The sequence below is a fragment of the Paraburkholderia sp. Cy-641 genome (assembly GCF_011752945.1).
GTDB lineage: Bacteria > Pseudomonadota > Gammaproteobacteria > Burkholderiales > Burkholderiaceae > Paraburkholderia.
In genome coordinates this window covers 56,976-114,646 of record NZ_VWWM01000010.1, presented here as the reverse complement: position 1 = coordinate 114,646, position 57,671 = coordinate 56,976, and the positions used below count along the sequence as shown (strand labels likewise).

General features: G+C 62.3%; 48 protein-coding genes and 1 tRNA gene (2 of these 49 cut by a window edge). 21 read left to right on the top strand and 28 right to left on the bottom strand.

The window, feature by feature from the left end:
* The 3 genes in view from F3J20_RS08190 to dmpG are tightly spaced (at most 23 nt apart) and all read left to right on the top strand, a layout consistent with a single transcriptional unit that may run on beyond the window.
* Window positions 1-412, top strand: partial view of a fumarylacetoacetate hydrolase family protein gene (locus tag F3J20_RS08190; RefSeq protein WP_167047095.1) — the 3' portion only. The gene continues 374 nt to the left of window position 1, outside the view; the window shows 412 of its 786 coding nt (coding positions 375-786); its start codon lies beyond the left edge, outside the window; it ends in the stop codon at window positions 410-412.
* Window positions 413-435: 23 nt separating this feature from the next.
* Entirely contained in the window at window positions 436-1,395 is a 960-nt protein-coding gene (locus tag F3J20_RS08185) for an acetaldehyde dehydrogenase (acetylating) (RefSeq protein WP_167283019.1), read from the top strand.
* Window positions 1,396-2,475: a 4-hydroxy-2-oxovalerate aldolase gene (gene dmpG, locus F3J20_RS08180; protein WP_167047089.1), complete on the top strand. Its 1,080-nt coding sequence runs from the start codon at window positions 1,396-1,398 to the stop codon at window positions 2,473-2,475.
* Window positions 2,476-2,505: 30 nt separating this feature from the next.
* Here dmpG and F3J20_RS08175 read toward each other — a convergent pair whose 3' ends face one another.
* Window positions 2,506-2,985, bottom strand: a complete 480-nt coding sequence (locus F3J20_RS08175) for a MarR family winged helix-turn-helix transcriptional regulator (RefSeq protein WP_167047087.1) — start codon at window positions 2,983-2,985, stop codon at window positions 2,506-2,508.
* A 356-nt stretch (window positions 2,986-3,341) separates the two neighbouring features.
* On the opposite strand from F3J20_RS08175, the gene F3J20_RS08170 reads away from it, so the two are divergent.
* The 6 genes from F3J20_RS08170 (at window position 3,342) to F3J20_RS08145 (ending at window position 7,556) form a co-directional block, all read left to right on the top strand.
* The gene (locus tag F3J20_RS08170; RefSeq protein WP_167283017.1) at window positions 3,342-3,710 is read left to right on the top strand and encodes a RidA family protein; all 369 of its coding nucleotides are present in this window, start codon (window positions 3,342-3,344) and stop codon (window positions 3,708-3,710) included.
* Window positions 3,711-3,749: 39 nt separating this feature from the next.
* Window positions 3,750-4,643, top strand: coding sequence for a 2-aminophenol 1,6-dioxygenase subunit beta (gene cnbCb, locus F3J20_RS08165; protein ID WP_205299253.1), 894 nt, complete (start codon window positions 3,750-3,752; stop codon window positions 4,641-4,643).
* 122 nt (window positions 4,644-4,765) lie between these two features.
* Window positions 4,766-4,850 (top strand) — tRNA-Ala (locus tag F3J20_RS08160).
* Window positions 4,802-5,527, top strand: a complete 726-nt coding sequence (locus F3J20_RS08155) for a tRNA U-34 5-methylaminomethyl-2-thiouridine biosynthesis protein (RefSeq protein WP_240159201.1) — start codon at window positions 4,802-4,804, stop codon at window positions 5,525-5,527. Before F3J20_RS08160 ends, F3J20_RS08155 begins: the two co-directional genes overlap by 49 nt.
* A gap of 90 nt (window positions 5,528-5,617) precedes the next feature.
* Complete coding sequence (locus F3J20_RS08150) at window positions 5,618-7,078, top strand: 2-hydroxymuconic semialdehyde dehydrogenase (RefSeq protein ID WP_167283013.1); 1,461 nt, start codon at window positions 5,618-5,620, stop codon at window positions 7,076-7,078.
* Window positions 7,079-7,109: 31 nt separating this feature from the next.
* Window positions 7,110-7,556: a RidA family protein gene (locus tag F3J20_RS08145; RefSeq protein ID WP_167047072.1), complete on the top strand. Its 447-nt coding sequence runs from the start codon at window positions 7,110-7,112 to the stop codon at window positions 7,554-7,556.
* Between the two features lie 8 nt (window positions 7,557-7,564).
* On the opposite strand, the gene F3J20_RS08140 is transcribed toward F3J20_RS08145, so the two are convergent.
* Together F3J20_RS08140 and F3J20_RS08135 are read right to left on the bottom strand one after the other, a co-directional pair.
* On the bottom strand, window positions 7,565-8,392 hold the full coding sequence (locus F3J20_RS08140) for an alpha/beta hydrolase (RefSeq protein WP_167283011.1): 828 nt from the start codon (window positions 8,390-8,392) through the stop codon (window positions 7,565-7,567).
* 128 nt (window positions 8,393-8,520) lie between these two features.
* A complete protein-coding gene (locus F3J20_RS08135) occupies window positions 8,521-9,123 on the bottom strand; it encodes a TetR/AcrR family transcriptional regulator (RefSeq protein ID WP_167283009.1) in 603 nt (200 codons plus the stop codon).
* 150 nt (window positions 9,124-9,273) lie between these two features.
* Here F3J20_RS08135 and F3J20_RS08130 point away from each other — a divergent pair, with 150 nt between their 5' ends.
* Window positions 9,274-10,515 carry an epoxide hydrolase gene (locus tag F3J20_RS08130; RefSeq protein ID WP_167283007.1) on the top strand — a complete coding sequence of 414 codons (1,242 nt, stop codon included), beginning with the start codon at window positions 9,274-9,276 and terminating at the stop codon, window positions 10,513-10,515.
* A gap of 190 nt (window positions 10,516-10,705) precedes the next feature.
* Here F3J20_RS08130 and F3J20_RS08125 read toward each other — a convergent pair whose 3' ends face one another.
* From F3J20_RS08125 to F3J20_RS08115, 3 genes are all read right to left on the bottom strand, one after another.
* Window positions 10,706-12,091: a carbohydrate porin gene (locus F3J20_RS08125; protein WP_167283005.1), complete on the bottom strand. Its 1,386-nt coding sequence runs from the start codon at window positions 12,089-12,091 to the stop codon at window positions 10,706-10,708.
* A gap of 203 nt (window positions 12,092-12,294) precedes the next feature.
* Window positions 12,295-13,611: an MFS transporter gene (locus F3J20_RS08120; protein WP_167283003.1), complete on the bottom strand. Its 1,317-nt coding sequence runs from the start codon at window positions 13,609-13,611 to the stop codon at window positions 12,295-12,297.
* A gap of 25 nt (window positions 13,612-13,636) precedes the next feature.
* Entirely contained in the window at window positions 13,637-14,911 is a 1,275-nt protein-coding gene (locus tag F3J20_RS08115; protein WP_167047054.1) for a serine/threonine protein phosphatase, read from the bottom strand.
* A gap of 327 nt (window positions 14,912-15,238) precedes the next feature.
* On the opposite strand from F3J20_RS08115, the gene F3J20_RS08110 reads away from it, so the two are divergent.
* Entirely contained in the window at window positions 15,239-16,468 is a 1,230-nt protein-coding gene (locus F3J20_RS08110; RefSeq protein WP_167283001.1) for a TetR family transcriptional regulator, read from the top strand.
* A gap of 600 nt (window positions 16,469-17,068) precedes the next feature.
* Here F3J20_RS08110 and F3J20_RS08105 read toward each other — a convergent pair.
* From F3J20_RS08105 to F3J20_RS08080, 6 genes are all read right to left on the bottom strand, one after another.
* Window positions 17,069-18,184 carry a porin gene (locus F3J20_RS08105; protein ID WP_167282999.1) on the bottom strand — a complete coding sequence of 372 codons (1,116 nt, stop codon included), beginning with the start codon at window positions 18,182-18,184 and terminating at the stop codon, window positions 17,069-17,071.
* A gap of 203 nt (window positions 18,185-18,387) precedes the next feature.
* Entirely contained in the window at window positions 18,388-19,968 is a 1,581-nt protein-coding gene (locus F3J20_RS08100) for a gamma-glutamyltransferase (RefSeq protein ID WP_167282997.1), read from the bottom strand.
* An 87-nt stretch (window positions 19,969-20,055) separates the two neighbouring features.
* On the bottom strand, window positions 20,056-20,961 hold the full coding sequence (locus F3J20_RS08095; protein WP_167282995.1) for a polysaccharide deacetylase: 906 nt from the start codon (window positions 20,959-20,961) through the stop codon (window positions 20,056-20,058).
* 29 nt (window positions 20,962-20,990) lie between these two features.
* Window positions 20,991-21,740, bottom strand: coding sequence for an SDR family NAD(P)-dependent oxidoreductase (locus F3J20_RS08090; protein WP_167282993.1), 750 nt, complete (start codon window positions 21,738-21,740; stop codon window positions 20,991-20,993).
* Window positions 21,737-22,753, bottom strand: coding sequence for a ketopantoate reductase family protein (locus F3J20_RS08085; RefSeq protein WP_167282991.1), 1,017 nt, complete (start codon window positions 22,751-22,753; stop codon window positions 21,737-21,739). Before F3J20_RS08085 ends, F3J20_RS08090 begins: the two co-directional genes overlap by 4 nt.
* Before the next feature lie 21 nt (window positions 22,754-22,774).
* On the bottom strand, window positions 22,775-24,040 hold the full coding sequence (locus F3J20_RS08080) for an MFS transporter (protein WP_205299251.1): 1,266 nt from the start codon (window positions 24,038-24,040) through the stop codon (window positions 22,775-22,777).
* Window positions 24,041-24,373: 333 nt separating this feature from the next.
* On the opposite strand from F3J20_RS08080, the gene F3J20_RS08075 reads away from it, so the two are divergent.
* Window positions 24,374-25,132, top strand: a complete 759-nt coding sequence (locus tag F3J20_RS08075) for an IclR family transcriptional regulator (RefSeq protein ID WP_167047034.1) — start codon at window positions 24,374-24,376, stop codon at window positions 25,130-25,132.
* Between the two features lie 2 nt (window positions 25,133-25,134).
* Here F3J20_RS08075 and F3J20_RS08070 read toward each other — a convergent pair whose 3' ends face one another.
* Entirely contained in the window at window positions 25,135-26,061 is a 927-nt protein-coding gene (locus F3J20_RS08070) for a carbon-nitrogen hydrolase family protein (RefSeq protein WP_167282989.1), read from the bottom strand.
* Window positions 26,062-26,142: 81 nt separating this feature from the next.
* Here F3J20_RS08070 and F3J20_RS08065 point away from each other — a divergent pair, with 81 nt between their 5' ends.
* Window positions 26,143-27,066, top strand: coding sequence for a LysR family transcriptional regulator (locus tag F3J20_RS08065; RefSeq protein WP_167282987.1), 924 nt, complete (start codon window positions 26,143-26,145; stop codon window positions 27,064-27,066).
* A gap of 180 nt (window positions 27,067-27,246) precedes the next feature.
* Here F3J20_RS08065 and F3J20_RS08060 read toward each other — a convergent pair whose 3' ends face one another.
* The 7 genes from F3J20_RS08060 to F3J20_RS08030 all read right to left on the bottom strand — a co-directional run bounded on the left by F3J20_RS08060 (window position 27,247) and on the right by F3J20_RS08030 (window position 35,970).
* A complete protein-coding gene (locus F3J20_RS08060; RefSeq protein ID WP_167282985.1) occupies window positions 27,247-28,257 on the bottom strand; it encodes a response regulator in 1,011 nt (336 codons plus the stop codon).
* Between the two features lie 184 nt (window positions 28,258-28,441).
* Entirely contained in the window at window positions 28,442-28,846 is a 405-nt protein-coding gene (locus F3J20_RS08055; protein ID WP_167282983.1) for a response regulator, read from the bottom strand.
* Between the two features lie 7 nt (window positions 28,847-28,853).
* Complete coding sequence (locus F3J20_RS08050; RefSeq protein WP_167047024.1) at window positions 28,854-30,191, bottom strand: ATP-binding protein; 1,338 nt, start codon at window positions 30,189-30,191, stop codon at window positions 28,854-28,856.
* Window position 30,192: 1 nt separating this feature from the next.
* The gene (locus F3J20_RS08045; protein ID WP_167047022.1) at window positions 30,193-31,599 is read right to left on the bottom strand and encodes a class I SAM-dependent methyltransferase; all 1,407 of its coding nucleotides are present in this window, start codon (window positions 31,597-31,599) and stop codon (window positions 30,193-30,195) included.
* A 787-nt stretch (window positions 31,600-32,386) separates the two neighbouring features.
* Window positions 32,387-33,763 carry an amidase gene (locus F3J20_RS08040; protein ID WP_240162729.1) on the bottom strand — a complete coding sequence of 459 codons (1,377 nt, stop codon included), beginning with the start codon at window positions 33,761-33,763 and terminating at the stop codon, window positions 32,387-32,389.
* Window positions 33,757-34,875, bottom strand: a complete 1,119-nt coding sequence (locus F3J20_RS08035) for an iron-containing alcohol dehydrogenase (protein ID WP_167282981.1) — start codon at window positions 34,873-34,875, stop codon at window positions 33,757-33,759. Before F3J20_RS08035 ends, F3J20_RS08040 begins: the two co-directional genes overlap by 7 nt.
* Before the next feature lie 174 nt (window positions 34,876-35,049).
* Window positions 35,050-35,970, bottom strand: a complete 921-nt coding sequence (locus F3J20_RS08030; protein ID WP_167047004.1) for a LysR substrate-binding domain-containing protein — start codon at window positions 35,968-35,970, stop codon at window positions 35,050-35,052.
* A 270-nt stretch (window positions 35,971-36,240) separates the two neighbouring features.
* Here F3J20_RS08030 and F3J20_RS08025 point away from each other — a divergent pair, with 270 nt between their 5' ends.
* Both F3J20_RS08025 and F3J20_RS08020 read left to right on the top strand, forming a co-directional pair.
* Window positions 36,241-37,191 (top strand): ring-cleaving dioxygenase, encoded by a 951-nt coding sequence (locus F3J20_RS08025; protein WP_167047218.1) that lies wholly within the window; start codon window positions 36,241-36,243, stop codon window positions 37,189-37,191.
* A 366-nt stretch (window positions 37,192-37,557) separates the two neighbouring features.
* Window positions 37,558-38,250 (top strand): NnrU family protein, encoded by a 693-nt coding sequence (locus F3J20_RS08020; protein ID WP_167282979.1) that lies wholly within the window; start codon window positions 37,558-37,560, stop codon window positions 38,248-38,250.
* Window positions 38,251-38,255: 5 nt separating this feature from the next.
* On the opposite strand, the gene F3J20_RS08015 is transcribed toward F3J20_RS08020, so the two are convergent.
* Both F3J20_RS08015 and F3J20_RS08010 read right to left on the bottom strand, forming a co-directional pair.
* Entirely contained in the window at window positions 38,256-38,702 is a 447-nt protein-coding gene (locus F3J20_RS08015; RefSeq protein ID WP_167046999.1) for a type II 3-dehydroquinate dehydratase, read from the bottom strand.
* Between the two features lie 4 nt (window positions 38,703-38,706).
* A complete protein-coding gene (locus F3J20_RS08010; protein ID WP_167283070.1) occupies window positions 38,707-39,990 on the bottom strand; it encodes an MFS transporter in 1,284 nt (427 codons plus the stop codon).
* A 187-nt stretch (window positions 39,991-40,177) separates the two neighbouring features.
* On the opposite strand from F3J20_RS08010, the gene F3J20_RS08005 reads away from it, so the two are divergent.
* Complete coding sequence (locus F3J20_RS08005) at window positions 40,178-40,963, top strand: IclR family transcriptional regulator (RefSeq protein WP_167282977.1); 786 nt, start codon at window positions 40,178-40,180, stop codon at window positions 40,961-40,963.
* Between the two features lie 992 nt (window positions 40,964-41,955).
* On the opposite strand, the gene F3J20_RS08000 is transcribed toward F3J20_RS08005, so the two are convergent.
* The gene (locus F3J20_RS08000; protein WP_167282975.1) at window positions 41,956-43,617 is read right to left on the bottom strand and encodes a hypothetical protein; all 1,662 of its coding nucleotides are present in this window, start codon (window positions 43,615-43,617) and stop codon (window positions 41,956-41,958) included.
* A gap of 1,228 nt (window positions 43,618-44,845) precedes the next feature.
* Here F3J20_RS08000 and F3J20_RS07995 point away from each other — a divergent pair.
* The 5 genes from F3J20_RS07995 (at window position 44,846) to F3J20_RS07975 (ending at window position 51,703) form a co-directional block, all read left to right on the top strand.
* Window positions 44,846-46,939 (top strand): TonB-dependent receptor, encoded by a 2,094-nt coding sequence (locus F3J20_RS07995; protein WP_345889851.1) that lies wholly within the window; start codon window positions 44,846-44,848, stop codon window positions 46,937-46,939.
* A 313-nt stretch (window positions 46,940-47,252) separates the two neighbouring features.
* Window positions 47,253-48,110: a fumarylacetoacetate hydrolase family protein gene (locus tag F3J20_RS07990; RefSeq protein WP_167282971.1), complete on the top strand. Its 858-nt coding sequence runs from the start codon at window positions 47,253-47,255 to the stop codon at window positions 48,108-48,110.
* A gap of 86 nt (window positions 48,111-48,196) precedes the next feature.
* Entirely contained in the window at window positions 48,197-49,858 is a 1,662-nt protein-coding gene (locus F3J20_RS07985) for a bifunctional 3-(3-hydroxy-phenyl)propionate/3-hydroxycinnamic acid hydroxylase (protein ID WP_167282969.1), read from the top strand.
* A gap of 11 nt (window positions 49,859-49,869) precedes the next feature.
* Window positions 49,870-50,712, top strand: a complete 843-nt coding sequence (locus F3J20_RS07980) for a VOC family protein (protein WP_167282967.1) — start codon at window positions 49,870-49,872, stop codon at window positions 50,710-50,712.
* 229 nt (window positions 50,713-50,941) lie between these two features.
* Window positions 50,942-51,703, top strand: coding sequence for an IclR family transcriptional regulator C-terminal domain-containing protein (locus tag F3J20_RS07975; RefSeq protein WP_167282965.1), 762 nt, complete (start codon window positions 50,942-50,944; stop codon window positions 51,701-51,703).
* 71 nt (window positions 51,704-51,774) lie between these two features.
* Here the strand turns inward: F3J20_RS07975 and F3J20_RS07970 are convergent, their stop codons facing one another.
* From F3J20_RS07970 to F3J20_RS07950, 5 genes are all read right to left on the bottom strand, one after another.
* A complete protein-coding gene (locus F3J20_RS07970; protein ID WP_167282963.1) occupies window positions 51,775-53,061 on the bottom strand; it encodes an Nramp family divalent metal transporter in 1,287 nt (428 codons plus the stop codon).
* A 187-nt stretch (window positions 53,062-53,248) separates the two neighbouring features.
* A complete protein-coding gene (locus F3J20_RS07965; protein WP_167282961.1) occupies window positions 53,249-54,337 on the bottom strand; it encodes a porin in 1,089 nt (362 codons plus the stop codon).
* 69 nt (window positions 54,338-54,406) lie between these two features.
* Window positions 54,407-55,750, bottom strand: coding sequence for an MFS transporter (locus tag F3J20_RS07960; RefSeq protein ID WP_167282959.1), 1,344 nt, complete (start codon window positions 55,748-55,750; stop codon window positions 54,407-54,409).
* Between the two features lie 53 nt (window positions 55,751-55,803).
* Window positions 55,804-56,793 carry an amidohydrolase family protein gene (locus F3J20_RS07955; protein ID WP_167282956.1) on the bottom strand — a complete coding sequence of 330 codons (990 nt, stop codon included), beginning with the start codon at window positions 56,791-56,793 and terminating at the stop codon, window positions 55,804-55,806.
* 33 nt (window positions 56,794-56,826) lie between these two features.
* A protein-coding gene (locus F3J20_RS07950) for an MBL fold metallo-hydrolase (protein WP_167282954.1) crosses the window boundary here: on the bottom strand, window positions 56,827-57,671 show its 3' portion. 85 nt of this gene lie beyond the right edge of the window; 845 of the gene's 930 nt are visible here — the last part of the coding sequence; the start codon falls outside the window, past its right edge — the gene reads right to left on this strand; the stop codon is at window positions 56,827-56,829.

Below are 57,671 nucleotides of genomic sequence, written 5' to 3'. Positions count from 1 at the left end.
TGTCGAGGCGATCGCTCCCGCACTGGAGATCATCGATTCGCGTTACCGCGACTTCCGCTTCAGCTTGAGCGAGGTTATCGCAGACAACGCGTCGTCCAGCGGTTTCGTCATCGGGCCGTGGAGCGATCCACGCGCAGACTTCTCGAATCTCGGGCTCGTGATGAGCATTGACGGACGAACCGTTCAAGTCGGTTCTACGGCCGCGCTGCTCGGCCATCCGCTACGTTCGCTGGTGGCGGCAGCGCGCCTTTCCGCGGCGGCGGGTGAGCCATTGGAGGCGGGCGACGTCGTGATGGCGGGCGGTGCGACTTCGGCCGAATGGCTCAAACCCGGGCAGTACATTGGCGTGGAGATGGAACGGATCGGCCGTGCCGGTTTCCACACGGACAGGCAGCGATTGATCGGTCAGTAGGGCGAAGCGTTATGGAGGGCGACATGACGGACAAGCTAAAGGTGGCAATCATCGGATCCGGGAATATCGGCACCGACCTGATGATCAAGATCCTGCGTAATGGCCGGCACCTGGAAATGGGCGCCATGGTCGGCGTCGATTCCGCATCGGACGGCCTGGCCCGTGCCGCGCGCATGGGCGTGATGACGACCGCGAAAGGCATTGAAGGCTTGCTCGAGCTGGGGATGTTTGGGGAGATCGACATCGTGTTCGACGCCACATCGGCGGATGCACATGCGCGTCACAACGAGATCCTGCAGGCACACGGCATTCAGGTCATTGACCTCACACCGGCCGCTATTGGGCCGTACGTGATTCCGGCGATCAACCTGGAGTCGGAAAACGCCTCCAACGTGAACATGGTCACGTGTGGAGGGCAGGCCACGATCCCGATCGTCGCCGCGGTGTCTCAAGTCGCCAAGGTGCACTATGCCGAAATCGTCGCGTCGATCAGTAGCAGGTCGGCAGGCCCGGGCACGCGCGCCAACATCGATGAATTCACCGAAACGACGCGAGCCGCTATTGAACAGATCGGGGGTGCAACGCGAGGCAAGGCCATCATCATCCTGAACCCGGCCGAGCCGCCGCTTGCCATGCGCGATACCGTGTTCGTTCTGTCGGACGCTGTCGACACGCGCGCTGTCGATGCAGGCATCGAGCGCATGGTCGCCGCCGTGCAAGCGTACGTCCCGGGTTATCGTCTGAAGCAGAAGGTGCAGTTCGACATGATCGAACGGGACAAGCCATTGAATGTGCCGGGCGTGGGTACAAGACACGGCTTGAAAACCTCGGTCTTTCTCGAAGTCGAAGGCGCCGGCCACTATCTGCCTGCCTACGCCGGCAATCTGGACATCATGACATCGGCGGCACTGGCTTGTGGGGAAACGATGGCTCGCCGGCGAATGGCGGCCGGTGTGGCGCGTGGTCGGAAGGAGGTTGCGTAAGTGAACAGCATGAACCGCAAAATCTACGTTTCCGATGTCACTTTGCGTGACGGTAGTCACGCGATTCGGCATCAATATAGTATCGAAAACGTAAGATTGATCGCGTCCGCTCTCGACGCGGCCGGTGTCGATAGCATAGAAGTCGCTCACGGCGACGGCATTGAAGGATCGAGCTTTAACTATGGCTTCGGCTTGCATTCGGACGTCGCATGGATCGAAGCTGCCGCGGCGAGCGTCACGCACGCGAAAATTGCGACCTTGCTCATTCCGGGAATCGGCACGATTCATGACTTGCGGAATGCTTATGATGCCGGTGCGAGAATTGTCCGTGTGGCGACGCATTGCACCGAGGCCGACGTATCGCGACAGCATCTGGAGTTCGCAAGCAAGCTTGGAATGGACGCCGTCGGCTTTCTGATGATGAGCCATATGACGACGCCCGCCAGGCTCGCGGAGCAGGCCCGGCTGATGGAGCGCTACGGTGCAACCTGTGTCTATGTCGTCGATTCGGGCGGGGCGCTCGGAATGAACGATGTCAGGGAGCGATTCCGGGCATTCAAGGACGTACTGAAGCCGCAGACGTTGACCGGCATGCATGCTCATCACAACCTGGGTCTCGGGGTTGCCAATTCGCTCGTGGCACTCGAAGAAGGCTGTGACCGTATCGATGCAAGCCTGGCTGGAATGGGGGCAGGCGCGGGTAATGCGCCGCTTGAAGTGTTCGTTGCCGCCGCGGAGCGGCAGGGATGGCGTCATGGCTGCGATTTATACCGCCTGATGGACGCCGCCGATGACCTCGTGCGTCCACTTCAGGACCGGCCCGTCAGGGTCGATCGTGAAACGTTGGCACTCGGTTATGCGGGCGTCTACTCGAGTTTTCTCAGGCATGCAGAACTTGCGGCGAGAAAGTACGGGTTGAAAACGGTCGATATCCTTGTGGAACTGGGGCGTCGGAAGATGGTGGGCGGTCAGGAGGACATGATCGTCGATGTCGCGTTGGACCTGGTTTCGCTTGCCTCGGGCGGCGTACTGGCAACCGACGCCAGCAGCCATCGGCGATCCGCAACCCTGACTGAATGAATCGGTATGGGTGACGCTCGTTCGACGAAGTCAATCGCTTTCCTGCACGATCAGGCGCAGACATTTCAGGAACAGCGGGCGGTATTCCTGCGGCAGGCGTTCGAGAAGTTTCTTTTCGACGCTTGAGTCACGCGTCATCATTCGATCAAGCAGCGCCGCGCCGGCAGGGGCGAGAAATAATTCATACGCCCGGGCATCGGTTGCGGCCGGGGTTCGTTCGATAAGACGGTTGGCGCACAGCCGCTTTACCATCTCGGCGACGGTATTGCGGTCCATAAAAAGCTGTTCCGCGAGCAGGTTTTGACTCATTCCGGGATGTTGATAGAGGGCGATCAGGGCAGCTTTCTGTCGCGGCGTGACCGATTCATCGTGGAATTCCGAGGCAAACAACTCTTCCGCTTTGAAGTGAGCACGACGCAAGAGATGCGACGTCACTTGATCCAGCCGGAAAGCGTCCAGAATCTTCGTGGTGACTGGGGACAATTCAGGGTAGTTCTTTTTTTTATGCATATCGTGGGTTCCAGAGTCGAATAACAGGTCGCTCGCCGGTGTCCGTGAAGGCGCATAACGGGCAGATGGCTACAGTCGGTTGCCGACATATTATACGTATAGAGACAATGCGATTGATACCGGCAGACTATCAAGGTGTTGGCTTGACCAGTCTTAACCAGGCATGATCTCGGAGTGAATTCGGGTTAATCCCAATAATTTTGGCTATTTTTAGTTTGACAGTGCAAGTTGTGCTACTTAGACTTTGAATTGCCATAGAGCGAATTGACTTGCTTATAAATGACGTGTACGTACTATTTGAATGTGTTCATGCCGGAATATCCGGCAGCGGATGGAGGAACGAGGTGCGTCGACTTATGAGACCTTCGGCATTGCCGGCTCCGAGGTTTCGCTATACACCGGTTGTCCGGGTAGGTTCTCTAGTGTTCGTGTCCGGACTGATTGGACTCGACCGGATGACGGGCGAATTGGCAACGGGTGGTGCGGCGGAGGAGACCCGGCAGGTGTTGCACAACTTGCTCGCACTTTGCGAGGCGGAGAAGTGGTCACTTAGAACCCTCGTGTTCGCGCGGGTATACTGCGCCGGCCACGAGAGTGCCGCAGCCGTGAATGATGCATGGGACGAGTTCTTCAGGAATGAGCCGCCGCCAGCAAGAAGCTTTGTCGTCGTAGCGGGACTGCCGCTTGGGGCGGCAGTCGAAATTGAATTCCAGCTAGTTGTTTGAAAGGAGGCAATCGTGAGCGGAGGTCGAATTCTTTCTGGCATGTTGGCACCGCATCCGCCGCATCTCGTCTATGGAGAAAATCCGGCACAGAATGAGCCGCGTTCCGAGGGAGGGTGGGAAGTATTGCGCTGGGCGTACGATCATGCTCGAGAAAGTATCGAGCGTCTGAAACCCGACGTCCTGCTCGTGCATTCGCCGCATTGGATTACGCAGGTCGGACATCATTTTCTTGGTGTTCCCGAGCTCTCTGGCAGATCGGTCGATCCGATCTTTTCAAATATTTTCCGGTACGACTTTTCGCTCAAAGTCGATGTGGAATTGGCGGAGGCCTGCTGCGAAGAAGGCCGAGCCCTCGGCCTCGTGACCAAAATGATGCGCAATCCTGCGTTTCGAGTCGACTACGGCACGATCGTGACGTTGCATATGGTGCGGCCACAATGGGATATCCCCGTCGTCGGTATTTCGGCCAATAACAGTCCGTACTACCTCAATACCGGCGAGGGATTGGGGGAGATGGACATTCTGGGGAAGGCCACGCGCGAAGCTATCAGAAAGAGCGGTCGCCGCGCTGTGCTGCTTGCGAGCAACACGCTGTCGCACAGACATTTTCACGAAGAACCCGCACTCCCTGAAGACATGTCCAAGGAGCATCCCGAGCGCTACGACAGTTATAAATGGGACATGCGTCTGATCGATCTGATGCGCAAGGGCAAGATGCGGGAAACATTCTCACTCTTGCCGCAATTCATCGACGAGGCATTTGCAGAGGTCAAGTCAGGCGCGTTTACGTGGATGCACTCAGCCATGGGGTATCCCGAACTGGCGGGGAAGTTCTATGGATATGGAACCGTCATTGGAACGGGAAACGCCGTGATGGAGTGGAATCTTGAAGAAGCCGGCCTGGCGGCGCTCGAACCGGCGCTCCACGCCTGAGCAGCATTCATGACTGTGTACGGCGGTATGTCGTGCGCTTTTGCTACGAACATGAGCTGGAGTATTCCGTGACCATCGTATCGGCATTTCTCGTACCGGGAAGCCCGCTTCCTCAGCTGCGCGGCGACGTACCGCCGTGGCGGCGGCTCGCATCGGCAATGCGTGAAGCGGGTCAGGTCCTGGCGGGTTCAAAACCCGACGTTGTCCTTGTCTATTCGACCCAATGGATGGCCGTGCTTGACCAGTTGTGGATCAACCGGGCCAAAAGCACGGGGCTGCACGTAGACGAAAACTGGCATGAGTTCGGTGATCTACCGTTCGACATATCGAGTGACGTGGAACTTGCTGAAGCGTGTGTCCAGGGTTGCAGGCAAGGCGGTGTTCATGCAAAAGGCGTCGATTACGACGGTTTTCCGATCGATACCGGCACCATTACCGCCGCAACCCTGATGGGGTTCGGGACACCGGATCTGCCGGTTGTCATTGCTGCCAACAACCTGTACCACAGCCCGCGGCAAACGGAGGCACTCGGACGGATTGCATCCCGCGCGGCAGATGCGGCTGGCAAGAAAGTCGCCGTCGTGGGGATCGGTGGACTGTCGTATTCGATGTTTCGCGAGCCGATTGATCCGAGTGCCGATCACATCATTTCAGAAGGCGATGATCGGTGGAACCGTCGCATTTTGCAGTTGATCGAGGCCGGAGCCGTTGACGAGCTTCGCTCGGCCATTCCCCAGTATGCGTCGGAGGCCCGGGTCGACATGGGATTCAAGCACTTCTTCTGGATCCTGGGGGCGCTAGATGGGCGGTTTTCCAGCGCCAGGATTCATGAGTATTCGCCGCTGTATGGCAGCGGCGGTACCATCGTGGAATTCGTGATCTGACCTTGAGATACCACATCGGCGGCATCTTTACCTGGTCATACTGATCGTATTGCCATCGGCTCAACACGGTGATCGTTTCGAGGAGAAGCTGTGAAGCATTTCAGAAATTTTGTAAACGGGGAGTTTATCGAAAGCAACAGCCGTTTCCCGAATCACAATCCGGCTAACGGAAGGATCATTGGCGAGGTACATGAAGCTGACCGGGAACTCGTGGATTTCGCGGTCGACGCGGGACATCGTGCGGTGCGGGGAGGATGGGGCAGGCTGAAGGTTGCGACGCGCGCGGCCATGCTGTACGGGATTGCTGACGAGATCGAACGCCGCTTCGACGACTTTCTCGAAGCCGAAATGAGTGATACCGGCAAGCCGGTGTCTCTTGCTTCAAATGTGGATATTCCCAGAGGCGCGGCGAATTTCAGGATGTTTGCCGACATTCTGAAGACGGCTCCGCTCGAGTCGTATAGAACCGAATTATCGGACCGCAATCATGCGTTGAACTACACCGTGCGCAAGCCACTCGGGGTCGTGGGAGTCATTTCGCCATGGAATTTACCGTTGCTTCTGTTGACCTGGAAAGTGGCTCCGGCTCTTGCATGCGGAAATGCCGTGGTTGCGAAACCCTCTGAAGAAACACCGGGCACAGCCACGTTGCTGGCCGAGGTGATGCATAAGGTGGGCTTGCCGTCCGGCGTATTCAATCTCGTGCATGGAAAGGGACCGGGATCGGCGGGCGAATTCATTACCACGCACCCGAAGATCAACGCCATTACATTTACCGGCGAGTCCGCGACGGGAACCGCAATCATGCATGCAGCGGCGAAGCATGTGAAGCCCGTCTCGTTCGAGCTTGGAGGAAAAAACGCGGCTATCGTATTCGCCGACTGCGATTTCGATAAGACCGTCGAGGGCATGATGCGTGCCATCTTTTTGAACAGCGGCCAGGTATGTCTGTGCTCGGAACGCATCTTTGTCGAGCGACCAATCTACGAACGATTCGTCGCAACCATGGTTGAGCGCGTCTCGGCTCTCAAGCTCGGAACATCGACGGATTCTTCGACGACGCTGGGTCCGCTCATCTCTGCGGCCCATCGCGACAAGGTGCTGTCGTACTACCAGCTCGCTCGCGAAGAGGGGGCGATTTTCCATGCCGGCGGCAGCATTCCCCAATTGGGTGGCGAACTCGATGCGGGTTTCTGGGTACAACCCACGCTTATCTCAGGACTGCAAGACAGTGCCCGGTGCATCAAGGAGGAGATTTTTGGCCCCATCTGCCATATCTCTCCCTTCGACAGCGAGACGGAGGTGGTCGATCGTGCTAACGACACCGAATACGGTCTTGCGGCCACGATCTGGACTTCCAATGTACATCGCGCTCATCGCGTGGCGGAGTCGATGAATGTCGGGACCGCGTGGGTCAATACCTGGTTCCTGAGAGACTTGCGCTCGCCATTTGGTGGAAACGGCCTTTCCGGCGTCGGGCGCGAGGGCGGTTTGCATTCACTCAATTTCTATTCGGAGCTGACCAACGTATGTGTAAGCGTAGAGCAGTGAGTGCCATGTTCCTTCAACAGGAGGTGAGCAAGTGAAGGACTTCCGGAACCAGGCAACGACGGCAACCGTTGTGCCGGGGCGTGCGACTCCCAGAGGGAAGTATCCGCATATCAAACGCGCGGGTGATTTTCTATTCGTCTCCGGCACGAGTTCGCGCCGGGCCGACAACAGTGTTGCGGGCGCGAGTTCGGACGAGCCAGGCGTTCTCACAATGGACATTCGCGAGCAAACGCGGGCGGTTATCGAGAACATCCGGTCAATTCTCGAGAGCGAAAAGGCGGGCCTTGAGGACGTGGTCGAAGTCTGCACTTATCTGGTCGATATGGGGGACTTCAAGGGCTACAACGAGGTCTACGCGGAGTACTTCGACTTTTCCGGGCCTGCCCGCACGACGGTTGCGGTCCACCAGTTGCCGCACCCGCATCTGAGAGTCGAGATCAAGGCGGTCGCTTATCGGCCGCTCACGGGTTCGGAGTGATCGAACGATCAGTGCTGCAGCCAGCCGCTGATGTCGTCCAGAACTTGCTGCTCGATCCCAAGAAAGCCGTGAGGCGCGTGGGCGCCGCATTCGGCTCGCTTGCTGCCGCCTCCCGCCGAACTGGAGACGGCGATGAAGGCGAAGCCATTGCCGGACGCGAGACTCCGTGCATTGCCGAATGGGGAAACCATGCAGCCGTCGTTTTCATTGGAGACGACCAGCACGCGCGCATGATTTTCCGGCCACGCCAGCTCCGATAGCCCGGCTTGCGAACCTCTTGCCACCGTGACGGGCGAGGTGAGGACGAACGCGTCGGCGATATCAGGGCTGCGCTTGAGCAGATTGCCGACCGTAATCGTGCCGCGGCTCGTGCCGACCAGTGCGATCTTCGCTTGCGGGTAGCGCTGCCGCAGTACCGAGATCGCGGCTGCGACGTCCTGGCGGGCCGGGTCGCTCAGGCGGAAGGGGTCGTCCATGCCATCCGGATGATCCGAAGGCGTGTCGAAGATCACTGCGGCGTCGCCGAGGCCGGTCCAGTACGAGGCAGTCCGGAGGACGAAATTGCCCGCCATTCGCATCGGGCCGCTACTGGCCAGCCCGACGTTGCCGTTGTCGCCGGCGAACAGGATCACGATCCAGGGCGGGGTGCTCGATGGCGCATCGAGCCAGATGCCTTGCGTGACGTCCGGCCGGCTCGGGATCTGGATCAATTCGGCGGCAGACGCCGTGCGGGCGCATAGCAGGGAAGCTGCCGCGAGCGTGGCCACGAGCAGCGAACGGACCCCGGTGGCCAGGACGGCCATTGGGGGAGAAGGCAAGGGCTTGCGGTGTTCCATCGTGTCCCCGGGCTAACGTGACAGGTCGCACGATTCTATCGCGTCCGCCCCGTTCCCAATTCTTTGGCAGAGCGAGGCGCGAGACTCACGTGCACTATCCGACCGGAAGGCTTCGGCGTGGAATACGATCAGCAGATCTGATTACTTACGCCAATACCATGGAGAAGCACGTCGAGTTGTTGCTCGATGTTTGCGCGATCGTAAGAAACCATCGCCACGCGCCAGAGACCTTGCAGGAAGGTGACGATGATGGAGGCGACCATCATGGGGGCCAGCGACGGCTGCAATAGCCCCTTTTCCTTGTCTTCGCGCAACCGGGTAGCCACTGCCGATTGCAGTTCCGTGAGGCTCCGCTCCGCGCGCTTGCGCAAGTCGGGATCGTTCAATACCTCTGGAGCTTCCATGGCGGCCAGCATGCACAACTTCGATGGGGTTGCGGAATCGTCCAGACAGTCAAGGACTACTGCAAAAAATGCCTGGATTCCTTCGAGCGCTGTCGGCGCGTTCGCGAGAGCTTCCATGCGCCTGGCAACGATCTGCTTTTCGTAGCGTTCAATGCAAGCAAAGTACAACTGCTTCTTGCTTTTGTGGCTATTGTAGAAAGACCCTTCTCCAATGCGCATGACCTTCAGTAAGTCACGCAATCCGGTCTGGGCATAGCCGCGTTGCCAGAATAGTGCGAGCGCGGCGTCAAGGGCCTCTTCGTAGTCGAATGCAATTTTCCGAGCCATAGTCCGATTTTCCTTAATTGTAACGGCCGCTACAATTTCGTTGACGGCACGAATTTAGCGCACTATATTGTAGCGATCGTTACAATATAGTGCCGCCTAACTTCGCCGTCGAGCTGTATCGAGCGCGGGCAGCGCCCACCAGGAACCCCTATGAACTCTTCGATGCCCGTGCCTGCGCAAACACTCGTATTGCCGCCGGCGACCGAGCGCGTTACCCCGTTCGAACTCGATGTGCCTCAGGCGGCGATTGACGATCTAAAAAACCGCCTCGACCTGATTCGCTGGCCGGACCGCGAGTTGGTAGCCGACTGGTCTCAGGGCGTGCCTTTAGCCGCGGCCCAGGACTTGATCGCGTATTGGAAGCAAAGTTATGACTGGCACCGATTTGAGGCGCGCCTGAATAGTTTTCCGCAATTCCGCACCCGGATCGATGGGGTTGGCATCTACTTCATTCACGCGCGATCGGCGCATGAGAACGCCTTACCTATCATCATGACGCATGGCTGGCCGGGGTCCGTAGCGGAATTTCTCGATGTCATCGAGCGCCTGACCGATCCGACCCGGTTCGGGGGGAGGGAGGAAGATGCTTTTCACGTCGTTGTCCCGGCCATTCCCGGTTATGGTCTTTCGGACATACCTCGTGATCTGGGTTGGAACCCGAGCCGTATAGCGCGTGCCTGGGCTGTACTGATGACAGAGCGTCTGGGCTACCGAGGCTGGGTGGCCCAAGGTGGGGATTGGGGCTCCGCCATCACGACGGCGCTTGCCAGCCAGAGGCCTCAAGGCCTTCTCGCAGCCCATGTGAATCTTCCCATGGTCGTTCCCGCAGAACTCCCGTCGAATCCAACGAAGGAAGAGATGAAAGCACTGGCCGGCATCGAATACTTTGTCACCAGAGGCACGGGTTACGCCGATCAGATGAACACTCGCCCGCAAACCATTGGCTACGCACTCAATGATTCGCCGCTGGCACTTGCCATGTGGATCTATGAGAAGTTCTGGGATTGGACGGACAACTTCGGAAAACCCGAGGACGCTTTGACTCGCGATCAAATGCTGGATGACATTTCGCTCTATTGGTACACCGGTACAGGAACATCTGCATCGCGGTTGTATTGGGAAGGCGTTGGAGAAACCATTCGCAGCCACGAGTTCTTCTCGCCGAGCCGGTCCGGCGGCGGAAAAATCGAAATCCCCATGGGCGCCAGCTTGTTTCCTTCCGAGACTTTCAATCCACCTCGGGCGTGGGCGGAACAATCCTGGAGTGAAATTTTTTACTGGAACCGGGTAGACGCCGGTGGCCACTTCGCGGCGTTCGAGGAACCAGAAATTTTTTCGAAGGAAATGTGGAGGGCTTTTCAGCCGTTCCGGGCCTCGGTGAAGGGACAGTAGGAAAAGCAGAGCGTTACCGAAAATGCGCTAGCCGACAGAGGCCGGGTTGGGCGGAAAAACTTCGATTGCCTGGAGCGGTTCGCTGTCCGATCGCCGCTCTGCGGCATGACGACTGTTGCGGCGGCGTGACGGCGGAAATTGCAGCGACTCAAGATCGACTAACAACGAGAGTCGCTGCCCTCTCGATTCCTTAGAAGAAAATATTCAGATTGCCGAGCAGATTGAGTGCCGAGCCCGTTTCCGGCTTATAGGCAATGCTGGTCGGATGATTGACGTATCCGACGCCGAGACTGCCGTAAACGCCGCGCACGAGCCGCGCGCTCCAGGAAAGCGTAATCGCCTTGCTGTCGCGATGCACGAGATTGCCGGCCGCCTGCGAAACGCGGATCGCGTCGCTGCCCCACACGCTATCGGTCGCAACAAGCGAGATCAGATCGTAAGGCCGGCTCTCGAATATCCCTTTGGCGTACAGCCGTAATTCATAGTACTGCGAAACGGCATTCGCGTAAGGAGGCGCATACATGACCGAGGCTCCCGCATAGAGGCCGCGCCCCGGTGCGCCCGAAGGATGCGTCTGCCACAGCTGACGATCGCCGACGAAGTAGAGATAGCCGTTATGGTCGACGCGCGTGCCGGGATGCTCGTAGCTCTTGAAGTTGCTCGTGTTGTACGCGCCGCCGACGCGCATCCACGTCATCGGCCGGTCTGCCGCCGGCGCGCGCTGATAGCCCGCTTCGCCGAGATAGAGGGCGCCCGCGTTCGGCGTGGACCAGTCGAAGCCCGTGGGATTGTATTGGGTCTCGGCCTGCAGGCCGTCGGGATTGACGGAGCGCTGTACCGCGCCCTGCAGGTACCACTTGTCGGTCACCCAATACTTGAGGTTGATCCCCGGAGTGGGCGTGCTATTGCTCGACATGCCGCCCTGAATCGGAATGCTGCCCGAAGGGCCGAACACGCTCGAGGCCAGGCTGCCGCCCACGTAGATATTGGCGAATTGCCACGTGTTCGTCGTATAGCCGAGCTTGAGTTCCAGGCGCTTGCTGAATAGCGTCTGGTAGTAGGTCATCTGCGAGAGACTGGTCTTGTTGGGGCCGAGCGGCGCCCAGGAAACCGTCGTGTTGATACCCGCGACGTAGAACTGGCCGTCCGGAATGCCGAAGCGCGAGAGATCATACGTCACGCCGGCGATAAAACTGTTGGTGTACGAAAAGGTTTGGCCGTTGTACTGCTGCGTGCCGTTATTGCTGCGCGCCGAGCCTTGCAGCGTGTTGTACGCCATGTTGAACAGATTCATGCCGATAAAGCCGATACCGGCGTCGGCCAGCGCGCGGCGCATGCCGAAAGCCTCGGGGTCGACCGTGTCGGCGGGGCCGGGCAGCGCGAGGTTGAAGCCTTTCGGCTGCAACGACGCGAATTCGCTACCGGGCGCCAGAGCGGAGGCGGGCGGCGTCGTGAGCGCGGCGGCGCGCGCGGCGTCGACGGCCGGGTCGGCCTGCGCAGAATTGAGCGTGTCGGACCAGGCGCTTTCGGCGTTGCACAGCAACGTGAAGGCGCCCGAGAGCAGCATCGCGCTCATGGCGGGACGGTGCGGGAGAAAGCGGCGTCTTCGACGCGCGGGCAGGCTCTGGCGAGTCTGTCGTAAGGAGCGGCAGTGAGCGTTCATGGTCGGAGCGGCGAAATAGCGTAGTGGAAGGGGGCGTGCGAAGCGGTTAGCTGTCGTGCTGGGGTTCTGTTGTCGTGATGTGGGCAAGGGCGCGGCAATCGCGCGGCGGGCGCGGATCAGTCGTGCTCCGCCATCGCGAGTTCGCGCAGCAGCGTGCGCGATCCGCTCGCGATCAGCAGTGCGCCGGCAATATAGGTGAGCGAAACGACGGCAAGTGCGTGACGCAAGGCATCGGGGCCGGCACTCGCGGCAAAGAAGTCGCTGAGCACGCCCGCAAGCGAGGGACCGACGCCCATGCCGATCAGGTAAGTGAAGAGCAGGAACAACGCCGAGGCCGTTGCCCGATAGCGGCTGCCCGCGAGGGACTGGATCAGCGCGTAGGAAGGGCTCGTCGAGAGACCGGCGAAGAACGTCATGGGCAGCGAGATGGCGAGCGCGATGTCCAGGCTATCGGTGTACAGGAACGCGAGCGTGAGCGGCGAGGCGAGCGCGAACGACAGCGCGGGCAGGCGCAGGCTCCAGCGCATGTCGCGGCGTGCGAGCAGGTCGACGAGCACGCCGCCGAACAGCAGCGCGGCGATAGTCGCAAGGCCCATCGTCAGCCCGTAGGTGGCGCCCACGCGCGCGGCCGTGAGATGGTAGTGGCGCATGAGAAACGCCGGCACCCAGCTCAGTACTGCGAATGAGCCCACCGAGCACACCGCTACGCCCAGGCAAAGGAGCAGGAACGCACGGCGCGCGAGCAGCACGCGGGTTGCGCGCCAGAGGCTTTCCTGCACGCGCTGTGCGGCGGCGTGCGGCTCCTTGACGGTGAGCCAGAGCAGCAGCGCGAGCAGCGGACCGGGCGCCGCGCCGGCAATGAAGGCCATGCGCCAGCCCCAGTGATCGACGATCCAGCCGCCGATGAAGCTTGCCGCCATATAGCCGCAACCGCCCACCACCACCACGACCGATAGCGCCGTGCCGCGCCAGCGCCGCTCGAACGTGTCCGAGACGAGCGCATGAATCGTCGGATTGCCGCCGGCCTCGCCGACGCCTACACCGAGCCGCGCCAACAGCAGCACGCCAAAGCTGGGCGCGACGCCGCACAGCGCGGTCATCGCCGACCAGACGGTCAGCGAAAGGCTCAGCACGCGCACGCGCCGGCCGCCGTCCGACAGGCGCGCGATCGGCACCGCGAGCAGCGAGTACACGGCGGCGAAGCCGAGTCCCGAAAGCAGGCTGATGCGGGCGTCGCTCACGTGCATGTCCGACTTGATGGCCTGCGTGACGATTGCGATCAGGAAGCGATCGTAATAGCCGAGCAGTGAAACCAGTGCGAGCAACACGAGAATGTAAAGCGCAGTGGCGCGCCGCGGCGGTGCGGCGTGGTGGCGGGCGTGCGCGGGTGAGACGCCCGCGCGCGGCGGTGCGATCGGCGTGGTGGTTTCCATGGCGAAGTCCTTGGTTAACCGTCGATCAGGTCGGATGTGTGCCGGCCGGCGTATCGACGTCGCCGTCGATGCGCGCGCCGCTAAAACGCTCGTGGAAGTCGCCGAGCTCGATCGTGAAGTCGTCGAGCGCGGCGATTTGCGCTTCGCTCAGTTCCGGGTGTTCCGCGCGATACCACGCGCCGTATTCGGGCAATTGCGAGGAATAGGTCTTGAAGTAGGTGGACCAGGCACGCAGACGCAACTGCGGGCGTTGCGCATCGAGATCGAATTCCATGAGGCGCAGCCAGCCGTCGCCGATGCCGTCGATCACGCGCGTATCGGGCGAGGTCATGCGCAGCGACTGCTTGCGGCTTTGATAGTTGGTGAGGAACTGATAGACGTCGTGGCCGTGCCGGTTCTTGTCGATGCGATGCTGCACGCCGTGAAAGTGGCCGTTGAGCACCGCGAGAATCGGGTCGTGCCGCGAAACGAAGCGCTCCCACAGGCGCTCGGGGTCATGGCGCTGCGGATCGAGACGCGAAAGATCGAGACATTCGATCGATTCGCGGCGGCCGTTGCTGTTGAGGAACTCGTGAATGGAAACGATCGTCGGCAGGCCAGGAAACGCGGCGAGCACCGATTCGGCCCATTCGATCACTTCGCTGTCCGGCGACATCTCCATGCCGAGATGCAGGAAGCGATAGCCGCCGCCGTTAAAAATCTGCGCGCTGTTCGCGCCGCCGCGCAGCGATGCCACATACCACGGCTGACCCTTGAAGAAGGGTGTGCCGGCGCCGAAGTTGCGCGTCCAGTTCACCAGTTCGCCGCAATGCAGGCCGCCGATGCCGCTGTAATCGCCGGGCACGAGCTCGCGCGCGCTGGGCGGATGGTTGGCGTCGGTCCAGAGATGATCGTGGTCGTGATTGCCGGGCACGACCGAGAACGGCAGCGTGCCCGCGATGATCTCGTAGGCGGCCTTCGCCGCGGGAATCTCGACCTCGACCACTTTCTCGGGCGAAGGCGGAATCAGCGAGTCGATGATGGGATTGGCGACGGCCTTGTCGCCGCGCGCAGCGTGCTCGCGGTCGAGCGCGTTGCTCACCGGATGCTGCCACATATCGCCGAGCCCGGTAGCGAAGGCGATTTCGCCGCCGTTCTTCACGGCGTTGCGCGCGATGTAGTGCATCATGTCCCAGAGAATTTCGCGGGAGTTGAACGGGAAACCCGCCTCGCGCTGCTGGGTATGACTCGTGTAGTTTTGTGTGTCGGGGATGACCGCGATGCTGAAGCGATGGCCCGGCGTGGCCTTGGATGACTGCATAGAAACTCCATGAGAGCGGACGTAAAGCGTCGGAGTCGAAGCGTGCCTGTCATGCTTCACGAATCAACTAGAACACTTGTACAGTATCTGGCTATTAAGGCGGCGCTGTGACATCGCACGGCTCACGCAGCTCCGGACGTAGCCTTCATCACCAAGAAAAATGAGGAATATGACGTGAGGTTTACAAGATGTTGATCGGCTACAATCTCGGCTTCGAGCTGCGATCAGGGCGTGCGAAGCGGCCAGATCAACACGAGAGACAGGAAGAAATATGAAACAGTTGTACAGTTTTGGGCTGAATGGCCGGACTGCCCGCGGGAGGTGCCGTTGAGCATCGAAACCTCAGCAGGCCCGAGCGCGGAGCGCCTCAAGCAGGCCGCGTTCGATCTGGCATGCGAGCAGGGGCTCGCCGCCTTGAGTGCCCGCGCGCTTGCGTTGCAGACGGGCGGTAGCGCCTCCGCGATCAACTATCACTTCGGCAGCCGGGACAAGCTGCTGCTGGCGCTCCATGGCGAGGCCGCCGAGCGCTCGGCCAAGGCGCGTGAGGCTGCGCTGGAGTGTGGATATGCCATGGTGCCGGACTGGGCAGACTGGCCTTATGTGTTTGCCGCCGTGCTGCAGGCGCGGCTGGGGCGTGAGCGCGCGGCGAACCTGTTATTGCTCGAACTGGAGCACGAGAGCAATTCGGGCCGCGAGCCCGGCCTGCGTGAAGCCGCGCTCGGCGAAGCGCATATCGAGGCGCGATTCTGGTTCGAATTCGCGAGCCGCTTCGGGGCGAGCGAGGCCGCGGCGCGCGTATGGGCGGACTTCGCACTCGGGCTCACCGGTCTTCTGATTGGCGAAACCGAGGCCGTGGCTTGTGCCGCGTGGATAGCGGCGCCGGCCGTGCGACTCCAGCAGCGCCTCGGCAGGCAGCCGGTCGCGCTCGTCGAGCGCCGCAAGCCCGCCATGGCGGATCGCGAAAGGGCCGCGCTCGACGAGGCGCGCACGGTGACGGGGTCGGCGCGCGCGAGCAGGACCACACAGGCGATTCTCGACGCCGCCATGACGACGATAGCGAAGCAGGGCGCGGACCGCCTCACGCAACGCGAGGTCGCGACGCTGGCCGGCGTGTCGCTTGCTTCGGTCACCTACTTTTTTCGGACCAGGAACGATCTGATCTATGCGGCCTTCGATGCGCTGTGCCAGCGCATGCGCGCGCGGGTCGACGCGCTGGAGCGTCGTGCGGCAGACGAGTTCGTCGAGGCCAACGTGCTGCTGCAGAAAGGGGACGGGCTCGAGTCGCTCGCGGCGCTCAATGCGCTGCTACGCGCGGCGGCACGTGACGCCGCGCTCGCGCCCATTGCCGCCGAGATCCGGCAGCTACGGGGGATCGGCTCGTTCGTCATGCTCGGCAAGCTGGGCCTGCGGACCGACTGGGTCGATGCCTATGTCTGGGGCGTACTGGCGGCCGGCAGCACGCGCACGTGTCTGCTGGCGCATCCTCACGATCCCGTTGCGGCAATCGAGGCGGCGGCGGGGGAGACGCTGCTTGCGGTGTTCGGTGTGCGCGGCTGATGTCCGACTCTCCTTCGTCGGTCGATTTGTATTGATGGATGAGCGTGTTCTTGGAGTCGTTGCCTCGCAATCAGGTTCATTGACTCGCGTCTGTATGGATCACCGCGTAAGGCTGTGGAACAATCTCTTTTCCCACATAAATCACCAATAAAGAACGGAGCTTGTTATGACAGCAGAGCGCGAGACTCGTGCGAAGACCGTACTGCAAAGACTGCGCGATGAGATTGACGGGGATGTATGGCGGTGGCCTCGTCACCCCGGCCGCATCGACAAAGTGCGGCGCGTCATCGCGGGATGCGAGAAGCGTATCCTGGACCCTATCAAAAGCCGGCACGAGAACGTCGCGTGCAGCGGCGATGCGAATACTTGCCACCTGTTTCAGGCGCCGCCGACTTCCGGGATGCGTGATCGACGCCTATGCATGCGTCCCGGCTGTGGGCTTCGCAAGCGTTGAGAACAGGAGAGAGAAACCGCCTTTGAGGTCGGAGAAAGTTCACGACTACCGTTGATTGAACCGGGCTGGTACGAGAGGACGGCGCTTCAGGATGCGGAGCGACATCGAAAGTTCCATGGCCCGGATTCACGACATGATCCGTCGAATCAGAAGCGCTGGAAAATGCCGGCCTGAATGCCCAACTGGTTCTTTCCTGCCAGCGTCATGCCGCCGACATCGACACCCGCCGTGCTGTTCTTCGAATTGAACATATAGCTCGCATTCGAATACAGGTAAGTATTCTTCGACAGGGCGTACATCGCCGAAAAAACAGTATTCGTTGCCTTCACGTCTTTTCCCGGGACGTCGACGTGATAAAGGCTGCCAATTAGCGTGAGTGCGGGCGTGACCTTCACGCGCGCGCCTCCCCAATAAAGATTGGAGTTGATGGAGTTTGCCAGGAACTCCGTCTTCAGAAGCCGATACCCCGCCATGAATACCCATTTGTCGACGTTGACGCTTGCGGCGGCCACGTAGCGCCTCGCGCGGTCTCCCGGGACGGACGTGGCGGGCGTGAGGCCAGCCGCGAGCGTGCCCAGCCCCGAGCCGGTACTGGACAACGGCCCGTGCAGATTGTCGTAGGCGAGGACGCCGCTGAAGACCGGACCTTTGTACTGGGCCGTGAACGCAAGGTCTTTCGCTGTCGACGCGCCGCCGGCGGTGCCGCCAATCGGCGTGCCGATGCTGTCGTACCCCATGCTGTAGAAGCCGGTGAGCCTGAAGTCGCCGAGCGTGCGCGTGTAGCGGATGGACTGGTCTCCACGACTCACGAGCCCGGGGTCCAGCGTCGCCAGCGAATATTGGGCGTACGTGGTGGGATCGTAGCCGTTGAGCACGTCGTAGATGGGGTTGTATACGCGACCGAGCCAGAGTTCGTTGTCGTGCCCGCTCAGGCCGAGCGCAGCTTGCCGGCCGAACAGGCGGTTACCCTGTCCCAGGGTGCCCTTGGTTTCGTCGAAGCCCGATTCCAGCCAGACGGAAGCTTGCCAGCCATTACCGAGATCTTCGCGCGCCCGGATTCCCCAGCGCGATTCCTGGATATTGCCGTCCTGCAGTTGCACCAGCGAATGTGAAGTCTTGTTCGCGTTGGTCAGATATTCGACGCCGGTGTCGACGATGCCATAGAGCGTGACGCCGCTTTGGGCGTGGGCCGATAGCGGAACCATTAGCGCACCCGCCGTGGCTATCAGGGCTTTCGACCATGCAAGTCCGATCTTCTTCATGTTTTGTTATGCTAAATAATAATCTGTTGTTTGGATAACATTGAAATACGGTGTGCTGCTTGCGATCGACGTTCAGCGAACCTCGTTATCGCGGCGGTGCCACGAGAGGGTGGCTTGCGCAGCCGTAGCGAACGCAAGCCACCTCAGCAAGGCAGGGTGACGCCAAAGACTCAGCGCAGACTCAGCGCAGATTCAATACGAATTCAACGTGGACTCAGCGCCGCCGACCACGGCGAAAACGCATCGCTCACGCCTCGGGCGGTCACGCCGTCGAAGCGCTCGATAATGCTCGGGCGGGCGAAGTTGATGGGCAGGACGTTGTGGTCCACGACCTCGCATTCCCCGAGCTGGCGCAGCGCATCCAGCACGTCCGCGGAGAGCCTGCGGTCCGCGCTCAGGCGCTCCGGTCCCGATACGTCGATCCTCGGCCAGTGTCCGGCATCGCCCACGTCCATATCGAAGTCGTGCACGAACAGCAGGAGTTGCGCGATCGCGGCCATGATCCGCCGGCCGCCGGCCGCTCCGCCGACGACAACCGGGCGGCCGTCGCGGGCGATGATGGCAGGACACATGTTCGAAAGCGCCTTCTTGCCACCCGCGATGCTGTTCGATGTGCCCGGCCGCGGGTCGAACCACATCACCCCGTTGTTCATCACGAATCCGGTCGAGGGCAGCACGACGCGACTGCCCATCGACGACAGCAGCGTCGTCGTCAAGGCGACCATCGAACCGTTTGCATCGCAGACGTTGATGTGGGTGGTGCAGCCCTTGGGCGAATGCGGATCGCTGTCCTCGTGCAGGCGCTTGCGGTACGCCGACTTGAGCGCCTGGGCCATGCCGGCGTACCACTGCGGGGAAGGCCGGGTTTCGCTGCCGCGGCTCGATGGCGGCTGCAAGGCGGCGAGCGCGTCCGCGAGCGTCGGGCCGGCGTTGAGGCCCGACGAAAGCTGTATCGTCGATTCCCCCCATGGCACCGACAAGGCGCCGGACGTTTCGACCGCATAGGCTTCCAGTTCGTCGCGCCCGATCAGGCCGCCCATGCCGGCGATATCGTCGACGATGGTTTTCGCCAGGTCGCCGCGATAGAAATCGCGCCATCCCTGCTGGGCGATCTGCTGCAGCGTGTCCGCAAGGCGGCCCAACGGCAGGAACCCGGGCGTGCCCTGGTACGGCGGCACGGGCGGCAGGCCATCGCGCAGAAAGATCCGCGAAGTCTCGGCATAGCGGCGCATGATCGGCGCGGCCTGCGCGAGCATCAGGGTGGTGAACCAGTCCGAGGCGAGGCCGCGTTTCGCGAGGGCAATCGCGGGTTGAATCACTTCCGACAGCGGCATCGTGCCCCATCGTTCGAGCATCGTGCCGTAGCCGGCCACGGCCGTCGGCAGGCAGAACGACAGCGGCCCATGGGAGTTTGCGTCGTCTTGCACCTGCGGCCACGGAAACATGTCCGTGGCCGGCTTGCCGGTCAGCGGAAACAGCTCCGGGCGCAGTTTCTGCGGCGCCACGGGGCCGAAGTGGATCGAGGTCGCGGCCTTCTCGTCATGGCCCTGGTAAAGGGCGAAGCCGATGCCGCCGAGCCCGGAGTTCCAGGGCTCGACGACGGCGAGCGCGAAGGCGACCGCCACGGCCGCATCGACGGCGTTGCCGCCTGCTTCGAGCACCGCCGCGCCGACGGCGGAAGCATCGTACGACTGGGAGACGACCACGCCGCGCGAAGATTCGGCGATGGGCTTTCTGACCGACCAGTTATGCACCGGGTGGTCCAGGGGTTCGTAGGAAACCATATTGTTGGCGTCTGCAATGGTTACGTCGGGTTGCTATTTGAAGCGGCCTCGTTTTCCGTCGCGGTCAAGAAGGCCTCCTCACGGATTTCAGACAGCATGCGTCTTTGCATACCGTACGATATCCGCATGCGTGGCAATCCACGTTTTGCGTTCGCGGGCGTAACGGAGCAACTCCTCGAGAATCCAGATTCGCGAGCGCGCGCTGATCATGTGCGGGTGCATCGTCAACTGGAAGATGCCGCCTTCTTCAATGGCGGCGTCCAGTTCCCGCTTGAAGATGTCGAACACGTCGGCCGGCGCGGTGTAGGGGCGCAGCGACTGGAAGCGGTGCATGTTGAAATACACGGCATCGTCGCGAATCCATTCGACCGGCAGTTCGACCACGTCCGTCGGCTTGCCGTCCAGAAGCAGCTCGTAGCAGTCGTCGTCTGCCATCAGCGAGGAATCGTATTCGAGGCCCATTTCCACCGCGATGCGCAGCGTATGAGGGCTGAAATCCCAGGAGGGGGTGCGCATGCCGACGGGCCGCACGCCGGTAATCGAGGTCAGCGTGTCGGAAGCGCGCAGCAGCAGGTCGCGTTCGGCTTCGTACGGAAGAATCGAGTTGAGCTCGTGAATCCAGCCATGCAGGCCGATTTCGTGGCCGGCATCGGCGAGGCGTTTCTGTTCGTCGGGGTAGGTGAGCGCCGCGACGGCGGGCACATAGAAGCTTGCCTTGGCGTCGAACTTGTCGAGCGTCCGTTCGATGCGCGGCACGCCGACGCGATTGCCGTATTGGCCCCAGCTCATGCGGCCGATGGATTGTCCGCCGTCGCGCAGCTCGCCGGTTTCATGGTCGCTGTCGAAGGAGAGCGCGACCGCGCACGGCGCATTGCCGGGCCAAGAAGCCGGTTTGAGCGAGCGGCCGGCACGCACCTGGTTGAGGAGTCCGCGCCATTTCGGTTCGTCCCATTGCCACGGCTTCAGTTCTTCGTTGTTCGTGTTGTTGCTCATGCTGTCCAACTCCTTGTCTTGCTGATGACTTACTTGCCGCCGTCGACGGCAATGATTTGCCCGGTTACGAAGGACGCCAACGGCGACGCGAGAAACACGGTGACGTTGGCGATATCCTGCGGTGTGCCCAGGCGGCCGAGTGCGATGCTGCGCATCAGGGCGGCCTGCTTCTCTTCGCCCATCGCGTCCCATTGGGCCTCGGTTGCGGCATTCGTGCGAACGAAGCCGGGCGCGAGCGCATTCACGCGCACGCCGTAAGGGCCCAACTCATGAGCGAGCTGGCGGGTGAGGCCCAGCGAGGCGTGTTTGGCCGCGCAGTACGCCTGCACGCCCGTGAGCGATGCCTGCAGCGCCGCGCCGGAGGCAATCGTGACGATGGCGCCGCTTTTCCGCGCTTTCATCACGGGGGCGACGGCGCGAGCCAGCGCGAACGCACTGCCGAGATTGATGTCCATGATGCCGTCCCATTCGGCGTCGGTGACCGACTCGATGGGCTTGTGGGCGTGTCCCATGACCCCGCCGGCGTTGTTCACGAGGACGTCCACCTTGCCGGCCGAATGAGCGACGGATGTGATCCAGTCGGCCGCCGCGCGCCGGTCGAGCAGGTCGACGACCGCGGTCCGCACGCCCTTTTCCTCGAGCGGGCGCAGGGCGGCTTCGCTCACGTCGGTCGCGTAGACCGTTGCACCCAGCTCGGCAAATTGCGTGGCGATGGCGGCCCCGAAGGTGCTGCCGGCGCCGGTGACGGCGACGACCTGCTCCGAAAAATCCAGTTTCATGCGATCAGCTCCAGAAGGTTGGCGTCCGCGAGGGCGCGTCGGCCGTCTTCGATTTCGTGAATCATGTTTTGCAGGGCCGCGAGGGTCGGCGTCGCGATGCCGAGGCGCAGGCCGGCGCGGACCACTTCTCCGACCTGCATGTCGACTTCGGTTTTGCGCTTGCGGATGGCGAGGTCGCGCCATATGCCGGAATGGGTCTTGGCATTGGGCCGGTTGAATTCGACCATCGCGGCGACCGTGGCTTCGACTTCGGCAACCGGCGCGTTGGCACGGAATGCCTCGGGGCGAAAGCCGTTGAAGCCCTTGGGCGCGATGCCTTGCGCGGCGGCCACGCTCATGACTTCGCAGCCGAGCCGCTGCCAGAGCGGCAGCAGCTCGGGACGGGCGAGGCAGTCCGCAATGCCGAGATCGCCCACGGCTTGCGCATGAAGCATCGCTCCGTAGGCGAGCTTGCCCCAGAGGTACGCGTTGATGTCGTCGGTGGCGATGGCCTCGGGCTCGAAATGCCGCATGTCCGCGAGCAGTTGTTCGAGGCGCGCGCTCGGCGAGCCGTCGAGTTCGCCGAGCACGACCGCTGCGCGATTGCCGAAGTGGACTTCGCCAGGGCCGATCCAGTCGGCCCCGAAATTGACGAAGGCGCCGATCACGCGCTCCTTGCCGACGATCTGCGCGATGTAGTTTTCGCACAGGCCGTTTTGCAGCGAGAGCACGTAGCCGTGATCGTCGAGGAACGGCGCGAGACGCCGCGCTGCCTCTTCGGTGTGCTGTGCCTTGACGCACAGGAAAATGCGTCGCCATTTTCCCGTGAGTTCCTCAGGCGTGAAAGCCGGCGCGGTAACGTGCGGATTGCTGACCGGCCCCGTGATGGCGAGGCCTTTGCCGGGCGTGCGGATCGCGTCGACGTGCTCCGCGACGACGTCCACGAACGTCACGTCGTATCCGGCTTGCCGCAGATGAGCGCCGACCGTGCCGCCAATCGCGCCGGCGCCCCAGATCAGGATGTCATGTTCCATGCTTTCTATCAGCCCGTGTGGTCAATCGAGTGATCCATGAGCCGTCTCCTTGAGGCCAAGAATGACCACGCCCGAGACGATCGCCGATGCAATCAGGTAGTACGCCGGAGAGATGGGCGAGCCGGTCTGCTGGATCAGCGTGGTGGCGATGAACGGCGCGAATCCGCCGAAGATCGCGGTCGCGAGGCTGTAGCCGATGGACAGCAGCGTCGTGCGCGACTTCGTCGGGAACATCTCGCACAACGCGGCCGGCCCGGCTCCCGAGAAGGCGGCGATAAAGATGTTGAAGAAGATCTGGATCGCGAGCGCGTTGCCGAGGCTCGGGTGCTTCAGCAGCAGCGAGAACAACGGGTAGGCAAAGATCGTGAAGACGATGCAGCAGGAGAGGAGCAAGGGTTTGCGGCCCCAACGGTCGGACAGCCAGCCGAAAAACGGCGTCGCGGCCACCAGGATGACGAGCGCGATGGCATTCGAGGTGAGCGCCTGCATCTGCGTGAGGCCGACATGCTGCACCATGAAGGTCGGCAGATAAGACAGCATCACGTAGTACGAAACGGTCCAGATGATCGTGAAGCCGAACGCCCGGCTCATCATCGCGAAGGCCGCGCCTTTGGTCGGCTTGGCGACCGTCTCGCCCTTGGCCTGAGACTCTTCGAAAGCGGGCGTTTCGCGCAGCGTGCGGCGCATGTAGACGCCTACGACCACGAGGATCCCGCCGAGCAGGAACGGCACGCGCCAGGCCCATGCGTCCATCTGCTGTGCCGTGAACATCGAGGTGACGACGGTGACGACAAGGCTCGAAACGAGGGTGCCGCTGGCAATCGATGCCTGGCCGAAGCCGCCAAAAATGCCGCGCTTGCCGTCAGGCGCCGATTCCACGATCAGCGAGGTGGAACTGCCCCATTCTCCGCCGGCCGCGAGCCCCTGGGCGATGCGCAGGACCACGAGCAGAGCGGGGGCGATGACGCCGATGTTCTGGTAGGTCGGAAGCAGGCCGATCCCGACCGTGCCGAGCGCCATGCCGAAGATCGTGATCTGCAGCGCGATCTTGCGGCCGAGCGTGTCGGCGATGCGTCCGATGATGACGCCGCCGAGCGGGCGGGCGAGAAAGCCGACGCCGAAGGTCGCGAAACTCGCCAGCAGGGCCACGACCGCGTCGCCCTGGAAGAACTTGTGGCCGAGCGTCGGGGCGAGAAAGGCGTAGACGATCAGGTCGTAGTACTCCAGCACGTTGCCGATCATGGCCGCCGCCAGTTGCTTGCGCGGTTTGACCTCTTCGTGGGCCATCTTCATTTCCTCACTAGCCAGAAGGGTGTTTGAGCTTCTCATGCGATTCGCCTGTCGGTTGTCTTGAATGCACGTCGGTGATGCTTATGCAGCGACGTTCGTATATACGAACGTCGTTCGTATTTGAAAACATATTTTCACGAGCAAAAGTCCGTGCCTACTGGGGTTAACCCGTCACGTGCCGCAACGGCCGGCCTGTCGTGGCGTATCCGCGGCCGCGTATCCGTTGCCGGGGCTGACGCGAACCGACTAGCGTATGATTCCGGGCTATCGTAAAAATGACTGATGAACGGCCCGCGAGACGGGAAGTCACTGCTAATCGAAGAGATCACCATGAGTGAGGTTGTGCGCTCCGCGGCGCGAGTCCTGGACCTTCTGGAATTTTTTGCCGGCCTCGAGGGGGCCGCAAACCTGGCCACGGTCACCGCCACGTTCGGCCTGCCGAAGAGCAGTGCCTTTGGCCTGCTGAAGACGTTGTGCGCGCGCGGCTACCTGGTTCGCGACGACCGGGGCATGTACGAGCTGAACACGTATTTCCGCGAGCATGGCTTCGGCTGGGGCGGCGACCAGATGGCGCGCGTGCTCGCGCTCGTCGAACCGGTCATGTCCGCTTTGGGCGAAGAGCTGGGCGAGACGGTCACCCTCGGCTCCCTCACCAACGACGGGCACATCAAGATCGTCAAACAAACGCTTTCCAGTCAGCCGGTTCGCTATGAAGGGTTTTCGAACAGGCTGCTGCCCGTTCATTGCACGGCGATGGGGCGGGTCATCCTGTCGGTGCTGCCGGAAGACATCGGCCATCGCCTGCTGCGGCAGCACGAGATCGTTGCGGTCACGCCGGTCACGATCACCGACCTGAAGCGCATCGAGCAGATCGTCGCGCAAGCGAGGATCGACGGCTACTGCGTGGTGGCCGACGAGTCCGACCTGGGCGGGACCGGCGTGGCGACGTGCATATCCGGCGGCCCAGGCCGCCCGACGCTTGCCTTGAACGTCGCCTGCATATCGGCCCGCTTCCCGGAGAAACGGGAGCGCGTCATCGCCGCGCTCATGCGCGAGGCGGAAAAGCTGCGCGAACTGACGGGCCGCTAGTTTTACGACGAGGTGAACGCGACGGTGCGCTTTGGCCGCTCGTCGACCGAGAGCGAGAAAACGTCCGGTCGCGAATAGTGGCCGGTCACGTCGAAATCGTAGCGAGCCCGAATGATTTCATCGGTATCGATCTCGGCCACGACCAGTCCCGTCTCGCCGTGCAGCGGGCCGGCGAGCACTTCGCCCAGCGGCCCGACGATCAGGCTTCCGCCGTTGATCAGAGGACGGTCTTTGTCCCAGCCGGGCACCTCGATGCCCAGCGCGGCCGGCGACGGCTGCACCTGGCACGCACTGATGACGAAGACCCGGCCTTCGTGAGCAATGTGCCGCATGGAGCATTGCCAGATGTCGCGTTCGTCGACCGTGGGCGCGCACCATATCTGCACGCCTTTCGCATACATCGCCGTGCGCAGCAACGGCATATGGTTCTCCCAGCAGATCGCCGCGCCGACGACGCCGGTCTTTGTTTCCACCGCCGGCAGCGTCGAGCCGTCGCCTTGTCCCCAGATCAGGCGTTCCGTTCCCGTCGGCATCAGCTTGCGATGTTTGGCCACGAGTCCGTCATCGGGGGTGAAGAACAGCGCGGTGCAATACAGCGTGCTTCCCGAGCGTTCGATGACGCCCATGACGATCGACGCATTGCATCGCGTGGAGAGCTCGGCGAGCGAGTCGGTTTCCGGGCCGGGCACGTCGATCGCGTTCTCGAAATACCTGGCGAAGACTTCACGCCCTTCGGGCAGCCGGTAGCCGAGCCGCGTGCCGAATGTCTCGCCTTTCGGGTAGCCGCCGAGCAAGGCTTCGGGCATGACGACGAGACTCGCGCCGGATGCGCGAATCTGATCCTCGAACGACAGGATATGTTGAAGCGTTGCCGCTTTGCCCTGCGGTGATGCGCCGATCTGCAATGCGGCAACTGTCGATTTAGGCATGGTGTTCTCCAGGGGAACCGTTGATGCGCTCATCATCGCGCAGCCATAGAATGGAGAAAACGCATATCTCAACTTTCCGATATGAGCCATATTGATATCTCGACGGTCGACCTGAATCTTCTGAAAATCTTCGAGGCGCTGTTTGAGGAAGGCGGGGCAAGCCGGGCCGCAATCCGCCTGGACATGACGCAGTCCGCAGTCAGTGCCGCATTGAGGCGGCTTCGGGACGTCTATTCGGACACGCTGTTTGTCCGCACGGGGCGCGGACTTGCGCCGACTTCGAGAGCCCGGGAACTGAAACCCATCATCAGCGAGGCGCTCGACCGATTTCGTCTCAGTCTCACGATCTCGACGCCGGACGCCAGGTCTTTTTATGGCCGCGCCGTATCGATCGGCCTCTCCGACGACATCGAGATCGCCGTGGGACGCAAGATCATGGATGCGGTTGACCGGCGCGCCCCTGGCTTACGGATCATTTTTCGACAGACGTACAGCCAGATCGTCAGCGATTCGCTGGCAAACCAGGAAATGGATCTGGCTATCACGGCGGGCGGACTCGCGTTGCGAGGACTCGGCCATCAGGTGCTGGCCGAGGGGGACTATGCCTGTCTGGCCGACCGTGCCAGTCTCAAGGGCGCGGCAAGCGAATTGACGATCGAGGAATATGTCGCGCGTGGGCATATCCTCGTGTCTGCCGGCGGCGTGGTGGGGATTGTCGACGAAGGGCTGGCCGCACTCGGCCTGAAACGCAAGGTCATCGGATCGACCACGCATTTCGCCGGCTTGCCCTTTTTATTGACGGGGAGCCGCGCCGTGGCGACGATTCCGCGGCACGCGGCCGATGCGATTGCGCGCATGACGGGTTTGCGGTTGCTGGCCTGTCCGCTGGTCCTGCCACACTATGCCATCGAGCTTGGTTGGCGTAACAGTTCGCTGCGCGATGCGGCGGTCGTTACGGTTCAGGCTGCGATTGTGGAGTGCTTTGCCAATTTTGCTTCGCGCTGATAGGAGGATCGATCGAATGGCTCTCAACGATCTTCGCCTGATTCTGCCGGATACGATCGGCCCACGCCGCTCGTTCCCGGGCGCGCAACACGCGGCTGAATGACAGCGGTCATTTGCCTCGTGCCCTGACGAGGCGATCACCGCCCGTTGTCGCGTTTAAGCGCGGATGGTCCCTTTCACCTAGCCGAACGCCGGCTCCGAGAACCGCTCGATCCAGGCCGCCAGGCGGTCGGCCGTAAAACTGGCCGCCCGCGTGCCGGCGCGGCAGACGATGGCGTCGCCGTCGCGCACGAACTGCAGGGCGCCGCCGGCTTCTTCCAGCCAGAGCAGGCAGGCCAGCCAGGCCGCGTGTTCGCTCGATACGGTTTGACCGACCGGGCGGGTGAGGAACTCGCTCAGCGTGGCCGGCGAAGTCCAGATCAGCGCATCGCCGTCGCCGCGCACCGCGGCGCCGAGAACTTCGGTCACGACCCGCACCGCATCGGCCGCGCCGCGCCCCGCATTCTGCGTGCGCAGCTCCGCGAGGCGCGTGCCGACCGCGTGGCCGAAGCGCCCGCTGCATTCGCTCTCGGCACGCACGAGGTCGGCGTAGTCCATGCGCTGCCAGTCCGGCTCCACCTTGCGCGTACCCGCCAGGTCGGTGCCGGCCAGGTAGGTTTCCACCGGCTGGAAGCGGTCCGGGCCGATCAGGCTCGCGCACAGCGTGTGCACGATGCCGACGCGGGTGGCCACGGTCTGCGTCTGCAGCACGCCGAGCTTCTCGCGCACGAGCTGGTCGCGTTCCTTGCGCAGTCCCGCCAGTTCCAGCGCCTGCTTCATCTCCATGCGCAGCGCCGAGATGTCCCACGGCTTCTTGATATAGCGATGTATCTGGCCCTGGTTGACGGCCTCGACGGTCTGGTCCAGTTCCGAATAGGCCGTCGTCAGAATCCGCACGATGTGGGGATAGCGCTCGCGCGCATAGCGCAGCAGTTCGTTGCCGTATTCGCCCGGCATGCGCTGGTCGGACACCAGCACGGCCAGGCTGGCGGCGTGGGCGTCCAGCATCGCCTTGCCGTCTTCCACGGAGGCGCCCGTCACCACCGGCGCGATCGCGCCGATGGCGCGCTCGAAGTATTTGACCGCGGTGGCTTCGTCGTCAACGAACAGAATCGCCGGGGGCGGTGTCTGGTCGGCAATCGTATTGCTCATTGGTCACTCCTGTGCATTCGAATCTTCAAATTGGGGCAATCCAGCGCCACGCTCGTGCCGGCGCCGGACGCGGATGCGATCCCGATACGGCCGCCCGGGAACGGCATGACGCGCTTGCGGAAAATCATCTTGAAGCCGCTCACGCCGGCGCGAGCGATAACTGCTTCGAGCAACGCGCGCGGCATCACTTCGGGCGCGATATCGGGACTGCCGTCGCCGCGGCCAGCACCTCGCGGACCGCGCTCACGCCTAGCGGCTTCTCCAGGATTCGAAACACCTCGCCGGAATTGACCACTTCCAGCAGCGCGCCGTAGTCCGCGTAGGCGGTCACGAGGATTCGCACGATATGCGGATACTCCTGGGCGACCTGCCGCAGCAGCTCGTCGCCGTTCGGGCCCGGCATGCGGAAGTCGGTCACGAGGACCGCCACCCGCGCACCTTCGCGGCGCAGGATCGACATGGCCTCGTCCGCGCCGTCGGCGAGCAGCACCTCGTAGTCGCCGCCGGCCGAACGCGCGAAGTACTTGCGGGCCAACTCCTCGTCGTCGACATAGACGACGGTCTGCCGGGCTTGTTGTGTCTCGCTCATCTCGGCATCACTCGACGCGTGGCAGGTCGAAGTTGAACGCGGTCCATTCGCCCAACTGGCTTTCTGCGAACAGGGTGCCGCCGTGCCGCTCCACCACCGCATAGCTGATGGACAGGCCAAGGCCGAGGCCCTGGCCGACTTCGCGGGTCGTGAAGAAGGGTTCGAACACGCGCGCCAGATTTTCCGCGGCAATTCCCGGGCCGTTGTCGCGCACATTCACGTGCAGCCGCTCGTCGCGCCATTGCGCCATGACATGAAGCTGCGGTGCCGCGGTGCCGGCCTTGTGCATGGCCAGCGCGGCATTCGAGAACAGGTTGATGAGCACGCCGATGATGGCGGCTTCGTCGCCGAGCACCAGGGTGTCGCCAGGCAGCTCGCGCGTGAGCGTCACGCCGCGCAGCTCATGGGCGCTCAGCCGGATCGACGCGTCGAGCGCCTTCTCGAACAGGAACGGCACGCCCTCCGCGGTCGCGCCGGGCTTGCGATAGGCAAAAGTCTTCAGGTCCGACACGATGTGCTGGATGCGGTGCATGCCTTGCCGCGCGTCCGTCAGGCATTCCTGCAGCGACGGGCTTTCCTTGACCTGCGATTCTTCCATGGCCACTTCGATCGCCATCAGGCAGAAGTTGACCGGGTTGTTGACCTCGTGCAGCAGCCCCGCGGACAACGTACCGATGGCCGCCATCTTCTCCTGCTGCAGCAACTGGCCCTTGATCTGCGACAGGCTTTCATTGGTGCGGGCCAGCTCGTCGTTCTTGTGCGCCACTTCGTCCTTGAGCCGGAAAAGCTGGAAACGGCCCTTCTCGTTGAAGTAGGTGTAAATGGAGCTGGCCACCGCGCAGAAGAAGATCAGGATGAGCTGGAACTGGAATTTGCTCGGGTCCAGGATGCCACCCGGATGGGCCTGGCAGGCGATGTAGTAGAGCAGGACCGTGGCGAGGCCGAATGCCAGCGTCTGCCAGTAGCCGGCGGGAAACAGGATGCCGACCGCGAAGATCGTCAGCATGAGCCCGGCATAGAACAGCGACGCCTCGCCCTGGGTGGCGTAAATCATCCACGAGATCATGACCTGCGGCAGCAGCAGCCAGAAGAAGGTGATGACCTGCACGTGGCGTTTGCCCGCTTTCGTGTAAAGCGAGAGCAAGGCCAGGCCGATGGCCGCGCTGGTCAGCACCCGGACGATGGCAAAGCGCTTCTGCTCGGCCGGATACACGACATAGTCCATCGCCACGCCCATCAGCACCAGCACGATCACGGTCAGGCCGCCGGCCTTGCTGCACAGCAACCGGTAGTCGCGCAGCTCTTCACGATAGTTCGATTGCAACCCAACCAGGGATGTCGTCATCTCAGGCTACTTGTTGCGGGCCGATCACCGCCTCGGCGAACACGTTAACGCCGGTCGGGTCCGTGTACAGACGCGGCTCGCCGCAGTTCTCCGGCATGATGTCGGCCATCTGCGCCTCGTTGCGATAGATCAGGTACCACTCCAGCACGTGTTCCATGCTGAAGCGCTCCGGGTTGTCGGCGTGGACGTTGGTGACCAGCAGGCGGCCGCCGCGGCGGATACGGCTGGCGAAATACTGGTTCAGCCGCGCACAGACCTTGTCCGACAGGTAGTCGAACAGGCCCGCGCAATAGACCGCGTCGAACTCGCGGACGTCCGCCGCATCCGCATCCATGCGGCGCTTGAGCAGGTGATGGACCGAATCGTGCGTGTAGCTGATGCTCATGCGCGCGGCCTGTTTCTGCGCGATGGACCCGAGGCGCTCGCGCGTCCAGTCCAAAGTCTCCTGGCTGAAGTCGAGCAGCTCGAACGACAGCCACTCCGGTTCGTCGTATTCATGCATGAAGCGCTGGATTTCCTGAGCGGGGCCGCAACCCACGTTCAGCACCCGGAACGGCCGCTGTGCAGCGCGCGCTTCGTTGGCCAGCCGGGTCAGGTAGTCCACCAGCAGATCGATGCGATTGCGGTGCGCGCGTGCCACGGCCGTCTGCAGGAAGGCCGCGTTGACGATCTGGAAGTACGTGCTCGGGCCCTGGCGGGGATCGTCGAGCATCTGGTTGACCATCTGGTAGTCGCCGGCATAGCCGAGCGGCTTCGTGAAGGTGCGGAAGACGAAGGGCGAGCGCAGCAGCAGCGGATGGAGCGCGGCCTGGGCAAAGGCACGGTGCGCCGGCGCCAGTTCTTCGTCGACGAGGCGCGCTTCGCCTTCGAATTCGTCGAAGTAGAGCTTGGTCTTTTCCATCAGCGGCGATGCCAGTTCGAGGAAAAAGTCCTCGCGCAGGCTTTTGCCTTCCTTCGGCATGGTGTCGCCCAGGTCCGCCTGCTCGACCCAGCGCGACATGTCCGAGAGAAACGCCCGGATCTGGTTGACCGCGATCTGGTAGTCACGGCGGATCTGGAAACGCTCGGTCCAGTCCTGCACGAAGCGGCTGGCTTCTTCCCCCACCGCGCGCGCTTCGAGCGTGCCGCCGCTCAGTTCCCGCCACTCGGCGATCAGCGTGACGGAGACAATGGCCGTCAGGCCCGTATTGACCATGCTGATGACGACGGCCTTGCCCGAATAGACGTGTTCCACGCCCATCTTGACCGACAGGTCGCTCAGCACCTCGCTGACCTGGACGATCGAGTAGGGGTTATAGACTTCCATCACCAGGGACTTGCGCTGGAGATTGATGATCGTGCCCCGTACCTGCTCGCCTTGCGAGTTGAGGAAGCTCACTACCGGATCGATTTGCGTTTTGTAATACACAATATTGCGGCCAGGTAAGTACTACGAGAAGCTGGTTTGAAATTTGGTGCGCCATACCCCAGAGCAGCCAGGCTGGCAGGTCGGCCAGCTTGGCACCGATGGTTTCCCTCGTTCAGACGCCGAAGCGTCGCCATCGGTATTTCAGTTGCCGCCACGGCAACCGGTTTTTTCTGGGTGGGCACCACTTCTTCCCGAACTGCATCGGCGAGACAGGTTATGCCTCTGTCCTGCACGCGTCGCCTCGCGACAGCACATGCGCTAACGGCACCACGGTTTTAACGGGACTCGTTAGCCAAGGGGCTGAAGGCCGGTTTCGGAACGGATTGCGGAACGAAATGGGCCTGTGCGATTGCAGCATTCTACTGATAAAAAAGAATGCTGTCGTCCAGCGAGGATTTCGTCGGCGAGGCTTTCCGGCGGCACTCGACAGGCGGCGTATGGAAAACGAAGGCAAGCTGCGGAGCCGCTTGCCAGGGCGCTATATTCGGATGATTAAGGGGCGTGAGTGCGAGAGTCGCGCATTGCGAATTGTGCATGGCGCATAGCTCTCCGGATATTGCGGCGGGGCAACACTATCTTCGTTTCAATAGTGTGTTTTTCTTGGGGTGAATCTCGGCGAGAAGCTGGAGTTGTTTTGCTATAGGCCGCGCATGAATCTGTGGTCGTGTTTCTCGTATATCTCGTACTCGGTGCCATTCGCTACCTCTGTAATTGGTGCGTGCATGCGAGGCAAAGACGACGCGGTTTGCGGACCTCGTGTCGACAGCATGACAGGCTGTCAAGCCACCTATCGAACACCCCCCAAAATGCACTCGACCTCGCTCGCGACTTTCAGAAGCGCGCCATCGTCGCCTGGCCTTGCCACGATCTGCATGGCAACGGGCAGCGAATCCGTGGGCGATGCAAGCGGAATGGAGATCGCGGGAAAGCCCGACACGTTGAACGGCGCCGTGTAATTCATGAGCGCTTGCCGCACGGTCCCCGACCAGGCGCCTATGGACAGGGTCTGCATGCCCGTCAACGGTGCCACGCACGGACAGGTCGGCAGGAGCAGATAATCGACTGTCGCGAGAGCCGCGTGTAGCCGTTGAATGAATGCATGCCTCGTCTGCTGCGCGTCCGCGTAGCCGCGAATCGTCCTGTCCTGCGCCATCGCGAGCCGCTCCTGGGTCTCCGCGCCATAGCCGGCAGCAATGCGGGACAACGGGTTTCGTCGCAGGTGTTCGATACTGCCTTCGGTCAGCACGATGGTGGCGAACGAATCGTACACGCCGTCGAAGAGTGTCTTCGTCTCGACGTGCTCCATCGCGAATACGCCGCTGAGTTTGCCCACCGCATGCTCGAATGCCGTGGCGACTTCCGCGCTGAGCGGCACCGGCGGAATGGAATGGATGACGCCGAGCCGCGCGGAGAGCCATGCATCGCTTTCGCAGATGTCGATGTCGCTGGCGCCGGCCAGGATCAGAATGTCGTCGACATTGCGGCCAAGGAAGCCCGGATGATCGACGCTCGGAGCAAGCGGAAAAATGCCGCGCGTCGACAGCTTGCCCAAAGTCGGTTTGAAGCCTGCGACTCCGCAGAGTGCCGCGGGTATCCGGACCGAGCCGCCCGTGTCGGTGCCCAGTCCTGCCGCCACGGCGCCGGCCGCGATCGCCGCTGCCGCGCCGCCGCTCGATCCGCCGGGTATGCGATGCGTGTCCAGCGGATTCAGGGTATCGCCGAATGCCGTGCTCGATGTCGTGACGCCCCAGGCAAACTCGTGGGTGGTCGTTTTGCCGATGACGATCGCGCCTTTTTCCACGAGTGTCCTGACGATATCGGCGTCGGCGTCGGGAATATGGCCCAGATAAGCCGGCGAACCATAACGTGTTTCGATACCGCGAGTGTCGATCAGATCCTTGACCGCGATCGGCACGCCTTCGAGCGGCCTCGGCTGGCCCGCGGCATAGCGTCGATCGCTCTCGGAAGCCGCGCGCAAGGCGTGATCCCAATCGATCACCGAGAACGCATTGAACTGCTTCCTGCTGTACTCCGCACGTTCGAGCGCCGACTCCGTCAGCTCGCGGGAGGTCGCGCGTGCACTGCGTAGCGCGGTGAGCGCGTCACGCAAACCCGGCGCGCGGGTCGTCTCGTCGGAGACCATCGCATTGTGACTCGTTACCATAGATGCTCCAGAAACGTTTCGAGTGCGGCCCGGCTGTGATCGTTCAGGTCGCCGACTTCGGTCGGATAGTTCTTCTGGAGCAGTTCGGCAACCTTGACGAGATGAGCTTGATCGAAACCGAGGTCTCTCAGCCTCGATGGCAAACCGAGCCGTTCGACGCATGCCGATATCCTGTCGGCCAGCAGAAACGCGGCTTCTTTGTGCGGGGCACCGGCGCAAAAGATCCGCAGTTTGTCGCCGTAGCGGTCCGTGCTGGCGCGCAATACCGGCGCCAGCGTGATGCACGAAGTCGCGCTATGCGGCAGGCCGAACGTACCCCCGAGGATGTGCCCGATGCGGTGGCTCAGACCATAGAGGACCGATGCGGGGAAGAAATAACATTGCCACGCAGCGAGCTGGAGTTGCAGCAGATCGTCGAGCGTAATGAGGCCCTGCTCCAGGGCGTCGCGGGTCTCGAGCCCGTGCGGCCACTTTTCGAGCACCGAGAAAAATCGCTCGACGCCCGCTGACGCCAGCACCGCATGCGGATGCGCCACATCGACTTCCCGCATGCCTTCCACGGCATGGTCGATTCCCTTGATCGCCGAAGTCAGCAGGAGCTCGCGAGGCGTATTCAATAGCAGCCTCGGATCGAGCGCCACGACTTTGGGCACCGTATCGCGGACCGCGTAGCTTCGCTTGAACGGCTCCGCACCATGAGTTTCCGTGACGCCGAAATAGTGCGAAAACTCTGCTCCCGACAGGGTGGTGGGAAAAGCGGCAATCGGCAGAAAGCGCCCCGTGCGCTCGTGGTGAAAGTGCGAGGCGGCCTTGGCCGCGTCGAGAACGGAGCCGCCGCCGAGCGCGACGATCGAATCGGCGCCGAGCCGCACGGCTTCGTCGAGGCCATGTCGAACGGCCGTGTCCGGGGCGTGGGCCGGCAGTTGGCTGAAGATGCCCACGGCTTGTTCGAGATGGGCGGACAGATGCTGTTCGTAGAATGGCCGCAGACGCTCGACCGTAAAAACCAGTGGCCGTCCAATGCCGTGCTGTCCGAGTGCCGCCGCCGATTCCGCGAGGATGTCACGTCCCCAGTAGATCGCGCCGTGGGGAAGCCAGTTGAGACGTTGCATCGATTCTGCTCCAGGGAGAACGTTGTCTGTCATGTTCCGATGGAGACCAGGATAGGGGATCGCGCCGTGTTCTGGAATACGCGCTGCGTGAACGCAGCGTCCAGAAAAATCGAACGTGGCGTGAACGGCGCACGTCGCGCCGCTGTCATGCGGAAAGCGCGCGGCGGTGTGGGCTCAGGAAGTCGATGCCTGGCCGAAAGCCATCACTCTGGGCAGTTCCGCCGCGAGGAAATCGACGAGTGATCGTACGGCCGGAAGCAGTCCCTTGCGGTAAGGGATCAGCGCGGAAATATGCGCTTCGGCGGCGATCCATCCGGGCAATAGCTGACGGAGCGTGCCGGCTTGCAGCTCGGCGCGGCAGATATAGCCGGGCAGCGCCGCGATGCCGAGATTGGTGCTCGCGGCCTCTTTGAGCGAAATCAGGTTGTTGCTCTGGTAGCGCGGCGCGATCGGGACCGTGACGAGTTCGCCGCTCGGCCCCTGGAGTTGCCATTGCGACGGACCTTTGCGGGCGATCGAGAGCGTCGTGTGCGCTTCGAGCTGTTCGGGACGTTCGAGTGGCGGGTTCTGTTCGAGGTATTCGGGGCTGGCAAACAGATACCATGGCGCGCTCGTCAGCGGCCGTTGAATCAGATTGGAATCCTGAAGCCTCGTAGCGTGTCCGCGAATCGCAAGATCGTAGCCTTCGCCCACGATGTCGACCAGGCGATCCGTCGCGTTTTCGTGGATGGACACTTTCGGATGCGCGCGCAGGAAGGCCGGCAGCACATCGCGCAGGATGTATTGCGCAATTTCGATCGGGGCGGTAATGCGGATGACCCCGCTAGGCTCGGCGAGCCGCTGGCGCATGGCTTCTTCGGCGACTTCCGCGCTACGCAGCAGCGCAACCGCATATTGATAGAACTCCGCGCCGACCTCGGTCATGGAAAACTGCCTTGACGTACGGTTGATCAGGCGAACGCCCAGGAAAGCTTCGAGTTCCTTGATGCGGTGGCTCAGCGTGGACTTCTGGACCCCGAGCATGTCGCCGGCGGAGGTGAATCCGCCACGGTCGGCAACCTGTACAAAGAAGTAGACGTCCTTCAGGTCAAGCATTGTTTTCGCCTTGTCGATGGTTTGCGGCCGCGCTTGCGGCTCCACACGGAGCCGGGTGGGGCACAGTGTACTGCGTGCGGCGCGAGAGGGCGGGTCTCGCGGGCAGTGCGCGGCGCGCTATTTCATGATCGTTCGCCATCGTCGAACTTATCGTTCAACCGGCGATGTTTTCTCAATCGAAACGTACCGACTAAGCTTTCGGTGACCAATCAGGATCAGTCACGATCTTCGCGATTGGATGTGAGAAACCATTTCAGGCAGGAGGCAATCATGGTAGCGATCAAAGGATTTCATCACCTGACGGCGGGAGTGGGCGGCGCGCAGGAGGACGTCAGTTTCTATGTGAAGCTTCTCGGGCAGAAGCTTGTCAAGAAGACGGTATTGTTCGACGGGAAAGATCCGATCTATCACCTGTACTACGGCAATCCGGATGGCGAGCCGGGAACCCTGGTGACCTCGTTTCCGTTCAGGCAGAAGGGCGTCAAGGCACGGGCCGGATCGGGACAGGTGCGGGTCATCAACTATTCGGTGCCGCGCGATTCGCTCGGGTTCTGGCGGGCACGATTCAGTGCCATGGGGGTGGCGCACGACGATGCGGTGACCGAGCGCTTCGGCGAAAAACGTCAACGGTTCCAGCATCCGTGCGGCATCGAGTTCGATCTCGTGGAGACGGACGCCGATACGAGGCAGCCTTGCACGACCGACGATATTCCGGAAGACGTTGCCGTGCGCGGCGTGCATAGCGTTACGCTCTCGCTGCGCGAGGTATCGGAGTCGATCCCGTTCATGAGCGAGGTTCTCGATTTTCGCTATGTCGGAGAGTCCGGGCCTTACCATCGCTTCGAGACGCATACGGGCGGGCCCGGGATGGTCGTCGAATTTCTTCACGAGCCGGATCGTCACCAGGGTTCGACGATCTATGGCGAAGGCACGGTTCATCACGTCGCGTTTGCGGTGGACAGCAAGCACGATCAGGATGCACTCAAGACGAAGCTGATGGGGCTCGGCTATATCGACACATCGGAATCGGTCGACCGGAACTACTTTCGTTCGATGTACTTCAAGATGCCCGGCGGCGTTATTTTCGAAGCGGCGACAACCGATATCGGCTTTGCCATCGACGAAGAACCCGGACATTTCGGCGAGGAGTTCCAGTTGCCGCCCTGGCTCAGGGAGCGCAAAGATGAACTGCTCGGGCGGCTGGAGCCGATTGCCGTGTGATGTTGTGGTCGGCGCGCGCGGGTAACGATGTGGGCGGGTCGGAACGGAAGGCGTGTTCGCGAGGCAGTGTGCAGGCGATTTGTCAGCGCCATGGGCATGAGGTGCGGACGATCTCCTGTTCCCAGCCGACGCTCGTCCGCCACCCGCGAATACCCGACAGAAAAGCGCCGCCGGCGGTTTGTGGCCAATCTCCTCAAACCGCGCATTGGTAGAACGAACCGTACGAGGACATGTAATATGGCAAGCAGCTTTTCGCGAATTGCCGGGAAGTTGTAGCGGCCCACCTATTTCCAACCAATCCGTGGCAACTCAGACGGCAATCGACATACTGGAAGTCGAACTCATGACACTTGAGGAGCCGAGCCCATGGGAAGCATCAATGCAGTGCTGGCGGCTGCCGTCGTTTTCGTCGGCAGCCATTTCCTATTGTCCCATCCGTTGCGCAGCCGCCTGGTCGGCGCAATTGGCGAAGCGGGCTTCCAGGGCGTCTATTCGCTGATTGCACTCCTGACGTTCGGCTGGCTGATTCTCGCTTATCGAAAGGCACCGCTGACGGCGCCACTCTGGCCAGCAGGCAACACGCTCTGGGCGATCGTGACCGTGGTCATGCTGATCGCTTCGATTCTTCTGATGGGCTCCCTGATCCGAAACCCGGCGCTGCCCACGGGTGGCCGGCCCGGCTCGTTCCCGGAAGCGGCACTCGGCGTTTACGCGGTGACGCGTCACCCGATGATGTGGTCGTTCGCGCTGTGGGGGCTGTGCCACATCGCGGTGTTCCCCGTGACCAAAAGCATCATCGTCGCGGCGGCCATCGTCGTTCTCGCGCTTGTCGGCGCCGCACTGCAAGACCGCAAGAAGGAGCGCTTGCAGCCCAATCAGTGGCCCGCCTGGGAGTCCAGAACGAGCTATCTGCCGTTCGCGGCTATCGTCGCCGGCCGCGCGCGGTTCGGTGGATTCGGGTTGCACGCTCTGCTGGGCGGCCTCGTCGTCTGGCTCGTGGCGACCTGGGCGCATATCCCGCTCGCCGGTATGGCGGCGGGCATCTGGCGCTGGCTGTAGCGGAATCAACTCCGCTCGCCCCACAGGTCGTCAACGGCGCGGATCGCCAGCAGGTAACCGTTGGCGCCCGCCCCGCAGATCACGGCCGTGGCCGCCACCGAGATCGTCGAGTGGCGGTATTCCTCGGAGCGGCGGTGGATATTGGTGATATGCACTTCCACCACCGGCCGGCGAATCAGCTTGACCGCGTCGAGCACGGGAATTCGCCCGAACGAAAAGCCGGCCGGATTGATGATGAGCGCGGCATCCTGCAGGAACGCTTCCTGGGTCCAGTCGATCAGCGTGCTTTCGCTGTTGGTCTGACGGAATACGCAGTCGAACCCGAGCGTGTCGGCCAGCGCGGCGCAGTTCCGTTCGATGTCCTTCAGCGTGGTGCTGCCGTAAAGCTGAGGCTCCCTCATGCCGAGCATGTTGAGGTTGGAGCCGTTCAGGATGTAGAGCTTGCGAGTCATGGTTTCAATGTGTAGTGGAGCGTTCGAGGGCCGTGTCGCGGGTTTCGCGCGATACCGCGATCATGAGGAAGGAGAGCAGGTTCAGCGAGCCGCAGACCGCGACGATGGCCCACGGCGAACCGTGAAACGCATTGAGCAGCGCCACGGCAACGATCGGCATCGGCCCGCCGGTGAGCAGGTTGGCTCCCGAGTACGATAGCGCGGAACCGGTGTAGCGTGCCTCGGTGGGAAAGGACTCGGCGAACCATACTGGCTGGATGCCGCTCTGGAATTGCGTGAAGCCGAGGAAGGCGCCCATCACGGCCATCGTCATGCCGATCGAGCCGTGGCTGAGGATCGGAAAGTAGATCAGGCAGCAGACCAGTGTGCAGAACGAACCGATCAGCAGCGCGCGTTTGCGTCCGATCCGGTCGCTCAGATAGCCGCCCGCCAGTGCGCCCACGATCGCGCAGACGTTGGCGACCATCAGAAGCATGAAGCCCGTCTGTTTCGGCACGCCGAGGTTCTTCGTCAGATAGCTCAGCGAGAAGACCACGATCAGATAGAACAGCGCTGCCGGACCGCAGAAGAACAAGGTCAGGCGCAGCGCGGTACGCCAGTGGAAGCGGCAGACGAGGCCGAGCGGATTGGCGGCGCGTGCCTGCCCGCCGTTCTTTCTGAGCGCTTCGAAGGCCGGCGTTTCGCTGACCTTCATACGGATATAGATGCCGAGCAGCAGAAGCACGAAGCTCGCGAGGAACGGGACTCTCCATCCCCAGGATTCGAAGTCTTCGGTCGACAGCAGGCTTGCCAGCATGAACAGCGCGAGATTGGCGAGGATCTGGCTAAGCGGCGAGCAGATGCCAAGCAGACCTGAATACAGCCCGCGCCGTGTCGGAGACGCATGCTCGACCGCCATCAGTTGCGCACCCGTCGATTCCCCGCCGAGCGCGAAACCCTGGATGATGCGCAGCGTGACGAGCAGCGTCGGCGCGAGGATGCCGACCTGCTGGTAAGTGGGCAGCAGCCCCATCAGGAACGACGACGCGCCCATCACCGAGACCGTGACCAGCATCAGGTTGCGGCGGCCCCAGCGGTCGCCGAGCATGCCGCAGATCACCGCGCCGAGCGGGCGGGCGGCGAGCCCGGCCCAGAAGCTCGCCAGCGACGCGAGCAGCGAGGCGGTCGGGTCGAGCGACGGGAAAAACAGCCGCGGAAAAAGCGTGGCCGCGACAGCGCCGTACAACGCGAAGTCGAACCATTCCAGCGCGGTGCCGACGGTGGCCCCCGCCACGGCGCGACGCGCCATCAAGTGAGAGTGCGCGGATCGTTCACGCGCGGCGATGTCTGGGTCAGCGAGAACTGACATGGTGTCTCCCCAATGTTCGATATGGTCGGGCGTTCGTATGTGGCGACGAACTGGTGCTATTGTTTGCGCTGCAAAGGCGGGGCGTTCCGCACCGGAATTACATTTCACATCATGAAGAGTGCGCGAGATGTCGCTTAAAAACGGCCTGAGAATTCTCGATTTCCTCGCTTCGCAAGGCGAAGGCGCGGGTCTGCTGGCCATTGCCGATGCACTGGCCTTGCCGCGCAGCACGTGCCACCGCGTGCTCGCGGAGCTCGTCGACGGCGGGTATGTCAGGCAACTGGTCGATCACAGCCGCTACATCCTGACGATGCGCATGACCTCGAATGGCCTCGAATTCCTGAGCCTTACCGGTATCGCGGATATCGCCCAGCCGATCATCGAGCGCGTCGCCGCGCAGACCGGCGAGCTCGCGCGGCTCTCGCTGGTGGACGGCGAGGCGATCATCTGGGTCGGGAAAGCGGACGGACAGCGCACGGGTTTTCGCTACGATCCCGACATGGGCCAGGCCGCGCGGCTTTCGTGCACGTCGACCGGACATGCATGGCTCATGACGATGACCGACGAACAGGCGGTCGCGCTGGTCCTCAAGCAGGGCTTCGGACAACCGAACGAGTTCGGCCCCCATGCGCCGACGACGCTAAAAGCGCTGCTCGGCTTCCTGCACGCCGCGCGCGTGCGTGGCTATGCGATGATCGACGAGGTGTTTGCGCCGCGCATGTCGGCGGTGGCGACGCCGGTGGTGAGCGGCTCGCGCTGCGTCGGCGTCATCAGCCTGGCTGGGCCGAGAGTGCGGCTGACGGCCGAGAAGATTCACGAGTACTCGGTGCTGCTGCGCGAGGCGGCCACTGAACTGGCGCAACTGAGCAATATGGCCGGATTCCCCACGCGGCCGCCGCTCGGCAAGGGATGAACGGCAACGGGAGCGTGTCGTGCGTGGCGCGATCGGGCACACCGTTTCCGCCGATACTTCGCAGTTCGTGAGAATGGATTTTCACAGCTACGAGATGGGTGCTGGGCGACATTTTTTTCCTGTGTTAATCTGCGTTCCCTGAACATTCAATCGACCGGTTTTCACGACCCAAGATGGCTTGCGAAGCGTGTCAGCGAATGCTAGCGAGTGAAATGGCCCAGCCTCACCACGGACTGCGTGCATTGAACAGTCCGAGGAAACTGCGTCCATTACAGCGCCGCCCCGTACTGGTCCAACGGTACAGTTGCCGCCTATGCGGCATCAACTGGATGTGCGAGCATGATCCGGGTAATCCCGAGGTGCCCGACTGGACCTGCCTGTATTCCAACACCAGCATCCTTGACCCGTCGATGGACCTGGAGCCTGATCGGCCGATGCCCGGCTCTCATCAGGACCCCGGGAAGGGCCAGGCTGCCGTCGAGCATGCGGAGCAACTGGTGCACCGATTCAATTAGCGGCGACCGGCACATAGCTCGCTTCGCGTCATGACGGTGTGGCGGAAATAGCCTGGACGACTTCCTTGACAAGCGTGTTGGCTTCGTCGATATCGAAGTGCGGAGTCTGGGCGTTGCCCGAACTGCACAATGATCCATTGCTTCGGCGGTATCACGATGATCGATGAGTGGTGCGATCCAGTCTCATCCTGGACGTGCCGCGGCTGTGTCCTCGAAAATCTTTGCGGGCTGTTGCCCGCTCACGAAACGCTCACGAAAGTTTCGGAGCCGATGTCGTTGAGCCGTGGTGTCCGTCGCGATGCTCGCGGCATAGTCGGGACGTACGAAGCTGCGGCCCGCGACCGATAGCGCGATTGCGGCAGCGAGCCGTCGTTATCTTTCGCGGCGCATTCATCATGTATGAGAGCGGCCGGGTGGCGTGCCACCCGACCGCTCTTACATAGCGACTTCTTCAGGCTGCTTCAGACTGCTTCGCGCTTAGAACCACTGGCCGTTGAGCGCGCCCGGCGCGAGCGAGACGCCACGCAGCACTTCGCCGAAGTTTGCCTTACGCAGCGTGACGAAGCTCTCGTGCGCCGCGCCGCTCACCGTCGTATTGCCCAGCACGTCGCGAATCGCGACGAGATGGTTCGGGTCCGCGCCCTGATCGCCGCTGCCGCTCACGGTCGAGGTAATGGCCCAGAGGGTGACCGTGCCGTCGCCATCGATATGGCCCGTGAGATTGCGCAGGCCATCGGTGGCCGGAGCCCAAGGCAGGCCGGTCGCGCTGTTCGAGCCGCTCGGGTAGCCCGGCACCGTGTCGGCCGTGCCGAGACCGAGGCCGTTTTGCAGCGTGTAGGCGAGCTTCCACGACTTCGTGCCGGCGTTATACACCCACTTTTGCAGGCCCGCGGTGGTCTGAGCCGCAGCGTGCGTGTAGAGATCGGTGCCGCCCGCGTAACCGTCGCCTTCGTCGGAGACATAGAGCGTGTTGGCATTGGCGAACCAGATGCCGAACGGGTAGGCCGTCGTGGTCGCCGTTTTGTTAGGAGTCTTGGGGAAACCCGCTAGCACGCACACATTGTCTGGCAGGCCGCTCGCCTGGACCGTCGCCGGATTGTAGGCGAGCGGCTGCGTCGGCAGCTTCGCGCCCGGTGCGGGCACGCCCACGCCCGAGGGGCAGGCGTTGCCCGTCGTATCGACGAAGTAGACCGTATTCACGCCGTTGCCGCCGCTGCCCTTGGTGAAGTACACGACGTTGTTGAACACGGTCAGGCCGCGGAAGTTGTCGTCCTTGCCGACCTTGTCGGCCGGGGCGCCCAGCTGCGTGACGGAAAAGCTGCCGAGCGGCGTGGGCGTGCCCGGCGTTTGCTGTGCCTCGTGCTGATGCGTCGCCTCGATGAACTGCGAGCCCGCGCCAAGGATCACGTTCACGGGCTGCGGGTTTGCACCGTTGCCCGCGTTGCCGACGGTGTAGTAGAAGCCGTCGCCATTGCCGTTGGCATTGTTGTTGTTGAGAATCGCGTTGCGGCCGTTGTTGCCGCTATACGCGTTGGTCTCGGTGAAGGTGAAATGCCCTTGCTGGTCGACGCGCGCAACGGCGCGATAGAACGCCTCGCCAACCGGATTCGTCGGATCGTTTGCGCCCGGCGTGTTCGAGTTCGACACGTCGATGGCGTCGACGGGCGCGACATAGCCCATGAACGTCAGATACTGGCCGTCCGTGGAGAGGTTCAGGCCAAGCTCGGACTTGGAGCTGAAGCTCGTCACGAGCTGGTCGTGGCCGTCGCCGGGATGCAGGCTGTTCGGCACTTCGAGCGAGTTCACGACTTTGCCGTCCGGCGTGGTGGCATCCAGAAAGATGCGTGCCGTGATGCCGAAGCTCCCATCGTAGAGCGCGTTGTTGAAGACATAGGGATAGGTGCCGTCGTTCGTGGCGCCGTTGCCGCTCGGGCAGCCCACCTGGGTGTTCTTGCAGCCGGGCGGCAGGATCGTGCCGGTCTGCACGTTGCTCGACATATTGTCGTAGACGCTGCGGCTGACGACCAGCAGGCCCGGTCCGCCGAAAGACGGATCGGCACTGGCGCCCGCGCTGGCGCAGGCGAGTGCAAGGGCGAGAATGGTAGGACGAAAAGCAGAGCGAGGAGTTGCGATGGCCATCTGAAACACCTCCGTAATGAGTTGAAAACCTCTTGTTGGACGAGCTCGCGCTCAGTCACAACTAACGTAGCGGCATTTCATGAACGATTTGTTGCGAGATGGGGAATGACAAATACAGAACGATTCCTTTCGTTTTTAAATTATTTCGGATGTCTATTTATATGAATAGAAAAGAGCTGCTGGGGCAGGGTGTGTCATGGGTTCAGGTGGCGGAGATCGGGGCCATTGATCGTCATCCATGATCGGATGGTTTATTGGGTGAACTACCTGTTTATAAACTTGCATGATTTTTTGAAAGGCGGGGTGCAGGTTGACCCTCGCATGAACGTGAAGTAACGCCATCTGTTTGCGCAGGATAAGTCCGAGGTATCGAAGCAGAATCCGTGTGATGGTCCCAGGACATTGGCAGCATAGTGGCAATGAAACAGCCGCCATCTTCGCGAAGAACGAACTGGCGAAGCCGTTCTTCGTCCGGCACGCGTGTCACTGGAATCTGCAAAAGGTAGTTGAAAGTATTTTGCAATGTATTGCGGGAAACGCGTGATGTCGAAGACCCACTGTTTTTTCGTAATCCATGTTGCATAAATCTTCCATGCGGTAGCACGCCGATCATCCGGCGGGCCCGCCTTGCTTTACGGGTCCAACCCTTTTTGGCGCCTGGCCCCCGTGTCCTTGTTCATGTCTCTGACACGCTTGAAAGATAAATTGGCCTTTCTGCGTGGCAGGCACATACAGCATAAGCAGTTTCACGATCAGAGCTAACCGAACAGTTCTCTGTTGAACCCGCAACTTTCAGTCAAACCGATCCAGGTGGTCGGTCCGTTACCGAGCTGAAGCATGAGCCCGTTACGAGGCGAGCTTCCTGCAACGGCTCCGCGCATGATCTTCATATTTCTAATTGCCTCGGCGTCGATCAAGCAGGCGATCGAACCGCGGCAAAGCCCCGCCGATGCATCATGGGCCGGGTGTCGGCGCGCACGGTTTCTATCGGGCGATCGTCGACGTCGGCCAACGTGTCCCGGATAGCGCTGCGTGAACGCATCTGGGCAAGACACAAGTCGTTGATTTGCACTGCATAAAATCTATAAACCCTTGCAATGCCATGAAATTGATGAGAACTTTGCCCTCCAGAATCGCCATAGCCGTATCCGTTGCCTGTGCGACTTTGTGGCTCGCCAAGGCGGCGAAAGCCGAGGAGAGTCCGCCTCCGGCCGCTCAACAGACTCAGGTGCCCGCCACATTGGGGACCGTCGTCGTTACGGGAACGCGAGCAGAGGATGCTTCCGACAACGTCAACGATCCCGACCAGACCGTCAATGTCAGCAAGACCGGCACCCCGCTCGGCGATCTGCCGATGAGTGTCGAGGTCATTCCGCGTGCGATTCTCGACGAGCAGGGCGTCACGTCGTTGCAGGACGCGATCCGCAAGGGCAACGTGTCCGGCGTGAACTATGGCGGCACCGATTCGAAGGGCTTTACCGACCACTTCATGATTCGCGGTCTGCAGGCGCAGACCTATGACGACGGCTTCTCGGACGGCGATCAGGTCAACGGCCCGACGCATTCCCTGCTGGGCGTCGAGCGCATCGAAGTGCTCAAGGGACCGGGGTCCGCGCTGCTCGGCAGCGGGCCGCCAGGCGGCTCGATCAACCTGATCCACTACACGCCTTCGGCACAGTTCCACTGGGGTGGGGACATTCAGGCCGGCTCGTTCGGCACGGTCAACGCCAGTGGCTACGTTACCGGCCCAACCGGCATTGACGGACTGAACTATCGCCTGGATGCTACCGCCGGCCGCTCCGACGGCTACCGTTCGCTGGCATCGTGGAACAAGGAAATCCGCCCCGATCTGCAATGGAAAATCGGCGACCACAAGATCGAATTCTCGCTCGATGCACAGGACTACATGGCAACGCCCGACTCATACGGGATGATCTACTACAAGGGGGCGCCGATCCGCAATGTGCCGTTCGACGCGAAATACTCGACGCCGTTTGCGAATGCGCACGGCAACTATCTGCGTGCCACGCTCTCGGACGAGTGGCGCATCAGCGACTACCTGACGATCAACAACCGTCTGTCGTATATGCACCATACGCTGGACTTCTACAGCAACGGCGACAGCACGCACGCGAAGGTCAAGGGCAACACGTTCACCGGCCGCCAGTTGCGCGATGAGGACGATTCGCTCAACACGCTCGACTATCAGTTGGAGCCGGTCTGGAAGTTCTCGACGGGCAGCATCCACCATACGCTGCTGACGGGCTTCGAATACCTGTACCAGGACCTCAACAGCGCCAAGGCGACGGCGGACCTGCCCGACATCGGCGACATCTTCGCACCGGTGCCGCTGGAAACGTCTATCTCCAGCCTGAAGTTCCTGTGCGCGCCGTCTCACTCGTGCCAGAACGACCATGTGACCGCGAACTTCTACAGCCTTTACGCGACCGATCAGGTGGACGTGACGGACCAGTTGAAGATTCGCGCGGGTGTGCGCAAGGACTGGTTTAATACGTCGCTAGGCCTGAATCCGCTTCCCGGCGAGCCGAACCGCACCGCCAACGACGGCATCACGCTGGTTCAGGGTAATACGTATACGCGCAACGATGCGCCGACCAGCTGGAACGCCGGCATCCTGTACAAGCTCACGCCCTGGATGACGCCGTATTTCGGCGTATCGCGCAGCTACCTCGCGAATTTCAACTCGGAAAACACGGCGTTTTCCATCGGCGCGCCGGAATCGGCGCTGCAATACGAGCTGGGCGTGAAGTGGTCGTTCGACGATGGGCGCTACGTGCTCAACACGGCGTTGTTCGACGTGAAGCGGGACAACGTGGCGACGCCGTACGGCAATGACCAGCTCGCGTTCGATTCGCAGCGCACGCGCGGCGCCGAGGCCTCGTTCGACGCGGATCTCACGGACAACTGGCACGTGTACGCGAATTTCACCGCGGAGCACGCGCGCATCACCTATAGCCCCGATACGCCGGGTGCGGTCGGCACGACCCCGCAGGGCGTGCCCGCCTATATGGCGAACCTGTGGACGACGTATCGCTTCAGCCTCTTCGGCAGAACCGGCTTTCATGCGGGTGCCGGCGTCAATTACATGAGCCGGATGTCGAACGGTTATGCCAACGGCTACGACTGGGCGCCCGCGTCCCTGATCGAGAATCTGCAGTTCGGTTACTCGGAGCATCACTGGGGCATCGATCTGAACATCGACAACGTCACCAACCAGCGCTACTACATCGCCACCAACGTGGTCGGCGCTTACCTCGGCGCGCCGTTGGCCGCCTACGTCAGCCTGCACGCGGACTTTTGAGCCGTGCGTGAACCGTCCGGCGCCGGCTTGCGGTGCCGGCGTTTGTCCGGGCGATCTCCCCATTCTTCATAGCAGACTTCGGTTGCGCGCCTTGTCGCGCAGCCGGGGCACTCCCATTCTGAGTCACGGTTTCGCGAGCGCCTGCCGAGCGCTCCGGCCGATCGGCCGGCTGCTTCGCATGGCGGAGCATGTCTTTTCCTTTCGTGATATTTTAGAATTTACGATAAAAACTAAATTATCGAAATACGATAAAAATGTTGACATGAAATCTGGTTGAGCTATGATCGCTTTCATTGATCCGGGAGGAAATGGAATGAAGCTGGCGAGTTTCGAATATCGTGGCACCGCATCGTTCGGCGTGGTGGAAGGCGAACATGTGGTGGATCTGGCGCCCATCGCGGGCGAAGTCGGTGGGTCGCTCAAGGCCGCGCTGGCCAACGGTAGCCTGCCGGCTATCGGGAAATGGGCGGCGGGGCAGGCTGCGCGTATCGCACTGAGCGACGTGAAGCTGCTGCCTGTCGTGCCGGACCCGGAGAAGATTCTGTGCGTCGGCATCAACTATCTTTCGCACGTCAAGGAGACCGGGCGCGAGATTCCCGTTCATCCGATGATCTTCACCCGCTGGGCCGATTCGCAGGTTGCGCATGGCGGTCCGATCGTGCGTCCGCTCGCATCCGAAAAGCTCGACTTCGAAGGCGAACTCGCGGTCGTGATCGGCAAGACAGCACGTCATGTGCGCCGTGAGGACGCGGCAAGCTATATCGCGGGCTATTCCTGTTACAACGATGGCAGCGTGCGCGACTGGCAGAAACACACGATCCAGTTTATTCCCGGCAAGAATTTCCCGTCGACCGGCGGCTTCGGTCCGTGGCTGGTGACGGCCGACGAGGTGGGCGACCCGTCGGCACTCACGTTGACCACGCGCCTCAATGGCGCGGTCGTGCAGGAAGCGAACACCGACGACCTGATTTTCGACGTAGGCCGACTGATCGAATACTGCTCGACGTTTACCGAGCTGCACGCCGGCGATGTGATCATCACCGGGACGACGGGCGGCGTGGGTGCGTTCCGTACACCGCCACTGTGGATGAAGGCGGGCGACGTGGTCGAGGTGGAGATTTCGCGTATCGGCACGCTGCGCAATATCGTGGTCGACGAGACCCGGTACTAACCAGAAGGTAGGAGACAACCGCCGCGAGGCGGGCGATCCGTCGCACGATATTTAGTAGTGCGGTGGATTGTTGATGGAGTCGAGAATTGAAGATCATTGATACTGACGCGCTGGTCGTCGGCGGTGGCCCGACGGGGCTGACGCTTTCGAACGTGCTCGGACGTGCCGGCGCACGGTTCGTGCTCGTGGATCGCAAGCCGTCGACCATTGGCGAGCCGCGTGCCGTGTCGATCGACGACGAATCGCTGCGGACCATGCAGGCGGTCGGTCTGTCGGAAGCCGTGATGAAGGACGTCGTGCCCGGTTACGGCGTGCACTACTTTACCCGCCACGGTGGCCGGTGTTTCGGCAAGGTGATTCCGACCGCAAGCGAGTATGGCTTTCCGCGTCGCAATGCGTTCCGGCAACCGCTTTTCGAGGCGACCGTGCGCGACGGCCTGAACCGGTTCGCATCGGGGCAGGTGCTGTTTGGCCACACGCTGGAGTCGTTCGAGCAGGGCGAACGGGGTGTTACGGCCAGGGTCAGTGCCGCCGGGGAAGAGATCGAGATCCGCGCGAAGTATCTGGTCGCGTGCGATGGCGGCCGCAGCCCGATACGCGAGATGCTCGGCATCAGGATGGTCGGCTCGACATTCAAGTCGCGTTGGCTCGTGATCGATACCGAGGACGACGACGATACGTTCTCGCAGATGCGTGTGTACTGCGACGCGGGGCGGGCGGTGGTCGACGTGCCCGGTCCGCATCGGACCCGGCGCTTCGAAATCCTCGTTCATCCCGACGAATCCGCCGAGGCGATCATGGAACCGGCGACGGTTCGCAAGCTGCTCATGCCGTTCAGGGGAGACCGGGAGACGAACATCATCCGCAAGACGGTCTATACGTTTCACGCGCGCGTGGCCGAGCGTTGGCAGGAAGGGCGCGTGTTTCTCGCCGGCGACGCCGCGCATCTGACGCCGCCGTACGCCGGGCAGGGCATGAATAGCGGCGTGCGCGACGCCTTCAATCTCGGCTGGAAACTCGCGGCCGTACTGGATGGCCGTTTGCCAGAACGGGTGCTCGATTCGTACGAGACGGAGCGTCGCGGCCATGCGTGGGCGCTGATTCGGCTCGCGCTCAATCTGGGCATCGTGATGGCGCCGTCGTCGCGGTTGAGCGCGTTCCTGTGGCAAGCGTTTTTCACGTTTGCGGCTTATGTGCCGCCGTTACGGGACTATTTCCTGCAGATGAAATTCAAGCCGAAGCCGCGCTTCAGGGAAGGGCTGCTCGGTCCGGACGACGGACTCGGCAAGCGGAGCTTCCGTGGCCGCATGTTGCCGCAGCCGATGGTTCGGACCCCGGATGGAATGAAAGTCCTGCTCGACGATCTGACGGGGCAAGGATTCTCGCTCGTGCAGTATGGCCCAGTGGGCGGCAGCCGCCTCGCCGATCTGGGCCATCCTCTATGGAATAGCCTGCGCTGCACGCGCGTGCACGTGCTGCCTGCCGGCTCGTCCATGCCCGTTGGACAGAATCGCGGCTCATTGCAGTTCGTCGTCGACGAGAACGATGTGTTCAAGGTGCCGCTCGGCGGCTGCGTGGGGCAAATCCTGCTGCTTCGTCCCGACCGCTATGTGGCCGGGGCATTCCGCGCGGAAGAGCAGTCGCAGTTTGCCACCGCCTATGCGGTCCAGCTCAGTATCAATCAGCCTGGCGAGTGCGCGCCGGAAAGCCGGAAGGTGACCGAGGTTGCCACGTCGCCCCATGTATGAGGGAAATAATCATGTCTACTACGCTTCAGCAGGCAACGCCTGCAAGACTGCATCACCTCCATATCGTATCGGCCGAGCCGCGCCAGCTCGCCGATTTCTATCGCAAGCAGCTCGATCTGGTGGACGTCACGTCGCCCGACGGCAGGATCGTCCTGACCGGACCGGGGCGCGCGGTGGAAATCAGCGATTCCCTGAGCGGACGCCAGCCGTGTTCGTGCTTCGTGGTCGATACCGAGGCAGACCTCGCGGCGTTGCGTCAACGTCTGGTTGCGCGCAACGTCACGTGCGAGCCGGCCGATAGCGTGCTGTATCGGCCCGGTGCGTTCATGATTCGCGACCCGCAGGGGCGATGCGTGTCCTTCGGTCTCACGGCGGGGTCGCCTTCGCGCGATGGCTTGCCCGCGCGTCTTCAGCACACCGTGTTCCAGACGACGGAGCTCGAACGCGTCGTGGCGTTCTACACGGAGGCCGTGGGCTATGCGATTTCCGACGAAGTAGTCAGCGACGACGGCAAGACGATGGTCGTCTTCCTGCGGTCGGACGACGAGCATCACTCGCTGGCGTTCTTTCAGGGCAGCCAGAATGTCTGGGATCACCACTGCTACGAGACGAACGAGTGGAACGATATCCGCGACTGGGGCGACCGCTTCGCCAGGGCCGAAGTGCCGATCTTCTTCGGTCCGGGGCGGCATGGTCCCGGCGACAACCTGTTTTTCATGGTGACCGATCCGGACGGCAACCGGCTGGAGTTCTCCGCGGAACTGGTTCGCGTCGGCGTTGGCGACACGCCCGGAGTTTGGCCGCACAACGAACGTACGCTGAATTCGTGGGGACGTGCCTGGGTTCGGACCTGATGCCTGCCCCTGCATGGTTCGTATGGTCCGTGTGAAGCGGCATGATTCCCCGGCAGTCTCCCGGCCACGTTCGATGCAATGCGAACACGAACCCTGGAAGCCGGGGCGCGGCGCTCCCCGACAACGGTCTTGTGCCGTCATCGAGCGCCGTGTAAACGCGAGTACCTATCTGGCGGAAATTATCTCATGATGAGAAAATCAGTTTCCCGTCAGCTACCGATTTCCCGCCATGTCCGCATCTGACCGTTCCCTCTCCGTTCTGAAGCTGTTCACGGTCGAACATCCGGAATGGACTGCCGAAGAGGTGGCCTCGGAACTCGAGGTGGGGATCGCCACCGCCTACCGCTATCTCGCCGCGCTCGACGAGGCGGGACTGGTTGCGACCACGCGGCCTGGCCGGTACGGACTGGGGCCGACCATCACCCAGCTGGACCGTCAGTTGCAGTTGACCGATCCCTTGCTGATCGCGGCACGTCCCGTCATGGACGATCTCTCCACTTACGCTCCGCCCGGGTCGGTCGTGCTGCTATGCCGCGCGGTCGGCGACGACGTGCTGTGCATTCATCGCGTCAATGCGAAGGGTAGCCCGACGGCGATCAGCTACGAGCGCGGGCGGCCGATGCCGCTTTTCTACGGCGCGACTTCGAAGATGCTGCTCGCGTACATGCCGCCCCGGCGGATCAAGGCGCTCTTCGAAAACAATACCAAAGCGATTGCGAAGGCCGGGTTGGGCCGCACGCTGCCGGCATTCCGCTCCGTGCTGACGGAATGGCGCAGACACGGCAGTCTCGTGACGCGCGGGGAAGTGGATGCGGGACTCGTCGGGATCGCCGCGGCCGTGCTGTCGTCGGACCGGGTGGGAATCGGCAGTATCAGCTACGTGGTGTCGGATGAGACGGACGAAAAAATGATCGCCCGCCTGGCCGCGTTGGTGTCGACCGGCGCACGCGAAGTCGAGACGGCTTTGCGTGCCGAGGCCGAAGCGGTTTAACCGGCGGTCGCGTCACGAGAGGGGCTCATTGGCTCACGCGCTTACCCGCTACCCGCTAACTGTTCGCCCGACTAGCCGCTTACCGCTTGCCACAACAGGACGCCGTTGAGAACCAGCACCAGCACAGTCGCTGCAATGGCGAGCACGGTGACGGACCTGTGGTTGCGGTGCTCACCCATGACGCTGCGGCGCGAGGTGAACCAGACGAGCGCGATCATCGGCACCGGCAACGCGAGGCTCAGAACGATCTGGCTGGCGATGAGCACGGTGGTGACGTCGAGACCCGATGCAATTACGACGATGGCCGGAACCACGGTGAGACCTCTTCTGAGCCACAACGGAATCCGGTATCCGACGAATCCCTGAACGATGATCTGCCCGGCCAGCGTGCCGACCACGGAACTCGATATGCCCGACGCGACCAGCGCGATCAGGAAGAGAGTGCCGGCGAACGCACCGAACAGCGGCGTCAAAAGCCGCGTTGCCGAGGCAATATCGGCCGTCTCGGCGTGTCCGTTGTGAAACGCAACCGACGCGATGACGCCCATGACCATGTTGATCAACCCTGCCGCGCCCAGCGCGACGATTACCTCGATGTTCGATAGTCTGATCCGCGCGCGTGGCTCGCGTACGGCACCGGCCGATACGCGGTTCTGGGTCAGGCCTGAATGAAGGAACAGCGCGTGCGGCATGATCGTCGCGCCGACTATGGCGACCGCGAGACCGAGTGCGCCGTGATCGGTGAAACGCGACGGGATGCTGTGCGCCCAGACCGATGACCAGTTCACCGGCATCCGCGATACCTCGACGAGATACGCCATCCCGATCACGCTCACGAATGCGCCGATCACGAGTTCGAGCGGCCTGTAACCGCGCGTTTCGAGTTGCAGAAGCGAGTAGGTGGCGGCGACGGTCAGCAGCATGGCGTTGAGCAGCGAGAGATTGAAAAGCAGGGAGATGCCGATCGAACTGCCGATCACCTCTGCAAGGTCGGTTGCGATGGCGGCCGCTTCGCAGAGAAGCCAGAGCGCGATGACGTAGCGGCGAGGCAAGCTGTCGCGGCAGATCTCGGCAAGATTGCGGCCCGTCACGATGCCGAGCTTTGCCGACAGCGACTGGAACAGCATTGCCACCACGCTGGCGAGCAGAACCACCCAGAGCAGTTCGTCGCCGTATCTTGCCCCGGCCTGAAGGTTGGTGATGATGTTGCCCGGGTCCAGATAGGCGACAGAGGCGACGAGGGCAGGGCCGGATGCACCGAGAAGCGCGCGCAGGCCGCTTCGGTAACCGGTGGCGGGTTGCCGAAGCGGCAGGGCCGGGGTGCCGAGAACGGCGCCGCCGCGTGTTGTTGGGTTCATGACGCCACGCGTAGAAGGGAGAGGACTCAAAAGAGACGGGCCGCTGTCTTATGGCGACCCGATGAAGGTGCGGGAATGTCGGTGGCCCCGGATTCGTATCGGGCAGCGCGGCAATGCTTTGCAGCAGTACCGTGCCGCCATGCCGCGCAGGATCGCCGCGAGTTCAGACACGAACTCAGACGCGAGTTCAGAACGTGGTGGTCATCCCGATTCTGGTCAGCAACTGCGAGCCTGTGCTCGACGGTGCGCTCAAGCCGTTGATCCAGGCGGTCGCGCTGCCGTTGCTGCCCGTCGCCCGCTGATAGATACCTTCCACGTAGACGCTCGTGCGTTTGGACAACGAGTACATGACCGACGCAGCAACTTCATGGGCTTTGTTGTCCAGGAGCACGGCGTTGCCCTGCATGTACTGGTAATCGGCGCCGAGCGACCAGAACGGCGTGACGTGCCAGTTCGCGCCGATCTGGACCATATCGATCTGGCCGCCTGTCAGCGTGTTGCGGGTGTTCGTATAGAGCAGATTGGCGAGAACCTTGCCGGTATCGTATTGGGTGCCGACTCCCCAATTGCGGATGCCATCGTGGCCGTTGCTCATCTCCGGATACTTGATCTCGGTATAGGCGGCGGCGATGCCGAATCCGCCGTGCCGGTATTCGAGCGCCGCGCTGACGGCATTGTCGGCCGATACGGAACCGGCGACATTGCCGAAGCCGTACATCATCCCGAACGAGAATCCGCTGTAATCGACGGACTGGTATTTGACGGAGTTCTGCATGCGCGACGATCCGCCGATGCGGTCGAAGTCCCATGAGCCGGTCGGATTGCCCGGAATGCCGAGGGTCTGGAAGGGGCCTTCGCGAAAGTTATAGAAACCGCCGGTGTACAGCGATGCGTCGTAGGACAGCAGCTGATCTTTCATGAAGTCGTATTGCGTACCGAACGTCAGTCGTCCCAACTGTGTATTCGACAGACCCACATAGGCGGTGCGGTTGAACAGCGCATTGGCGGTCGGAATGGTCGAGCCGTTCGCGAGAGAAAACTGGTTGACCAGTTCGAAAATGGCCTTCGTGCCGCCCCCCAGGTCTTCCTGGCCGAGAAAGCCAAGCATGTTGGGGTAATAGATGCCGTCGTCGAAAAAGGTCTTGCTCTTGCCGCCCGAATTGTTCACGTAGGTTATGCCGGCGTCCATCATGCCGAAGATGGTGACGGAGCTTTGAGCGGCGGCGCTGCCGCAGGCGAGCAGGGCAGCCGATGCGAGAATGGTGTGTCTGAACATGAGGGTTGTCTCCGGATTCTTGTTGTTTCTTGTTGTAGAAGGGCTGCCGCAGATCGGGCAGCCCGTCGTTCAATGCGTGGCGAATTCGGCGCGATCGACGGTGCGGGCGGCGCCGAGGCGGCTCATCGCGAGCATCACGAGCGACGCGCCGAGCATCGGGGCTGCCGTGGCGACGAAGATGTGCGCAACGGGCAGGCCCGTGGCGACCAGCGCGCCGACCGCAACGGGGCCGACGGCGCCGCCGAGGCGCCCGGCGGCAAGCGCCCAGCCCACGCCGGTCGAACGGATGGCGGTCGGATAGGTCATCGAGGCGATGGCGATCAGGCCCGAAGTGGCACCGCCGACGAACAGACCCGTGAGACCCGAGCACAGCGAAACCAGCGCGGTGTTAGGTGTACTGAACCCTGTAAGCGCAAGAACGATGGCCCCGAGCGCATAGATCGCGGCGAGGAAGCGACAGGTGCCGAGGCGCTCCATCACCGCGCCGGCGATGGCGACGCCGATCGTGCCGCCCACGTTGTTCCAGGCGAGGACCGTGGACGCGGCGGCCACCGACATGGCCGCGCTGCGCAGCAGCGTGCTGGCCCAGGCCAGTGTCGCGATCAGGGCGAGGAAGTTGAGGAAGAACGCGAGCCACAGCAGGGCCGTGAGCGGCGCGCGGCCGTCGACGAACAGATGCTTGACCGGCAAGCCCTTTTCCTGATGCTCATGGGTCGCGTAGCGCACCGGCTCGCCGGCGAGGGAAGAAGGCGCGAGATGCCTGACGATCCGCGCGATGCGATCGTCCCGCGCGCCGGACAGGATCAGCAGCCGCACCGATTCGGGCACGAAGAGCCACACCAGCACCGCGGCGGCGATCGGCACGATGCCGCTCAGATAGAACATGGCCCTCCAGCCATACTGCGGAGTCACGATGCTCGCCGCAAAGCCGGCGATGACGCCGCCGGCCGGCATGGCGGCCCACAGCAGCGAGGCGATGCGGCCGCGATGGCGCCGGGAGACGTATTCGGTCGTCAGGCTGACGAGACACGGTGCCGCGCCGCCGAGTCCGATACCCGTCACGATACGCAGCACGAGCAGCGTGACGAATCCGGGCGCCGTCACCGTGCAAAGCGACGCCAGTCCGAACAGGCTCGCGCAGGCGATCAGCACGGTCTTGCGGCCGATGCGGTCGGCAACCGGACCGAGCAGCAGCGCGCCGATCATGAAACCGAGCTCGGAGCCGGCGAAGATGGGGCCGAGCTGGGCTGGTGTCAGCTTCAGGTCATTGGCGAGCAGCGGTGCGCTCAGACCCATGACCTGCACGTTGGCGCCATCCATCAAGGCGATCAGGAAGCAGATGGCGAAGATCGACGCCTGGAAGAGGCCGAATGGACGCTCATCGATGAGATCGTCTACGAGCACGGTTTTCATGATTGTCTCCTTGGTGTGATGTGTTGTATTTCAGGGTGGATTAGTCAGTCAGCCTAAGCATTCACGCTGGCGAAGCGCGGAAAGAGCCGCAGCGCGTTTTCGCGCGCAATGGCCCGATGCTGTTCCGCAGTGAGGCCGTCGAGCGTGCGGAAATCCGCGATATTGCGCGCGACGTTGTGCGCCGGCTGGAACGGAAAGTCGGTGCCGACCATGATCTGCGAGAGCGCGGCGAGTGTGCGCAGCACGTCGAAGGTGGGCTGGTTGGCCGACATGGCGAGGTCGTAATAGAGCCCCTGCAATTCCGCGATGACCTCGGCGGATGGCTTGGGGCCTGGCTTCATGACCGGCATCGGTGAGAGCAGCGCGATCCGGTGCGCGATCGCGGCAAGCACGCCGCCCGCGTGCGGCACGATGAGCTTCAGATTGGCGCAGCGCTTGAGCGTGTCCGAGAACACGAGGTCGATAACCGTGCGCGCGGTGTCGCATGGGAACTCGAACAGCGGCGCCGGGCGTCCGAGTCCGACGGCCGAAAAGCAGGCCGGGGCGGTCGGATGCAGGAAGATCGTGGCGTGCCGTTCGTTGAGCCGGTCGAATATCGGTGCGAACGCGGGGTCGCCGAGGTACTTGCCGTCGCTGTTCGTTTCGACGATCAGGCCGTCGAGACCTAGCTCGTCGAAGGCATAGTCGATTTCGGCGAGGGAGTCGGCCACGTGCGGCAACGGCAGTGTCATGAAGCCGCCGAAGCGCCCTGGATAGTCGCGCCGGAGTTGCGCGATATCTTCGTTGATGGTGCGGGCAAGCCGCACACGCGCTTCGCGTCCGGAGAGGAAACTGACGCTCGGCGAGGACACGGAGAGCATCATCGTGTCGATGCCGTTTTCTTCCATGACGGCGGTGGCTTTTTCCGGGCTCCATTCGGGAACGGGGTAGCCGCCGTCGAGCGTGGCGAGGCCGGCGTCGTCGAGCGCCTTGCGGTAGGCCGGCGGCAGGCAGTGTGCGTGGACGTCGATGAGACCACACGTGCAGCGGTAAGCGGTGTTCATGATGAAATAGGTATCCTGATGGAGTGGGGGCGCTCAGACTCGTTCGAGCTGGATCGGCGAGGGGAGCCAGTCGTAGCCGTCGCCGTTGCGGCGCAGATGCCCGCGCCCCGGAAACGGAAAGTGATACGAGAGGACCTGATGCTCCTGCTTCTCGATCCACTCCAGCACTCTCATGCGCGTGGCCGCCGCAATGGAACTGTCGTAGTCGAACAGGAACGCCCATTCCGGCCGCCTAAGCAGCAGCACCTGGTGATGGCACAGGTCGCCCCAGCACACGAGCGTGTGTCCCTCGCTGGAGATTGCGTAGATCGTATGGCCGGGGCTATGGCCGGGCGTGGCATGAGCGCGGATGCCCGCCACGATCTCCTGGCCATCCTCAATGAATGTGATGACGTCGCGATACGGCGCGAGATTCTTGTGAGCGCCGTAGAAGTGGTCTTTCATATGGTCGGACATCGAATCGCGAATGTTCTCGAGGTTCGTCCAGTAGTCGACGTCGGCCCGGCTCACGGCGATGCGCGCATTCGGGAACAGCTTGCGGTCGTTGTCGTCGACGAGACCCCAGCAGTGATCCGGGTGGGTATGGGTCAGGGCCACGATATCGATGTCTTCCGGCTCGATACCGGCCGCCCGCATATTGATGATGGCGCGGCCGGTATTCGGGCCGAACGTCTTGACGCCCAGTTCGGCGTTGATGCCGACGCCCGTGTCGAACAGCACCAGATGCTCGCCGGTATTGACAAGGAGTACGTTCTGATCGAGCGCGATCGTTTCGGTCGGCAGGAAGGCCTGAAGCAGCAGGTCGTCGATTTCCTCGACATCGGCTTTCGGAAACGTGTTGCGCGGCGGGCCGAGGTGCAGCAGGCCGTCGGTCACGA

Excerpts from the sequence above, each read along its gene's own strand:
- F3J20_RS08185 (WP_167283019.1), top strand. The coding sequence starts at position 436 with ATGACGGACAAGCTAAAGGTGGCAATCATCGGATCCGGGAATATCGGC.
- F3J20_RS08175 (WP_167047087.1), bottom strand. The coding sequence starts at position 2,985 with ATGCATAAAAAAAAGAACTACCCTGAATTGTCCCCAGTCACCACGAAG.
- F3J20_RS08170 (WP_167283017.1), top strand. The coding sequence starts at position 3,342 with ATGAGACCTTCGGCATTGCCGGCTCCGAGGTTTCGCTATACACCGGTT.
- cnbCb (WP_205299253.1), top strand. The coding sequence starts at position 3,750 with ATGTTGGCACCGCATCCGCCGCATCTCGTCTATGGAGAAAATCCGGCA.
- F3J20_RS08155 (WP_240159201.1), top strand. The coding sequence starts at position 4,802 with ATGCGTGAAGCGGGTCAGGTCCTGGCGGGTTCAAAACCCGACGTTGTC.
- F3J20_RS08140 (WP_167283011.1), bottom strand. The coding sequence starts at position 8,392 with ATGGAACACCGCAAGCCCTTGCCTTCTCCCCCAATGGCCGTCCTGGCC.
- F3J20_RS08135 (WP_167283009.1), bottom strand. The coding sequence starts at position 9,123 with ATGGCTCGGAAAATTGCATTCGACTACGAAGAGGCCCTTGACGCCGCG.
- F3J20_RS08130 (WP_167283007.1), top strand. The coding sequence starts at position 9,274 with ATGAACTCTTCGATGCCCGTGCCTGCGCAAACACTCGTATTGCCGCCG.
- F3J20_RS08125 (WP_167283005.1), bottom strand. The coding sequence starts at position 12,091 with ATGAGCGCGATGCTGCTCTCGGGCGCCTTCACGTTGCTGTGCAACGCC.
- F3J20_RS08120 (WP_167283003.1), bottom strand. The coding sequence starts at position 13,611 with ATGGAAACCACCACGCCGATCGCACCGCCGCGCGCGGGCGTCTCACCC.
- F3J20_RS08115 (WP_167047054.1), bottom strand. The coding sequence starts at position 14,911 with ATGCAGTCATCCAAGGCCACGCCGGGCCATCGCTTCAGCATCGCGGTC.
- F3J20_RS08105 (WP_167282999.1), bottom strand. The coding sequence starts at position 18,184 with ATGAAGAAGATCGGACTTGCATGGTCGAAAGCCCTGATAGCCACGGCG.
- F3J20_RS08100 (WP_167282997.1), bottom strand. The coding sequence starts at position 19,968 with ATGGTTTCCTACGAACCCCTGGACCACCCGGTGCATAACTGGTCGGTC.
- F3J20_RS08095 (WP_167282995.1), bottom strand. The coding sequence starts at position 20,961 with ATGAGCAACAACACGAACAACGAAGAACTGAAGCCGTGGCAATGGGAC.
- F3J20_RS08090 (WP_167282993.1), bottom strand. The coding sequence starts at position 21,740 with ATGAAACTGGATTTTTCGGAGCAGGTCGTCGCCGTCACCGGCGCCGGC.
- F3J20_RS08085 (WP_167282991.1), bottom strand. The coding sequence starts at position 22,753 with ATGGAACATGACATCCTGATCTGGGGCGCCGGCGCGATTGGCGGCACG.
- F3J20_RS08080 (WP_205299251.1), bottom strand. The coding sequence starts at position 24,040 with ATGGCCCACGAAGAGGTCAAACCGCGCAAGCAACTGGCGGCGGCCATG.
- F3J20_RS08075 (WP_167047034.1), top strand. The coding sequence starts at position 24,374 with ATGAGTGAGGTTGTGCGCTCCGCGGCGCGAGTCCTGGACCTTCTGGAA.
- F3J20_RS08070 (WP_167282989.1), bottom strand. The coding sequence starts at position 26,061 with ATGCCTAAATCGACAGTTGCCGCATTGCAGATCGGCGCATCACCGCAG.
- F3J20_RS08065 (WP_167282987.1), top strand. The coding sequence starts at position 26,143 with ATGAGCCATATTGATATCTCGACGGTCGACCTGAATCTTCTGAAAATC.
- F3J20_RS08060 (WP_167282985.1), bottom strand. The coding sequence starts at position 28,257 with ATGAGCAATACGATTGCCGACCAGACACCGCCCCCGGCGATTCTGTTC.
- F3J20_RS08055 (WP_167282983.1), bottom strand. The coding sequence starts at position 28,846 with ATGAGCGAGACACAACAAGCCCGGCAGACCGTCGTCTATGTCGACGAC.
- F3J20_RS08050 (WP_167047024.1), bottom strand. The coding sequence starts at position 30,191 with ATGACGACATCCCTGGTTGGGTTGCAATCGAACTATCGTGAAGAGCTG.
- F3J20_RS08040 (WP_240162729.1), bottom strand. The coding sequence starts at position 33,763 with ATGGTAACGAGTCACAATGCGATGGTCTCCGACGAGACGACCCGCGCG.
- F3J20_RS08035 (WP_167282981.1), bottom strand. The coding sequence starts at position 34,875 with ATGCAACGTCTCAACTGGCTTCCCCACGGCGCGATCTACTGGGGACGT.
- F3J20_RS08030 (WP_167047004.1), bottom strand. The coding sequence starts at position 35,970 with ATGCTTGACCTGAAGGACGTCTACTTCTTTGTACAGGTTGCCGACCGT.
- F3J20_RS08025 (WP_167047218.1), top strand. The coding sequence starts at position 36,241 with ATGGTAGCGATCAAAGGATTTCATCACCTGACGGCGGGAGTGGGCGGC.
- F3J20_RS08020 (WP_167282979.1), top strand. The coding sequence starts at position 37,558 with ATGGGAAGCATCAATGCAGTGCTGGCGGCTGCCGTCGTTTTCGTCGGC.
- F3J20_RS08015 (WP_167046999.1), bottom strand. The coding sequence starts at position 38,702 with ATGACTCGCAAGCTCTACATCCTGAACGGCTCCAACCTCAACATGCTC.
- F3J20_RS08010 (WP_167283070.1), bottom strand. The coding sequence starts at position 39,990 with ATGGCGCGTCGCGCCGTGGCGGGGGCCACCGTCGGCACCGCGCTGGAA.
- F3J20_RS08005 (WP_167282977.1), top strand. The coding sequence starts at position 40,178 with ATGTCGCTTAAAAACGGCCTGAGAATTCTCGATTTCCTCGCTTCGCAA.
- F3J20_RS08000 (WP_167282975.1), bottom strand. The coding sequence starts at position 43,617 with ATGGCCATCGCAACTCCTCGCTCTGCTTTTCGTCCTACCATTCTCGCC.
- F3J20_RS07990 (WP_167282971.1), top strand. The coding sequence starts at position 47,253 with ATGAAGCTGGCGAGTTTCGAATATCGTGGCACCGCATCGTTCGGCGTG.
- F3J20_RS07980 (WP_167282967.1), top strand. The coding sequence starts at position 49,870 with ATGTCTACTACGCTTCAGCAGGCAACGCCTGCAAGACTGCATCACCTC.
- F3J20_RS07975 (WP_167282965.1), top strand. The coding sequence starts at position 50,942 with ATGTCCGCATCTGACCGTTCCCTCTCCGTTCTGAAGCTGTTCACGGTC.
- F3J20_RS07970 (WP_167282963.1), bottom strand. The coding sequence starts at position 53,061 with ATGAACCCAACAACACGCGGCGGCGCCGTTCTCGGCACCCCGGCCCTG.
- F3J20_RS07965 (WP_167282961.1), bottom strand. The coding sequence starts at position 54,337 with ATGTTCAGACACACCATTCTCGCATCGGCTGCCCTGCTCGCCTGCGGC.
- F3J20_RS07960 (WP_167282959.1), bottom strand. The coding sequence starts at position 55,750 with ATGAAAACCGTGCTCGTAGACGATCTCATCGATGAGCGTCCATTCGGC.
- F3J20_RS07955 (WP_167282956.1), bottom strand. The coding sequence starts at position 56,793 with ATGAACACCGCTTACCGCTGCACGTGTGGTCTCATCGACGTCCACGCA.